This is a genomic window from Rhodoferax ferrireducens (assembly GCF_031458075.1).
Taxonomy (GTDB): domain Bacteria; phylum Pseudomonadota; class Gammaproteobacteria; order Burkholderiales; family Burkholderiaceae_C; genus Rhodoferax_B; species Rhodoferax_B ferrireducens_A.
This window is the reverse complement of record NZ_JAVDXT010000001.1, coordinates 1,426,069-1,482,443: the sequence shown is the minus strand read 5'-3', so window position 1 is coordinate 1,482,443 and position 56,375 is coordinate 1,426,069. Positions and strand designations below refer to the sequence as shown.

The following is a 56,375-nucleotide window of genomic DNA, read 5'->3' as shown; positions in this document are numbered from 1 at the left end:
TAATAGTCCACGCCCAGCAAGGCCACGTTCAGCGTCACGCCGACCACGCCTGCGGCCTGCAGGTCTTGCAGCTCGGCCAGACTGGCATCGTTGCGCACCACGGCCACGCCCTTGTAGCGGCCCGCGCCCTGGGCCAGTGCGTCCAGCAGGCAGCGGTTGTCAAAGCCATAGCCGGAATTCGGGCCGACGATCAGCGCATGCTGCACGCCATGCGCGTCCAGCACCTGGCCGAGCAGCGCGGTGGTGCCGATCTCGGCGCCGGCGGGCTTGTAGAAATTGTCTTCCGGATACGGGAAGCGGGTGGGATCAAAGACGTGCACATGGCAGTCGATCTTGGCGTGCATGGCGGTATTTCCTGGAGGTTTTGCATGGATTGTCGATGCGGAACACGCCGCCCTATTCATTGCATATGGCAATGCCATGTATTGCATGCATTGCATTTACAGCATGAACTGTCAAATCTACGATCCGTCCCCATAGCGGCCCGCTGGGCTGCAGAGGAGACGGATTTTGAAAATGTGTGTACTGGGCGCGGGCGCCCTGGGCTGTGCGATCGGCGGCGTGCTGACCGAAGACGGGCACGAGGTCTGGCTGGTCAACCGGGGCCAGGCCCATGTGGACGCCATGCGGCAAGCCGGCCTGACGCTTCGGGAGGATGGCAAGGACCGCCAGGTGGCCGTACACGCCGCCACCCGCTGCCAGGACATAGGCGGCACGGTGGACCTGGTCATCGTGCTGGTCAAGTCCTTCCACACCCGTGAAGCGATTGAATCGGCGCGCTGCATCGTCGGGCCGCACACGGTCGTGCTGTCGCTGCAGAACGGCCTGGGCCATGAGGACGTGCTGGCCGACGTGGTGGGCCGCGAACATGTGCTGGCCGGCAAGACCTATGCGGGCGGCGTGATGCTGGCGCCCGGCCAGGTGCTGGTCGGCACCCAGGGTAAGGAAACCCTGATCGGCGAGCTGGACGGCGCGCTGTCCGGGCGCGTGCAGGCCATCGCTGCCGCCTTCAACCACGCGGGCCTGACGACCACGGTCAGCGACAACATCCTCGGCAGCATGTGGGACAAGCTGCTGGTCAACGTAGCCACCGGCGCACTCAGCGGCATCACCGGCCTGCCCTATGGCGACCTGTATGCCGTGCCCGAGGTCGAGGCCTGCGCCGTCGCCGCCGTGGCCGAGGCCATGGCCGTTGCCCAGGCGGCCGGCATCCAGTTGGCAACCACCGAGCCGCGCCAAGCCTGGGTGAAAGCCGCCGACGGCCTGCCCGCCGCCTTCAAGGCGTCGATGCTGCAAAGCCTGGAGAAAGGCTCGGCCACCGAGATCGACTACGTGAACGGCGCCGTCGTGCGCTGGGGTGCCAAGCACGGCATTCCCACCCCGGTTAACCAGGCCCTGGCCGCCTGCATCAAAGGCATAGAACGCCGCCTGCCCCGCTAAGCATCCACCAGAGACACATCCATGGCCTATACCCAGAAATCCTACGTAGAGCACGTCGCCGTGCGCGTCAAAGACATCCAGTGGCACATCAACTTCTTTTTGGAGGTGCTGGGCATGGATGTGCGCGAGATCGACGGCCCGACCGACGCCCCGAACCAGTACTGGACCCTGGGCGGCATGCAGCTGATGAGCACACCCGACTTCGAGGCCCCGCCCAGCAACGACTCTGGCTGGCTGGCGCACCTGGGGATCATGGTGCAAGACCTGCCCAGCGCGCTGCAAGCCGCGCAGAACTGGGGCGTGAAGCCGCTGCCCCAGGGCAGCAACTGGCTGCAATTGCCCGACGGCCTGGCGATAGAGCTGATCCAGGCCAGCGGCACATCCGTCACCGACGTACTCGCCATCAACCCCCGCGCAAAACTCTGAGACACCACCATGATCATCCCCAGTTTCAACTTCCAGACCCCCGAAAAATACTGGGACGACGCCCAGGTCGGCGACAGCTGCACCAGCCCCAGCTACCTAGTGACCGGCGAGCGCATCGACGCCTATGCCGAGCTGACGGGCGACTACACCCCGGTGCATGTGGACGAGGCCTACGCCAAGGCCTCGCACTTCGGCTGCCGCGTGGCCCACGGGCTGATGGGCCAGTCGGTGGCCGACGGCCTGAAGACGCAGAGTGAATACCGCTTCCTGCCCGGCATGTCGCTGGGCTGGACCTGGGACTTCTTGCTGCCCATCAAGATTGGCGACGAACTGCGCGTGCGCTTCAGCGTCGGCAGCATGCGCGCCAGCAAGAGCAAGCCCGGCTGGGGCATTGTGGTGCTGCCATCCGAGCTGCTGAACCAGCACGACCAGGTGGTGCAAAAGGGCGAGCACCGCCTGATGGTGCCGCGCAGACCCGGCAGCTTCTAAGACTACAAATTTCATAGCTAGCTGCGCAGGTATTACCTGCGCCAGAAGGATATTTCATGCCCAAAAATACCCAAGCCCAGCCGCTCGCCGGCATCCGTGTTGTCGACTACAGCCACTTCCTCGCCGGCCCCTATCTGGGCCGCTGCCTGGCCGCCATGGGCGCCGAGGTCATCAAGGTCGAGCGGCCCAAGGCCGGCGATGCTGGCCGTGCCCACGCTTATTTCATCCAGGGCCAGAGCGGCTACTTTTTGCAGCAGAACATGGGCAAGCAAGGACTCTGCATCAACCTGAAAGACCCGCGCGGCCTGGCGTTGATGCACAAGCTGACCGACAGCGCCGACGTGTTCGTCGAAAACTACCGCCCCGGCGCGCTGACCAAGCTGGGCCTGGGCTATGACGAGCTGTCCGCCCGCAACCCCGGCCTGGTGTATTGCTCGATCTCGGCCTACGGCCACACCGGGCCGGACGCGCACCGCGCCGGCTTTGGCCTGATCGCCGAGGCCAAGAGCGGCATCATGGCCATGGTCGGCTCACCCGGCGAGGCGCCGCCGCTGCTGCGCGTGTCGCTGGGCGATATGTACACCGGCATCCACGGCGTGGCCGCGGTTTGCGCTGCGCTGCTGGGCCGGGTCAAGTCGGGCAAGGGCCAGCATATCGATCTGTCGCTGTACGACTGCCTGGTCTCCATGCACGACTACGCGGTGCAGTGCTACACGCTGTCGGGCGGCAAGGACATCCCGGTGCAGACCGGCCACGACATGCCGCAGAGCACGCTGTACGGCGTGTTCAGCGCCAGCGACGGCTACCTGGTGATCGCCGCGCAGGTCGACGATGCCTGGAAGCGTTTTGCGCTGCTGATCGGCGGCGAGGCGCTGGCGGGCGACACGCGCTTCCACACCTCGGCCGGGCGCAACGAACACCGCCTGGAAATCCTGGCCCTGGCCAAGACCTGGGTCGGCGCCCGCACGGTGGCCGAGGTGCTGGCCGCACTCGACGCCATCGACGTGCCGAGTGCCAAGGTGCAGAACATCGAAGAGGTGCTGAACGACCCGCAGATCCAGGCCCGCAACATGGTGATCGAACAGCAGCACCCGGTACTGGGCGCCATCCGCATGCCGAACCTGCCGTTCAATTTCTCCGGTTGCGACAGCCCGGTGCCCAGCGTGGCGCCGACCATGGGTCAGCACAACCGGCAAATCGCGGGCAGCCTGGGCTACAGCGATACCGAGATTGACGCGCTATTGGAAGCCGGCGTCTTGTACACCTCGGAGGCCATATGAGCGACAAATATGCCGTCATCGGAAATCCCATCGGCCACACCAAGTCGCCGCTGATCCACGGCCAGTTCGCCCAGAGCACGGCGCAGGACCTGGTCTACACCGCCATCGAAGGCCCGCTGGACGGCTTTGCCGCGGCGGTGGATGCCTTCCGCGCCGCGGGCGGGCTGGGGATGAACATCACCACGCCGTTCAAGCTGGACGCCTTCCGCTACGCCACCGACCTGACGGAACGCGCGCGCCGCGCTGGCGCGGTGAACGCCATGAAGTTCGAGGGCGAGCGCGCCTATGCGGACAACTTCGACGGCGTGGGCCTGGTGCGCGACATCGTGCACAACATGGGCTGCCCGCTACAGGGCCAGCGCGTGCTCGTGCTGGGGGCCGGCGGCGCGGTGCGCGGCGCGCTGCTGCCCTTCATGGAGCAGCACCCGGCCCGGCTGGTGCTGGCCAACCGCACGCTGGAAAAAGCCCGTGCGCTGGCCGCGACCATAGCCGGCCCGATCACCGCCTGCAGCTATGCCGAGCTGGCCGGCCAGCAGTTCGACATGGTGGTCAACGCCACCTCGGCCAGCCTGCGCGCCGAACTGCCGCCGGTGCCCGCCAGCGTGTTTTCCCAGGCACACCTGGCCTATGAATTGGCTTACGGTAAAGGCCTGACACCGTTTTTGCGGCTCGCGCAGAACGCGGGCGTGGCCCAGCTGGCCGACGGTGTGGGCATGCTGGCCGAGCAGGCGGCTGAGGCCTTTGCCTGGTGGCGCGGCGTGCGGCCCGAGACCCGGGCGGTGATAGAGAAACTGACGATTCCCTTGTTGTGACACGGCGGCTGGCAAAGGACAGTACTGCCGGCGTAGCCAAGCGCCTAAGATATCCAATTTACCTATAACAGCTAGCGCCAAATTCAACTATTGGCATAGGGTAAATCCTGAAACCGCAAGAAGTAACTAGTTCGTACATTAATAAGCAGAACCGTACTGGAGACAACCGTGATTCAGAAACTGATTGACAAGTATTGCAAGCTCTTGGCCTGGCTCATCGTGGGCTGCCTGGCCTTGATGGTGGTGCTGGTGTTCACCAACGTGGTGTTGCGCTATGCCATGAACTCCGGCATTGCGGTATCCGAAGAACTGTCGCGCTGGCTGTTCGTCTGGCTGACCTTTCTGGGCGGCATCATTGCCATGCATGAAGGTGCGCACCTGGGCACAGACACACTGGTGTCGCGCCTGCCGTTGGCGGGCAAGAAAGCGTGCCTGGTGATTGGTCATGTGCTGATGCTGTTTGTCTGCTGGCTGCTCTTCAAGGGCGCGCTGGACCAGGTCAAGATCAACTGGGATTCCACCAGCGCCGCCATGGAGGTGTCGATGGCCTGGTTCTACGGCTGCGGCATGGTGTTTGCCGTGTCGGGTGCGGTGATTTTGCTGAACCACCTGTGGCGGCTGGTCATGGGCCAGCTGACCGAGGCCGAGCTGATTGGCATCCGGGAGTCGGAAGAAGAACCTATCGACGTGCCCAAGCCCATCCAATAAGAACACGCCGGAACCACCACCATGACTATTGCCGTTTTTCTGGGCTCCCTGCTCGCCGCCATGGCGCTGGGCGTACCCATCGCCTTCTCCCTTCTGCTCTGCGGTGCCGCGCTGATGTGGCACATGGACATGTTCGACGCCCAGATCCTGGCGCAAAACGTGATCAACGGCGCCGACAGCTTTCCGCTGCTGGCCGTGCCTTTCTTCATGCTGGCCGGCGAGGTGATGAACACCGGTGGCCTGTCCAAGCGGATCGTCAACTTTGCGATGGCGCTGGTAGGCCACATCCGCGGTGGTCTGGGCTATGTGACCATCGTCGCCGCCTGCCTGCTGTCGGCCCTGTCGGGCTCGGCAGTGGCCGATGCCGCGGCCCTCACCGCCCTGCTCTTGCCCATGATGGTCAAGGCCGGGCACGACAAGGCCCGCAGCGGCGGCCTGATCGCAGCCTGCGGCGTGATCGGCCCGATCATTCCGCCGTCGATTGGCTTTGTGATTTTCGGTGTATCGGCCAATGTGTCGATCAGCAAATTGTTCCTGGCCGGCATCTTCCCGGGCCTGGTGCTGGGTGCCGGCCTGTGGTTCACCTGGTGGTGGCTGACCCGCCGCGAGAAGCTGGAGCCGCCGCCCCGCCGCACCAAGGCCGAAGTGTGGGAGTCGTTCCGCAGCGCGGGCTGGGCTCTGATGCTGCCGGTGTTCATTCTGGTGGGCTTGCGCATGGGTGTCTTCACACCGACCGAAGCCGCCGTGGTGGCCGCCGTGTACGCATTGTTCGTGGCCGGCGTGATCTACAAGGAACTCACCATCAAGCAGCTGTACGAAGTGTTCCTCGGCGCGGCCAAGACCACCGCCGTCATCATGTTCCTGGTGGCAGCGGCCATGGTGTCGGCCTGGCTGATCACGGTGGCGCAATTGCCCGACCAGGTGGTCTCGCTGCTGCAGCCCCTGCTGGACAGCCCCACCCTGCTGCTGATGGCCATCATGGTGCTGGTGATGGTGGTTGGCACGGCGATGGACATGACCCCCACCATCTTGATTCTGACCCCGGTGCTGATGCCCATCGTCAAGGCCGCAGGCATTGACCCGGTGTACTTCGGTGTGCTGTTCATCATCAACAACTCGATCGGCCTGGTGACCCCGCCGGTGGGTACGGTGCTGAACGTGGTGGCCGGCGTGGGCAAGATGCGCATGGACGATGTCACCCGCGGCGTGCTGCCCTTTATGGCCGTGCAGTTTGCGGTGATGTTCCTGATGGTGCTGTTCCCGCAAATCGTCATGTGGCCCGCACGCTTCCTTTACGGCTGATCCACTGCGTCCTTCCCTTCTTTGCCCGTGCTATCCATAGAACTTACCCAGGAGATAACCATGAAACGTCTGCTCATCAAAACGCTGGTAGCCGCTGCTGCCCTGGCCGCCTTCGGCAGCGCCAGCGCGCTCGACATCCAGGAGCGCACCATCAAGTTCGCAACCCAGAACCCCAAGGGCCATCCCCTGGTGATCGGCATGGAGAAGTTCGCCGAGATCGTGGCGGCCAAGTCCGGCGGCAAGATCAAGGTCAACATGTTCCCCGGCGGCGTGCTGGGCGGCGACGCCCCCAATGTGTCGGCCCTGCAAGGCGGCACGCTGGAAATGGTGAGCATGAACTCCGGCATCCTGGCCAGCCAGGTCAAGGAATTCGCCATCTACGACTTCCCGTTCCAGTTCGCCAGCGGCAAGGAAGCCGACTTTGTGGTGGACGGCCCGTTCGGCAAGATGATGCACGCCAAGCTGCAAGACAAGGGCATGGTCGGCCTGACCTACTGGGAGCTGGGCTTCCGCAACATGACCAACAGCAAGCGCCCCATCAACAGCGTGGCCGACATGGCCGGTTTGAAGATCCGCGTCATCCCCAACCCGATCAACCTCGACTGGGTCAAGGCGCTGGATGCCAACCCCACGCCCATGGCCTTCCCCGAGGTCTATGCCGCGCTGGAATCCAAGGCCCTGGACGGCCAGGAAAACCCGCTCAGCGTGATCCTGGCCAACAAGTTCTCTGAAGTACAGAAGAACCTGACCCTGACCAACCACCAGTACAACCCCCAGTCGGTCATCATCAGCAAGAAGTTCTGGGACAAGCTCAGCGCCGACGAGAAAAAGCTGATTGGCGATGCGGCCGTCGAAGCCGGCAAGTACCAGCGCCAGGTGGCCCGCGAAGCCGCCGGCACCGCGCTGGACGCGCTCAAGAAAGCCGGTATGCAAGTCACCGAGCTGCCTCCTGCCGAAGTCGACAAACTGCGCGACAAAATGCGCCCTGTGATCGCCAAGTACGCCGTGTCGGTCGGCCAGGAAACCGTGCAGGCGCTGCAGGCTGAGCTGGCCAAAATCAGAAAGTAAGGCGCACCGCCGCCCCCCTTGCAGGGGGCAACACCTGCAGCCTGGCAAAGCCAGCTCTGCGGTGTTTCTGGAGGGCGCAGCCTCGGGCTATCGCCCTTGGCTGCGGGGTGAATAATCCAGCATTCACCCATACGCAAATCAAATTGAACAAAGGAATTCCATGCGCGTCCTCATGCTCCACGGCATCAACCACAACATGTTTGGCAAACGCGACCCCAAGCAGTACGGCACCATCACGCTGGACGAAATCAACGCCAGCCTGGTGGCGCTGGGCAAAGAGCTGGGCGCCGAGGTCGAGGCCTACCAGACCAATGGCGAAGGCGATATGTGCGAACGCATCCACCAGGCGTACACCGACGGCGTGGACGCGGTGCTGATCAACGCCGGCGCCTGGACCCACTACAGCTACGGCATCCGCGATGCGCTGGCCATCCTGACCTGCCCGGTGGTGGAAATCCACATGTCCAACATCCATGCCCGCGAAGCCTTCCGCCACGTGTCGGTGTTCGCCGAAATCGTCAAGGGCCAGATCTGCGGCTTTGGCGTAGACAGCTACCTGCTGGGCCTGCGCGCCGGCGTTTCCGCCGCCCAAGCTGCGAAGGCATAAGCTACATAATTCATAGCTGCTAGCGCTTATTGAATAAACGCTAGAGACACTTTTTACTTCAATCTATCACGCACACCTCCAGCCCACAGACAGAACGCACCCAGTCCAGAAACACCGCAGAACTGGCTTTGCCAGGCTGCTGGTGTTGCCCCCTGCAAGGGGGTGGGCGAAAGATGCGAAGCACTGTAGCCTGGGGGTGAGCCAAAGGACATGCCGTGATTACAGGCAACACCGAACTCATCGCCCACATCGGCTTTCCCACCCACGCCTTCAAGGCGCCGATGATTTACAACCCCTACTTCGACCACGCGGGCATCGATGCCGTGGTCGTGCCCATGGGTTGCAAGGCCGAAGACTACCCGGCCTTTCTGCGCTCGGTGTTCAGCCTGGCCAATATCCGCGGCGCGCTGATCACCATGCCGCACAAGGTGACGACCGCCGGCCTGCTGGACGAGGTTTCACCCACCGCGCAGATTGCCGGCGCCTGCAACGCCGTACGCCGCGATGCCGACGGCAAGCTGGTCGGCGACATGTTCGACGGCGAGGGCTTTGTGCGCGGCGTGCAGCGCAAGGGCTTGGAGCTGCAAGGCATACGCGCGGTGGTGGTCGGCTGCGGCGGCGTGGGCTCGGCGATTGCCGCTTCGCTGGCGGCGGCCGGCGTTGGCACGCTGCGCCTGTACGACGCCTACGGCCCGTCGATGGACGGCCTGGCCGGCCGCTTGCGCCAGCACTACCCGGCGCTGGTGGTGGAAACCGGTTCCAACGACCCGGCCGATTGCGACCTGGTGGTCAACGCCACCCCCATGGGCATGAACGACGGCGACCCGCTGCCCATGGACGTATCCCGCATCGCCCCCAGCGCCTTTGTCGGCGAAGTGGTAATGAAAGCCGAAACCACCGCCTTCCTGGCCGCAGCCCAGGCGCGCGGCTGCCGGGTGCAGGTGGGCACCGACATGCTGTTCGAGCAGATCCCGGCCTACCTGGAGTTCTTCGGCCTGCCCAGCACCACGCCCGAGGTCTTGCGTTCCGTCGCCACGCTGAAGTACTAAAAGTACGGCAGCTAGGCGGCCCCCACGATGCTCCAGATACTGGCAATCACCACCCCCATCTACCTGATCATCGCCGCGGGCTATCTGGCCGTACGCTGCGGGCTGTTCGCCAAGCCCGAGATGCGCGTGCTGGGCCGCTTCGTCATCAACTTCTGCACGCCGGCGCTGATCTTCCGGGCGCTGTCGCAGCGTTCGCTGGGCGAGGTGCTGAACGCGCCCTTCCTGCTGGCCTACGCGCTGGGTTCGCTGGCCGTGCTGTTGGGCGCCATCGCCTATGTGCGCCGGGTGCGCCGCCAGCCGCTGACCGCGGCCGCCATGCAGGGCCTGGGCATGTCGGCATCGAACAGCGCCTTCATCGGCTACCCCATCGCGCTGCAGCTGATCGGGCCGCCCGCGGGGGTGGCGCTGGCGCTGTGCATGGTCGTGGAGAACCTGCTGATACTGCCGCTGGCCCTGGCACTGGCCGACCGCGGCGACAACAGCCACGGTGCCGGCCAGCGCTGGCACCAGGCGCTGGCCGAGTCCTTCAAAGGCCTGCTGAAGAACCCGATGATCGCGGCCATCGTGGCCGGCTTTGGCTTTGCGCTGCTGGGTCTGCAGCTGCCCGAGGTGCTGGCCCGCACGGTGCAGATCGTCGCCACCGCCGCCAGCCCTATCTCCTTGTTTGTGATTGGCGGCACCCTGGTCGGCTTGCAGCTGTCCGGCGTGCGGCGGGACATGGCGACCATCAGCTTGGGCAAGCTGGTATTGCACCCGTTGGCGGTGCTGGCCGTACTGTTGCTGCTGCCGCCCATAGACCCCGCGCTGCGCGTGGCGGCTGTCGTGTTTGCCAGCGTGCCCATGCTCAGCATCTACCCGGTGGTGGCCCAAAAATACCACCTCGAAGGCCTGACCGCCGCCGCCCTGCTGGTGACCACGGTGGCCTCCTTCCTGTCCATCAGCCTGCTGCTCTGGGCCTTGCACGCGCTGCTGGGCTGGACGCCCTAGAAAAATAAGCCAAACAAGGCTGCAGCGCATATTCCACCTGCGCTAGCCGCTTCCAATTCCATAGCATTAACCAGCGACCGGTTGGCCTTTTTCCGCCCTGTGCATGGCTATTTAACAACAGCCTATCGAAGTAGTGCTGTCCTGCGCGGCAGGCAGGCGGTTTTCACACAAACTCAGGATAGGCTTGCTACCAAGTGAATAAATGGGGGTGGGTGGTGCGTATGCGGCAGAAATGGGTTTCAGGGGTGTTTAGAGTTCGGTATATCGCTGCCGTTGTGTTGCTGGCGCTGCTGGTGGCGGCCGGGATGCTGGTCGCGCAGGAAATGCGCACATCGGCCCACCAGGCCCGGTTTTTTGCCGACCTGGCCCGCAAGGCGACTTTTGAGGTGGGCACCGGCCCCAGCCCGTCGATCCGCTTCCCGCAGAGCGCCCCCTACGACGACCGGCTCGGCTATGCGCAGCTGCCGGGCTACCTGAAGAAACTCCAGGCCCGCGACTTCGAGATCGCCCAGCAGGCGCGCATCTCCCCCACCATGGCCACCATCGTGGACGACGGCTACTACGCCCCGTATGCCGAGAAAACCCAGGGCGGTCTGCGCGTGCTGGACCGGCACAACACACCGCTGTTCCAGGAGTGCTATCCGCAGCGCGTATTCGAGCGCTTTGACGACATCGCACCCATCCTGGTCGACAGCCTGCTGTTCATCGAAAACCGCGAGCTGCTCGACCCCGACCAGCCCAAGCGCAACCCCGCGGTCGAATGGGACCGGCTGGCCAACGCGGTGCTGGTCAAGGCCGAAAGCAGCCTCACCGGCACGGCGCGCACGCCCGGCGGCAGCACGCTGGCCACGCAGATCGAGAAGTACCGCCACTCGTCCGAGGGCCGTACCTCCAGCATCCAGGACAAGCTGCGGCAAATGGTCTCGGCCGCCTTGCGTGCCTACCAGCAGGGCGAAGACACCAGCGCGGTGCGGCGCCAGATCGTGCTGGCCTATATGAACACCATGCCGCTGTCGGCCAAGGCCGGCTTTGGCGAGGTGCATGGCATGGGCGACGGCCTGTGGGTCTGGTACGGACAGGACTTCCAGCAGGTCAACCGCCTGCTGAAGACCGTGACCGAGCCCGACGCGCCCATCGCCGAGCAGGCCCAGCTGTACAAGCAGGCGCTGAGCCTGCTGATCTCGCAGCGGCGCCCGTCCTACTACTTCGACGCCGACGAGACCGAGCTGGACCAGCTGACCAACAGCCATCTGCGCCTGCTGGGCAGCGCCGGCGTGATCAGCCCCGCGCTGCGCGATGCGGCATTGCAGGCCCAACTGCACCGGCGCGCCCAGAAGGTGCCGACCGAAGCCGTGTCCTTCGTCACCCAGAAAGCCGCCAACGCGGTGCGCACCCACCTGTCCAGCGTGCTCGGCAACAACCGCCTGTACGACCTGGACCGGCTGGACCTGAGCGCCGCCAGCACCCTGGATGCGCCGGTGCAGGCCGCCGTGACCCAGCTGCTGCGCGACCTGCGCGAACCCGAAAGCGCCAAGGCCGCCGGACTGAACGCCAAGCAGCTGCTGGACCGCGGCGACCCGGCCAAGGTGGTGTACAGCTTCACCCTGTACGAGCGCGGTGCCGACGCCAACCTGCTGCGTGTGCAGACCGACAACTACGACCAGCCGCTGAACATCAACGAAGGCACCAAGCTCGACCTCGGCTCCACCGCCAAGCTGCGCACCCTGATCACCTACCTGGACATCATGGACAAGCTGCACCAGCGCCTGGCCACGCAAGACGCCAAGGAGCTGCGCGCGCTCAGCGTGGACCGGCAGGACGTGCTGACCCGCTGGGCCGCCGACTACCTGGCCGGCAGCCAGGACCGCAGCCTGGCCAAGATGCTGGACGCGGCGCTGGAGCGGCAGTACTCGGCCAACAACGCCGAAGGCTTCATGACCGGCGGCGGCCTGCACCACTTCGACAACTTCAACCGCGACGACAACGCACGGGTGATGTCGGTGCGCAATGGCCTGCGCAATTCGGTGAACCTGGTGTTCATCCGCCTGATGCGCGACATCGTGCACCACTACATGTTCCTCACGCCCGGCTCCTCGGCCAAGCTGCTGCAAGATGCCGACGACCCGCGCCGCGCCGCCTACCTGACCCGCTTTGCCGACCACGAAGGCCAGGTCTTCATGCGCCGCTTCCTGGTCAAGTACCAGGGCAAGAGCGCCGAGCAGGCCGAGGACGCGCTGCTGGGCAGCGTGCGCCCCACCGCCTCGCGGCTGGCCGCCATCTACCGCACGATTGCGCCCCAAGCCTCGCTGGAGCAGTTCTCGGCCTTCGTCACCGACCACCTGCCCGACGGCCTGGACCCGACCGAGCCGCGGCTGGCCAAGCTCTACGCCCAGTACGCCCCCGACCAGATGTCGCTGGCCGACCGCGGCTACCTGGCCAGCGTGCACCCGCTGGAGCTCTGGCTGGTCGGCTACCTGCGCCAGCACCCGGGCGCCAGCCAGACCCAGGTGATGGAGGCCAGCGTGGCCGAGCGGCAGACGGTGTATTCCTGGCTGTTCTCCACGCACCGCAAGCAGGCGCAGGACAAGCGCATCCTGGGCCTGCTGGAAGGCGAAGGCTTTCTGGAAATCCACCGCCAGTGGGCGCAAATGGGCTACCCGTTTGACACGCTGGTACCCTCCTACGCCACCGCGCTCGGCGCCTCGGCCGACCGCCCGGCCGCGCTGGCCGAAATGATGGGCATCCTGGTCAACGGCGGCTTGCGCAAGCCGAATACCCGTATCGAGTCGCTGCACTTCGCCGCCGCCACACCGTATGAAACCCGGCTGCAGTACAAGGCCGGCAAGGCCGAACAGGTGCTGTCCCCCGAAGTCGCCCAGGCCGCACTCGGCGCGGTGCGCCGGGTGGTGGACGAAGGCACGGCGGTACGGGTCAAAAATGCATTCCTGCGGCCCGACGGCAGCAGCTTCCCGGTAGGCGGCAAGACCGGCACCGGCGACCAGCGCTTCGACACCTATGGTGCTGGCGGCAAGCTGATCCAGTCGCGCGTGGTGAACCGGTCCGCCACCTTTGTCTTCAACATCGACGAGCGCTTCTTCGGCACCATCATTGCCTACGTGCCCGGTGCCCAGGCCGCAGGGTACGACTTCACCAGCGCCCTGCCGGTGCAGCTGCTGAAGGTGCTGGCGCCACAGCTCACGCCCTTGCTGGTCGGCGGCGATGCTGCGCCGCCAGCGGCACCGGACGTGGCGGCTTGCGGGGGCAAGGGCTGAGCGGCCCAGGCCTGATGCGCTAGCGGTCGCAGACGGCGCTCATCCAGGCTCAGCGTTCAGGACGCCGCTTCCGGCACATTGGTTCCCATTCCCTCGGGCAGCAGCCGCGCGATCTCGGCCAGCTCCTGTGGGCTCAAACGAAAGTCTGCCGCCCCGATCAGGCCATCGACCTGCCCGGACCGCCGCGCGCCCACGATGGCTCCTGTGACGGCCGATTGCCGTAGCACCCAGGCGATGGCCACCGCGGCAGGCGTCAGCCCATGCCTTTGCCCGATGCTGCGCAATGTCTCCACCAGCGCGAGGTTGCGCGTCAACCGGGGTTCCTGGTAGTCCGGGCTGCGGGTCTTGCGCCAGTCGTCGTCGGGCAGGCTGGCGATGCGCGCACGGCTCATGGCGCCCGTCAGCAGGCCCGACTGGAGCGTGGAGTACGCGATGACTCCCACCCCCGCCTGCTCGCAAAACGGCAGGATGTCGTCTTCGACCTCCCGCATCAGTGCCGAGTACGGTGGTTGCAGCGAGGCAATGGCAGTCACCGCCTGGGCACGCCGGATCTGTGCCACGTTGAAATTGGACACACCGATGGCCCGGATCTTCCCCTGTTCGCGCGCCTTGGCCAGCACCGCCAACGCAGCCTCGATGCCGTCGTCCGGGCCGCCCGGCGGGAAGGCCGGCCAGTGGATCTGGTAGAGGTCGATGGTCTGGACCTGCAGGCGGCGCAGGCTGTCTTCGATCTCCTGCAGCAAGGATTCGGGTGCCAGCGAGTGGGATATTTTCTGGGTGCTGCGATCCCACACCAGGCTGCCCTTGGTGAACACCAGCGGGCGGCGCGACGCCGGCACCCGGCGCAAAAGCTGGCCGACGATTTCTTCGGCATGGCCCAGGCCGTAGACGGCGGCGGTATCGATCCAGTTCACGCCGCGCTCAACGGCATATTCCAGTGCGGCCAGGCTGTCGGCATCGTCCTGCGCACCCCAGCCAAACTCCCAGCCCGGGCCGGCAATGGCCCAGGTCCCCAGCCCGATGGGCGAGATCGTGAAATCGGCATTGCCGAGTCGTTTCTGTTGCATGGCTCAAACTTCCTTCTATAACGGACCGCCAGTGTCCTGCCCTGCATAACAATTGATAAGCCGTGTTATGTTTGTTGAACCACTGAGCCAATTTCATTAAAGAATGCCTGATCTGCACGAACTCGATAGCTTTGCGGCGGTCGCCCGCCACCGCAGTTTCCGCAAGGCGGCCGAAGAACGCGGGGTGTCGGCCTCGGCATTGAGCCACGCCCTGCGCGGCCTGGAGGAGCGGCTGGGCCTGCGCTTGCTCAACCGCACCACGCGCAGCGTGACGCCGACCGAGGCAGGCGAACTCTTGCTGGCGCGGCTGGCTCCGGCGTTGCGCGAAGTGGCCGATGCGCTGGTGGATTTGACCGCCATGCAACAAGTGCCCAGCGGCACCTTGCGGCTGAATGTGCCCAGGCCAGCCGCCCGCCTGGTGCTGGGCCCCCTGCTGGCGCGTTTCGTCGCAGCCTATCCGCGCGTCCAGGTCGAGGTCGTGACCGACGACCGCCTCACCGACATCGTGGACAGCGGGTTCGACGCAGGCATCCGCTTCGGCGAAAGCCTGGCCGGCGATATGGTGGCAGTGCCTATCGGCGCACCGCAGCGCTTCGTGACCGTGGCGGCGCCGGGCTACCTGGCCACCCACGGCACACCGCAGATGCCGCGCGATCTGCTCGGCCATGCGTGTATCGGCAGGCGCTTTCCCAGCGGCCATCGGTATGCATGGGAACTGCAGGCCGACGGCCAGGCCCTGTCCCTCAGCGTCGAGGGGCCACTGGTTTTTGACGACGATGCACTGATGATCCAGGCCGCGTGCGATGGTGCGGGGGTCGCGTATGTCTACGCGTCGCAGGTCCATGACGAGCTTCTGGCGGGCCGGCTGGTCGCCGTATTGGAAGCGTGGAGCGCGCCGCCCAGCCGGTTCTTTTTGTACTACCCCAGTCGGCGGCATCTGCCTTCGGCATTGAGAAGCTTTGTGGATTTCATCCGAACCTAAAGCCTCAAAATATGAAAGAAATCGGCCTCCAGCGCATATTCCATCTGCGCGAGGCGCTCTTAATTTAAGAGCAAATTCTAGACTGCGCCGTCGTTGACGAGGCAGGCCTACAGAGCCAACATAGCCCACGGGCTTTGCAGGAGGTTCCATGGCCGAGAGCGACAAGGTGTTTGCGGGTTCTATCCCCAAGTTCTACGACACGCTGATGGTCCCGTTGATCTTCGGGGCCTATGCCGCCGACACGGCGGCGCTTGTCGCCAGCTTCTCGCCCGGCGCGGTGCTGGAGACGGCGGCCGGCAGCGGCGTGGTCACGCGGGCGCTGGCGCCCCAGCTGCGCGCCGACGCACGCTACGTGGTGACCGACCTGAACCAGCCCATGCTCGACTATGCGGCCAGCCGACAGGGAGCAGACAGCCGCATCGCATGGCAGCAGGCCGACGCACTGGCCCTGCCCTTCGCAGATGCCGCGTTCGACGTGGTGTGCTGCCAGTTCGGCGCGATGTTCTTCCCCAACCGGGTGGCCGGCTACGCCGAGGCGCGCCGCGTGCTGCGGCCAGGCGGGCGCTTTGTCTTCAGTGTCTGGGACCGCATCGAAGAGAACGCCTTTGCCGACGACGTCACCAAGGCCGTCGCCACAGTGTTTCCCAACGACCCGCCACGCTTCCTGGCCCGCACACCGCACGGCTACCACGATGTCGCACTGATACGCGAGGAATTGAGACGCGCCGGGTTCACCGACGTCGTGGTCGAGACACATGAGAAGCTGAGCTGCGCGCCCTCGGCACGCGACGCCGCCACCGCCTATTGCCAGGGCACGCCGCTGCGCAACGAAATCGAGGCGCGCGACGCCAGCCTGCTGCAGCTCGCCACGGACCGCGCCACGCAGGCGATCGCCAGCCGCCATGGCGCAGGCCCGGTGGCCGGCAAAATCCAGGCGCATGTGATCGTGGCGGCGGGATAGCCGAGTCCCGCCGTCCCCGGCAGCGGCTACATTCGTGGCTGCACCATATTCCCCGGCAGTCTGCGTACGGCTGCCGGGCCACCCAGCACGTGTCCATAGAAGCCATACCCGTTCCAACCGATAGCCCCTGGCTGAGCCAGCGCATACGCCCTGCGCGCGAGCGGCTGTCGCTGGGGTTTGTGTTCTCCCTGCTGTTCCACGCGCTGCTGTTGAGCCTGACCTTGGGGGGCGATGAGATCGGGCTTCCGGGCTTCGGTTTCCCCTGGCAGGAAAGACGCGGCGAGGTGCCGGAGCTGCGCGTTGTGCTGGAACCTGCGCCCGCCGCCACCGCCGAACCGTCGCAGAACGCAACGCAGGGTCCACCTGCGTCCGCTGGCGCTACGCCAGCGCCACCCACGGCTGTTGCCGCCCCTGCGGGAACGCCATTGCGTGCCGATCCACCCGCCGAGACCGCACCGCCACAGGACTCCGAACCTGCGGCCACGGCAGCGAACCCGCCCGAAGGGATGACGTGGATAGCGCCTCCGGCACCTGCCATGCCGGCCCCCAGCGACGCCGAGCGACGGCAAGCCGAACGCCAGGAGGCAGCCCGGCTGAAGGCTGCCGAACAAGAAGCGAAGCGGATCGAGGCAGCGCAGCGGGCCGCTGAGCAGCAAGCGGCGGCAGAAGCCTTGCAGGCACAGGCCGCCCAGCGGGAGGCGGATCGACAAGAAGCCGCAAAGGCGGCGCGCATCGAGGCTGACCGCCAGGAAGCGGCCTTGGCCGAGGCGGCCCGGCTGGAAGCTGTGCGCAAAGACGCCGTCCGCCAGGAAGCGGCACGCGCCGAAACCGCGCGTTTGGAGCTTGAACGCCAGGAGGCCACGCGGCAGCTTGCCGCCCGGCAAGAAGCCGCGCAGCAGGACGCCGCACGCCAGGAAGCGAGCTTGGTCGAAGCAGCGCGGCTGGAGACGTCAAGGCTGGAGGCGGTCCGCCAAGAAGCAGCCCGCACCGAGGCCGCGCGCTTGGAAGTCGAACGCCAGGAAGCCACCCGGTTGCTGACAGCGCGGCAAGAGGCGGCACAGCAGGACGCCGCGCGCCAAGCAGCTGCACGGGCCGAGGCCAGCCGCCAGGAAGCCGCGCGGGCCGAGGCAGTGCGGCTGGAAGCCGAGCGCCTGGAGACCGCAAAGCAGGCAGCGGCAAAACAAGAAGCGTTGCGGCAGGACGCCGTGCGCCAGGAGGCGGCCCGGGTCGAAGCGGCCAAACAAGAGGCAGCTCGGCAAGAAGCCTTGCGGGCCCAGGCTGCCCGGCTGGAAGCCGACAAACAGGAAGCCGCCAAGGCGGCGCGCGCCGAGGCCGAACGCCAGGAAGCCTTGCGCCAAAACACCGCCCGCCAAGAAGCGGCGCGGGCCGAAGCTACGCGGCAGGAAGCCGAGCGCCTGGAGGCAGCAAAACAGTTGGCAGCACGGCAAGAAGCAGCCCGCCAGGAGACTGCCAAACAAGAGGCCGCACGGGCCCAGGCTGCCCGCGAAGAGCTTGCAAGCCAAGACGCCGCCCGCCAGCAGGCCGCACGCACCGAAGCCGCCCGTTCGGAAGTCGAACGCCAAGAGGCATCACGGCAAGCGGCCGCGCGGCAAGAAGCAGCACGGCAAGAGGCGGCCCAGCAGGATGCCGCCCGCCAAGCAGCGGCGCGGGCCGACGCCGCACGCCAGGAAGCAGCACGCGCCGCGGCCGCGCGGCAGGAAGCGGAACGCCAGGAGGCGGCGGCGCAAGCTGCTGCACGGCAAGAAGCTGGGCGGCAGGAAGCCGAACGCCTGGAGGCCGCCAAGCAGGCGGCAGCCCAGCAAGAGGCGGCGCGGCAGGACGCTGGCCGCCAGGAAGCGGCGCGGGCCGAAGCCGCACGGCTGGAGGCGGCACGCGCGGCGGCGACGCAACGCGAAGAACGGCTAAAAGCGATAGGACGGCAATTAAACGAGGAAGCCGATCGGCGAGCCGCCGCGGCAGCGGCACGCCCCTCCCCCACGCTGCCATCCTCCTGGAGCAGCGCCCGCCGCGGCCGGATCTTCGGCCGTAGCGATAGCAACGAGGAGCTGGTCCGCTACGCCGAAGCCTGGAGCCGAAAGATCGAGCTCAACATGACCTTTGACGCCATCCGCGAAGCCGCCAAGCAGCCGCACACCGATCCCCTGGTGATGGTGGCCGTGCGCAGTGACGGCTCGGTAGAGTCGGTAAGCTTCGTGCGCTCCAGTGGCGTGGCAGCTCTTGACGAAGCGATACGCAGCGTCATAGAAAGCCAGGCGAGCTATCAGGCGTTCCAACCCGCCCTGGCCCGCGAATTCGACGTGATCGAGATCCGCCGCAGCTGGCACTTCGACATGGCGATCCGCTTGTACTAATGGGACATTGTCTGCGGTGCGGAACATGGAGAGAGGGCTACACGAGACCGTCCGGCTCAGGCCGCAACGCAATCTACCTGCAGCTATAGCGGCTTTTCAAAATCTTCAAGGCATATAGATATTTACCTGATGACACCATTTTTAGAACACTTCGGCCTGCTAATTGGTGTCACTCTTCTATTGATTTGGGTACTTATCCTCACAGTACGCTACCCACTTTCAGGTAGGAATGAGAGCCCACAGGCGTTCTTATCTCGATTTTGCGAAAAGTACAAAGGCAAGCCTTGCACACAACTCAAGGTCTGTCTTTGGCTATGTGGTGCCGGAACCGTTTGCGCGACATTGGTGAACTCTTGTGTGCCCCGAATTTAGAGGGACTTGTGTTGCCCCCCTCTTGGTACCAGATTCACACCACCACCGTATCCAGCGCAAACGCCCCCTGGGTCAGCTCCTGCACCAGAAAATCCACGCAGACCTTCAGCTTGGCCGAGTTGCCCAGGCGCGTGGCCGTCACGGCCCAGACATTCGCCTGCTGGTGGTAGGCGGGTAGCACGCGCTGCATGCTGCCGTCTTTGAGCCGGGCCGCCACGTCCCAGCTGGACAGCAGCACGATGCCGTGGCCGTCGACCGCCCAGTTGTGCACTGCGTCGCTGTGGTTCGAGCCCAGGGTGCTGGTCACCTTGACCGACTCCACGCCCTGCGGCCCCTCCAACCGCCAGACGCCGTAGGCCTGGTCGCGGTCGCGGAACAGCAGGCAGTCGTGCTGGGCCAGCTCGGCCAGGGTCTTGGGCATGCCGCGGCGTGCCAGGTAGCTGGGCGCCGCACACAGCACGCGCACGCTGCGGGCCACCGGATGGGCCACCAGATACGGCTCGCTGATATCGCCGACGCGGATGTCGATGTCGAAACCCTCACCCAGCACGTCGACCCGCCGGTCCACCAGCTCCAGCCAGATGTCCAGCTCCGGGTACTGCAGCTTGAGTCGCGCCAGGATGTGGCCCACGTGGTTGCGGCCCAGGCGCAGGCTGGTGCTGATGCGCAGCGTGCCCGACGGCGTGGCCCGCGTGCGCCCGACTTCTTGGCTAAGGCTGTCGGCCGTGTCCAGGACCTTGCGCGCCCAGAGCAGCGCAGTCTCGCCCTCGTCGGTGATCGACACCCGGCGCGTGGTGCGGTGGAACAGCGCCAGGCCCAGGGCCTTCTCCAGCCCGGCCACGCGCTTGCTCACGTAGGCGGGCGAAATTCCTAGCTCGACTGCGGCCGCATTGAAGCTGCTGCGCCGCGCCACGCAGCAGAACACCCGCAGGTCGATCAGCTCCCATTGCGTATTTACCACGGCGTACTCACCCTTGATTGTTCACCATTGGCTAATTGTGAATCATCTTCTTTACTAATTACAAACCAAACAACCATGATTACGATGCCGCAGCACCAACAGCATCACCCCACGTTGCTGGTGGCACACCGTCCAGAAACAGCGCGGAACTGGCTTTGCCAGGCCGCTGCTGTTGCCCCCTGCAAGGGGGTTAGCGGAAAGTGCGCAGCATTGGAGCCTGGGGGTGAGCCATCCATATAAAGAGACACCATGACACCGCTGAAAATCGCCGTTGCTGGCGCGGGCTACATCGGCCTGGCCCACATCGAAGTACTGGCCCGCAGCAACCGCTGCAGCCTCTCGGCCATCGTCGACCCCTCGCCCAGCGCGGTAGCGATTGCGGCCCAGGCCGGCGTGCCGCTGTACACCTCGCTGGACGCGCTGCTCACCGCCGCCAAGCCCGACGGCATCATCCTGGCCACGCCCAACCATCTGCACGTGCCGCAAGCCCTGCAGTGCATCGCCGCCGGCCTGTCGGTGCTGCTGGAAAAGCCGGTGGCGCCCGCCTTGGCCGAAGGTGAGCAGCTGCTGAAAGCGGTAGAAGAAACCGGTGCCAAGCTGCTGGTCGGCCACCACCGCGCGCACAGCCCCATCATGGCCAAGGCCAAGCAGGTGGTGGACTCGGGCCAGCTCGGCCAACTGGTCACGGTGATGGGCAGCGCGCAGTTCTTCAAACCCGACGAATACTTTGCTGACGGCCCCTGGCGCGCCCAGACCGGCGGCGGCCCCATCCTGCTAAACATGGTCCACGAGGTGCACAACCTGCGCATGCTGTGCGGCGAGATCACCGCGGTACAGGCCTTCGCCAGCAATGCCACCCGCGGCTTCGCGGTGGAAGACACGGTGGCCATCAACCTGCGTTTTGCGAATGGCGTGCTGGGCAGTTTCATGCTGTCCGACACCGCTGCTTGCCCGCGCAGCTGGGAGCAGACCAGCCAGGAGAATAAGGCCTATGCCACGTATGCAGACGAAGACTGCTACGTGATCGCCGGCACCCACGGCAGTCTGTCCGTGCCGACCATGCGGCTCAAAACCTACCCGCGGCCCGAAGACCGCTCCTGGTGGAAAGAGTTCGAATCCGGCGTGGTCGGCATGGTGCGCGACGACCCGCTGAAGCACCAGATCCACCACTTCGCCGATGTGATCGAAGGCAAGGCGCAACCGCTGGTCAGCACCCGCGATGGCGTGCAGAACCTGCGGGTGACGGAGGCGATTGCCGAGGCGGCCCGCACGGGGTTGGTGGTGCGGATGTGAGCGGCCTGGGCTCGCAGCGGGTTGGGGTGGCTTGCTATATAAAGCGTAGCTGCTAGCGCAGGTATTTCCTGCGCTAGCAGTCGATTGGTCTTGAACTTTTGGATGGAGCCAGTGCTCCGTCTTGTGAGGGAGAAATGACCGCGCATTACGGCGCCACAAGTTTGCGCCACGCTATAGTGGCCTTCGCGTTGGGCCTCGCGCAGGCCCGCACACTTCTGGAGAACCCATGTTTGACCATGTCAAATTCGGCGTCAGCGACTATGCAGCGAGCAAAGCATTCTTCCTCAAATCACTCGAACCGCTCGGCATAGTGATTGCCTCGGAAGGGCCGCCGGCGTACGGTGTCGAGCTGTGCCAACCAGGCGGCAAGTCTTCATTGTGTTTGTTCGAGACCCAGGAGAAACCGGCGCATCTCCACGTGGCATTCGCGGCCAAGAACCGCCAGCAAGTCGAGGCTTTCTATCGCGCGGCGCTGGATGCGGGCGGCAAAGACAACGGCGCACCGGGTCTGCGCCCACACTACCACGCGAACTACTATGCTGCGTTCGTCATTGGTCCGGACGGGCACAACATCGAAGTGGTTTGCAACGAACCCGAGGCTTAAATCTTTCTTCCTGCGGCCGTGCCCGCTGCACTGCGCATCTCACCTTCCAGAACGGTAGATCAGTCCAGCGGCTTCTCTTCCGTTGGCACCGGCGCAGCCTCGTCAGGAACCTTGGGCGTGTCGGATGCATGGTGTTCCATGTGCGTCTTCTTGCCGGGCTGCGGTGTCTGGTCTGCACCGGGCGCCAACTCTTCTCCGCGGTGCTTCTTCTCTTGCTGCACTTTTTTGTCGTGCGCAACGTTTCTTGGATCGGTCATAGGTCTTTCAGTAGTTGACTCACCATGTTGGCAGCAAACTTTTCTGCGCAGGTAGGACAAACCGCTGTCGTACGACGGAGCATGGCCCGAATGCAAAGACACGACGGACAAAACGCCCAAGGCGCAAGAACAGGTCTAGCTTGCCGAAACGAGCGCATCCTGCGCCAAAGGCGGCAACACGCCCAGGCGCACATAGCCCGGCAGGCCGAAAGAGGTGGCGTCGCGCAGCTTGATGCCGCAGGCGCGCAGCTGCTGCAGACGCAGCGGCAAGTCGTCTCCGCCGGGCCGGGCGCAGAAGAAATTGGCGTCACTGGGCAGGCATTCCCAGCCCAGGGCTTTGCACACAGCGAGCTGCCGCGCCTTCCATTCACGCAACCTCACCAGGCTCTGCGCCAGCCACTGCTGGCTGGCCGATACGCACCAGGCCTGCAGCAGCGCCACGCCGTGCGCGCCGACCGGCCAGGACGGGCACAGCGCCTGCAGCGCCGCGGTGTCTGCGCCCAATGGCGCGATCGCATAGGCGGCACGGATGCCGGTCAAGCCCAAGGCCTTGTTCGGCGTCCACATCTGCCAGACGCGATCACGCTGCGCGGCGTCCAGGCTCGCCCTGCCCTCCAGCCGCAGCGGCGCATAGGCGCAGTCCAGCACCAGTTGCTGGTCGGCCCGCAAGCCATCGACCAACACCGGCAAACCCGCATGGGCCTGGCCCAAGGGGCTGGACGGCTCGCAGGCCCACAGCAACTGGGCCTGCGCCGCATCTGATAGGGCCAGGCTCCAGGCCTGCGCGGCCTGCAGGTAGTCGCCGTAATGGTGCTGCGGCAGGTACACGCGCTGGCGTTGGTGTACCGCGCTGATGCGGTGGATGAACTCGCTGGCGCTGGCCGCCAGCACGATGCGCTGCGCGGCCACGCCGTGGAAGGCCGCTAGCTGTTGTTTCATGGCGGTGTACTGCGGGTCGGGGTAGCGTGTGGCGTCGGCCTGCTGCACGGCGGCCAGCGCATACGGGCACGGGCCGCAGGCATTGCTGTTGGTGGAGAAATCGAACCGCGGCACACCCAGTGCGTCCGGCCCTCCGTGGACAGGTATGTGCGTCATCTTGCTATTAAAACCAGAGCTACCAGCGCAGCAAGAATAAGCGCCAGCAAGGTATTTCTTGCATAGCGCACAGCCTGCTGGGTATCCGCCGCAACCGGCACGCGCCCGCTGCTGTTCAAGGTATAGACGCCGGGCTTGCCGAGCCGCACATCCAGCACCAGAGCCATGGCTGCCATCGGCCAGCCGCTGTTCGGCGAGGGCGTCAAACGCGCCTCGCGCAGCAGTGCCCAGCCCCGCCCACTGCCGGCCACGGCCAGCAGCAGCACGGCTGTGATGCGCGCGGGTAGCCACGACAGCACATCGTCGGCCCAGGCCGCCCATTTGCCCGCCCATTCCCAGACGCGGCCGTTGCGCACGCCGCGGTAGCCCCACATGGCGTCGGCGGTGTTCGCAAACCGGTACAGCGCCGCGCCCGGTAGGCCGAACAGCACGAACCAGAAGATGGGGGCCACGACCGAATCGTTCAGGTTCTCGGCCAGCGACTCGATGGCGCTCTCGCGCACCTGGCCCTCGGTCAGCGCGGCCACATCGCGGCTGACCAGCCAGGACAGCCGCTGGCGGCCGGCGTCCAAGGACTCACCCAGCGCCGCTTCCACCGCGAGCACTTCGCGCTGAAGCATGGCCCAGGCCAATAGTGGCTTCAGCACCAGGCCCAGCAGCACTGCGGCCAACAGCGCCGGCAACTGCAACAACGCATGCTGCAGCCACCACGCCGCTACACAAACCGTAGCAGCGCCCGCAGACCACGCCAGCGCACCCAGCACAAAAGCCTTGAAATCCGGGTCGCGGGCCGCCTGTGCGGGCGCAATGCGTTGACCGATCCACCCCAGGTAGTTGCCGATCCACACCACCGGGTGCCAGCGGGCCCGCGGCTCGCCCAGCCAGACATCGACGGCCAGCGCCAGCAGCAGCGCCGCGGCAGCGACGGCCCAGTTCAAGCGGCAGGCCCATCGGGGATCAGCCGCTTGCCCAGGCTCACGGCCTCGTCCTGCGCGTAGCCCAGGTGGCGGTAGAAATCCAGCACCGCGGTGTTGCTGGAGCGCACCTGCAGGTTCAGCTTGGGGCAGCCCAGGGCCAGCAACAGTTGCTCGATGTGCGCCATCAGCACCGCGCCATGGCCCTGGCCGCGCTGGTCAGGTTGCACCGCCAGGTAATTGACCCAGCCACGGTGGCCTTCGTAGCCGGCCATGGCGGTGGCGACCAGTTGGCCATCGACTTCGCCGACCAAAAACAGCTCGCGCTGCACCAGCAGCTTGCGCGCGATATCTTTGTGCGGATCGTTCCAGGGGCGGGTCAGGCCGCAGGCTTGCCAGAGGGCGACAACGGCGGCTTCATCGGATTCTTGGTAGCTTCGAATGTGCATGGTGGGCGTATTTTCAGTCAGCAAACAGGGCGGAAGCCTGGCCCCACTGGTCGTCAAACACCAGCTCGGCCAAGGCAGTGCGGCGCGCCCATTGTTCCTGCTCCAGCATCGGCCGGTCATAGAACTGGGCCACCGGGCCCAGGCACAGCAGGCCGATGACCTCGGCGCCGGCTGGCAGGCCCAGCACACCGGCCACCACCTGCGGGTCGAACAGCGAGACCCAGCCCATCCCTAGGCCTTCGGCACGGGCTGCCAGCCACAGGTTCTGGATCGCGCACGAGGCGGATGCCAGGTCCATTTGCGGCAAGGTGCGGCGGCCAAAGATGTGCTTCTCGCGGCCATCGGGCAGCACCACGGCCAGCAGCTCGGCGGCGTCCAGCAGGCCTTGCACCTTCAGCCGCATGAAGTCGTCTTGCCGCTCGCCCAGGGCTTCGGCGGTCAGCAGGCGCTCGGCCTCGACCACGCTGTGCAGCTGCTGGCGTTGCGCCAGTTGGGTGATGCGGATGAAGCGCCAGGGCTGCATGAAGCCGACGCTGGGGCCGTGGTGTGCGGCCAGCAGCAGGCGCCGCAGCAGCTCGGGTTCGACCTCGCCGCCATTGAAATGCCGCATGTCGCGGCGCTCGAAGATCGCGCGGTAGACGGCGTTGCGCTCGGGCGCGCTGAAGGCGTGGTCGTTCATATTTTTGGTAGCGCAATCCATTGATGGGATACGCGCTGGATGGTGATGCGTTGGTCAAACACCTGCTCCAGCGCGTGGTGCGTGGCCGGGTCGGCACACAGGCCCGCATGCCGCACCCGGCCCTGGGCCAGCACCAGCATGTCGTCGGCCTGCAGCGCGATCGACACCTCGTGCAACACGCTGACCACCGTGTGGCCGCGCGCCACCAGCGCGCGCACCAGCAGCAGCCAGTCGGTCTGGTGCGGCGGGTCGAGGTTCGCCAGCGGCTCGTCCATCAGCAGCACAGGCGCCTGCACCGCCAGCCCCCGCGCCAACAGCACGCGCTGGCGTTCGCCGCCCGACAGCTGGCCGAGCGCGCGTTCCCGCCAGTCCCAGGCCTGGGTGGAACGCAAGGCCTGCTCGACCGCCGCTTGGTCGGCCGCGGTCGGCGCGGCCAGCCAGGCGCGGTGCGGCAGGCGGCCCAGCATGGCCACGTCCCAGACCGTCAGATCATCGGCACTGGCCTCACCCTGCCCCAGCCAGGCCAGGGTTTGGGCGCGTTGCCGACCGGGGAACGAAGCCAGCGGCCGGCCCAGCAATTCCACGCTGCCGGTGCATGGCAGCAAGCCGGCCAGCACCTTCAGCAGCGTTGATTTGCCCGCGCCGTTCGGGCCGACGATGCTGGCCCAGCGGCCTTTGCCAAAGCTCGCATCGATGCCATGCAATATCGGGGCTTTTGACAGGCTGGCGCAGACGCCGCTTGCACGAAGTGCTATGTTTGTCATAGCAAACCTCCGCCACGCTTGTGCATGCGCCACAGCAGGTAGCTGCCGCCGAGCACCGCCGTCAGCACGCCCACCGGCAGCTCCTGCGGCGCCAGCAGCCAACGCGCCAGGATATCGGCCGCCATCAGCAGCACGCCCCCGGCCAGACTGGACAGCAGGATGAGCCGGCTGTGCGTGGTCTTCACCAGCGAACGCGCCAGATGCGGCGCGGCCAGGCCGACGAAGGCGATCATGCCGGTCTGCGCCACGGCCGTGCCGGTAGCCAGGGCCAGCACCAGAATCAGGATGGCACGCATGCGCGGCAGCGGCAGGCCCAGGCTTTGGGCCGTAGCTTCGCCCAGGCTCAGGCCGTCGAGCACATGGCCCAGCGCCCAGGCCACCGCCACGCAGAGCAGCCACACGCCGGCCATCAGCGCACACGCCGTCCAGCCGACAAAGCTGGTGCTGCCCAGGTTGAAGCCCTGCATCGCGCTGAGGATGTCCGGCGCGCCCAGCGTCACCAGATCCTTGGCCGCGCCCAGCACCACGCCGACGATGACCCCGGCCAGCAGCAGGCGCAGCGTGTGCTGCACGCTATTTGCCAGCAGCAAGGTCAGCAGCACGCCACCGATCGCACCGGCAAAGGCCGCACCGGTGAGCCCAACGCGCACCAGCCAGGCGGTAGCGAATGGCGATACGCCCAACAGCACCAGCGCGAGAGCCATCGCCAGCGAAGCGCCGGATGCGCTGCCCAGCAGGTACGGGTCGGCCAGCGGATTGCGGAACAGGCCTTGCGCTACCGCACCGGCCAGGCCCAGCAAGGCCCCGGCCAGCCAGGCGCCCAGGGTGCGCGGCAGGCGGATATCCAGCAGGATCTGCAGCGCCACGGCATCGTGCCGCGCCGCCAGCAGGCCTTCGAAACCGGTGCTGCCGATGCTGGCGCCGACGGCCAGCAAGGCCAGGGCCAGCAGCAGCAAACCGGTTGCCAAAAGCCCAGCGCGCCGGGCTGTCACGGGGCTTTGTCCTGCAGGCAGGCGGCCATGGTACGCGCGGCTTCGGCCATGCGCGGGCCGGGGCGCACCAGGGTGTCCGACTGGGCGGTGGTGAACACGCAGATGCGCTTTTCGCGGACCGCGCGGATGGCGGCCCAGCCGGGGCGCTGCTCCAGCCCCAGCGCGTTGCGGTCGCCCACCATGATCAGGTCCGGGTTGGCGCGGACGACGAATTCCGGGTTCAGCTTGGGGAACGGGCCGAGCGCCGGCGGCACGATGTTCTGCACGCCGAGCCGGGCCATGGTTTCGCCGATAAAGGAGGTGCTGCCGGCTGCGTACGGCGCGGAATTCACCTCGAAGTAGACGCGTGTGTTCTTGACCTTGGCCGGCAGCGACTGGGCTGCGGCCGATACTGCCGCATCGATGTTGCGCCAGATACGCGCCGCGTCCGCCACCTGCAGCAGCTGGCCGAGCTTGGCCAGCACGCGCTGCACGTCCTTGTAGGTTTTAGGCTCCAGCGCGACGACCTTGATGCCCAGCGCCTCCAGACGCGCACTGGCACGCGAGGCGGTGGCCAGCAGCACCACGTCCGGTCGCAGGGCGACGATGGCCTCGATGTTCGGATCGAGTCCGCCGCCCACCTGGGGCAGGCTGCGCACGCTGTCGGGGAAGTTGGAGTAGCGGTCTACCGCCACCAGCCGCGCGCACTGGCCCAGTTCGCAGACGCTCTCGGTCAGGGAGGGCAGCAGGCTGACGATGCGCTGCGGCGTCTGGGCGAAGCTGACGTTGACGCCGCGGTCGTCGGTCAGCTGCAGCGCCTGCGCGGGCACGGCGACCAGCAGGCAGATCCACAAGCACAGCTTCATGCTGCGTCTTTCAAAGTCAAAGGCAAGCCCGCCGCCATCAAGGTCACGCGCTGGCAGCGCTGCGCCACCTGCTGGTTCAGGCTGCCCAGCGCATCGACGAAGGCGCGCACCTCGCGGCCCATGGGAATCACGCCCAGGCCGATCTCGTTGCCCACCAGCACCAGCGGGCCGGGCGCGGCGCTGATTGCTTCCAAAAACATAGCTACTGCCGCAGGTGCTACCTGCACCGAAGGGCTATTTTCCGTAAATTCTGCGGGCATCAGCAGATTCGTCAGCCACAGCGTCAGGCAGTCGACCACCACCAATGTGTCGGCCCGGCTGTGCTGGGCGATGGCCGCGGCCAGCAGCAGCGGTTCTTCGATCGTCAGCATGCCGGGCACGCGCTCGGCCCGGTCGCTCTGGTGCCGGGCGATGCGCGCGCGCATCTCGTCGTCCCAGGGCTGGGCAGTGGCGACGAAGACGGCACGGTGGTCGGCGGACGCAGCCAGCCAGGCGGCAGCCCGTTGCTCGGCGCGGCGCGACTTGCCGCTTTTCTGGCCGCCGAGTATCAGTTCGCTGGTCATGGTGTTTAGCACTTGTATAGGCCCGCACCGGCGTCCCCGCCAGTGCATGGGCGTCAAGACGGCGCGCCAGGGTTGCGCCCTGACGCATGCCGTCACCGTGTTGGCCGGTATCCGGGCTGGCGGAAACTCCTACCGTCTTCCCAGGCATGTGTTCGGTGACACCCAGTGACTGATTGGCAGGAGGCGGGTCCAGGGACCCATCCGTTTGACCGTTGCGGGGGCAGCGCAGGCTCGGAGGTTTGCGGCCTCCTTCTGCTTCCCGTTGAACTGCGCCGTGTGAACCACGCCGCGAGCACCAACGCGCGAATTTTACGATGGGGGGCCGCACACTAGTCACTAGAATCGGTGGCTTATGGCCACCCCCACCCAAATTGATCAAGTTGCAGAGCGCACCGAACGCCTGCTGCTGCGCTACCGCGAGCTGCAGCGCACCAACAAATTGCTGACCGAACAGGTCGCGTCGCTGGAGCAGGAGCGCGATTCGCTGAAGTCGCGCCTGGGTGCCGCCCGTGCCCGTATCGACGCGCTGCTGGAGCGCCTGCCCGACGCCGGCCCGCCTCCTGCGGTACGCGCAGCCCCCCGCAAGGACACGCCATGAAGCAGCTGGAAGTACAAATCCTCGGCCAAAGCTATTTGCTGGGCTGCCCCGAAGGCGGCGAGGCCCGCTTGCTGGACGCCGTGAAAATGGTGGACACGGCCATGTGCGCGATCCGCGATGGCGGCAAGATCAAGGCCCGCGACCGCATCGCCGTGCTGGCCGCGCTGAACCTGGCGTTCGACCTGTCGGACCGCGACCGGGCTCCCGCTCCGCGCCCCGCGCCTCCGCAGAGCGCCGCCACTGCATCGGCGGACAGCGACCCGGTACTGGCCGGCCTGATTGAGCAGCTGGACCAGGCTTTAAGCCAGGACGGACAGCTGATTTAATTTAGAATAGGCCCGTCTGCGGTGCATGCCGGGCTTTATATTTCCTTGAACCAATGCTCTATGAGCCCGGGCCTGGAATATCCCCTGGGGAGCGTGATCATCTCGCGTTAGATGAACCCAACTCCAGGGTGACCTAGCCCACCTGAACCCCGGTTCAGGATGCCGGTCCGGTGGCATTCGCAGACACCTCATTCCCCCTCCCCCGCACGCAAAAACAGCTCAGCTGGGTTCCGCGTAGCGGCCCATGGCCAGGCCGATGACGTTTTCCAGGTCTTCGCTGGGCACGCCGGGAGAGCACAAGAAGCCCTGGTATTGGTCGCAGTGCATGCGCTGCAACAGATCGCGCTGGGCGGTGGTCTCCACGCCCTCGGCAATCACGGTGAGCTTCAGGGCCCGGCCCATCTGGATGATGGCGCTGACAATCGCCTGGTCGCTCTCGTCGGCCGGCAGGCCACGGATGAACGACCGGTCTATCTTCAGCTTGTGGATGGGAAACTTCTTCAAATAGGCCAGGCTGGAATAGCCGGTGCCAAAGTCGTCGATCGACAGCACCACGCCGAGCGCCGCCAGGGCTTGCAGCCGCGCCAGCGCTTCGTCGGCATCCTGCACCAGGATAGATTCGGTCAACTCCAACTCTAATGAGGCCGGGTCCAGGCCAGAATTCTGCAAAGCCGATGCCACACGCTCCACAAAATCGGCCTGCTGGAACTGCAGCGACGACACGTTCACCGATACCGTGCGCGCACAGCCTTGGGCCTGCCATACCGCTGCCTGGCGCACCGCCTCGTTCAACACCCAGGCACCGATGGTGACGATGTAGCCCGACTCCTCGGCCAGCGGGATGAAATTGCCCGGCGGTACCGAGCCCAGCTCCACATCGAACCAGCGGATCAACGCCTCCACGCCCAACACCACGCCGGTGTTCAGGCACACCTGGGGCTGGTAGTACAGCCGGAAGCGCCCGCCCTCCATCGCCTGGCGCATGCGGTGTTCCATCTTCATGCGCGACAGCAGGGCCACGTTCATCTGCGGCTGGTAGAAGCGGAAGTTGCCCCGGCCCCGCTCCTTGACCCGGTTCATCGCCGTGTCGGCCGACTTGATCATGTCGTCCAGGGTCCGGCCATCGGCGGGGAACATGGCGACGCCGATGCTGCAGCCCACCGAGAAATCCACGTCGTCCAGGTGAAAGGGTTGCTCCAGGCTCTGCAGAACGCGTTGGGCCACCATCTTGGCGCCCTCGGCGTCCGCCTGGTGCACATACATCACGAACTCGTCGCCCCCCAGGCGGCACAAGGTATCGACCTGGCGCAGGCAACCCAGCAGGCGCTGGCCCACCTCGACCAGCACCCGGTCGCCAAACAGATGGCCCAGCGAATCGTTGATGTTCTTGAAGCGGTCGAGGTCGATGAACAAAATGGCGAACTCGCCGCCATCGCGGTCGGCCAGACGCAGCGCAAAGTCCACCCGCTGCGACAGCATCAAGCGGTTCGGCAGGCCGGTCAGCACATCGCTGTAGGCCAGTTGCTCGATGCGTTCGTGGCTGGCCTTTTTCTCGGTCAAATCCTTGAAGAAACCTATGCTCTGCGTGACCTGGCCCTGGCCATCGCGCAGCGCCACCCAGGACAAATGCACCACGCAGCTGCTGCCGTCGCCGCGCTGGTGCAGGGCTTCGCCATCCCAGTGCCCTTCGCGCTGCCAGCCCAGCTGGACCCGGCTGAACAGCGGCGTGCCGTCTACATCCTTGAATAGATCTGGAGCCATCTGCCCCAGCAAGCGCAGTTCCGGGCTGCGGCTGAGCCGCTCGCAACCGGGATTGACCGCCACCACATGGTGCTGTGCGTCGGCAATGAAGATCGCGTCCAGGCTGGACTCGAACACCTTGCCCGCCAGCTGCAGCTGGGCCTCAGACTCGACGCGCTCGGTGATGTCACGAAACGAATACACCCGGCCAATCGCCCGCCCTTGGCTGATCTGCGGCCGGGTCACGCGCTCCAGAATCCGCCCGTTGTGCAGCACCAGGGTGTCCGTGCCCTGGTACAGAGGGGTGGTGGTGATGTGCTGCATACGCCGCCGGTAGGCCGCCGTGTGCACGACGGCCTGCGCCATGTGGGCGTACAAGGCCTGGTCGTTGTGGGCGATGCGCAAGGTGGGAGGCAGGTCCCACAGTTCGGCAAAACGGCGGTTGCACACAGTGACCACACCGGCCAGGCTGCAGGCCAGAATCCCGTCCACGGTGGACTCCAGCGTGGCCTGCATTTCGGCCAGCACCAGCTCCAACCGGTCTTCGACCTGGCGCAGCGGTGTCAGGTCGCGCAGGTTCACCACATAGATCTGCTGGCCGCCGTCCAGGCGCAAGGGGCTGACCCGGCGCTCAACCTGCAGGCTGCTGCCGTCGCCGCGCAGCACCCGGGTCTCGGAGCCTATGCCCTGCGCATGGCCGGCCGCTACGTCGTCCCAGAAATACAGGTCTTCGGGTGCGGGCGTCAAATTGGTCACGGCCTGGCCAACCAGGGCCTCGCGCGGCATACCCAATAGCTGCTCTGCCGCAATGTTCACCGCCAGAATGCGCAAATCACGCGGTGCAACTATCCATATTGCATCGGGTAGACCTTCGATCAATTCTCCCAACAACGTGGGAATCATCCCGCGGCCCCTGGCCTATCGGAGCCAGCCACCCGCTCAAAAAAGTAGGCCACCCGCTGGCGTGGCGAAAGATAGTCTTGCACCGCCCGCGGCAGCTGGGATGGCTTCAGGCTTCGCCGTATGCCCAGCTCGGGCGCGTGCTCCAGATCCACCATCAGCGCTTCTTCGCGCGGCACGGCCACGTCGTAAACGATGACATAGGGCTTCAGAGGCCGGGTCGAATTGACCGACACCACCATCGCATAGCCATCGTTGACCAGCTGCACTACCGAGCCCGGTGGATACACGCCCATCATGCGGATGAACGCGCCCAGCGTTGCGGTATCGAAGCGCGCTTTCATCTGCGCAAAAATCATCGACAAGGCTTCGTGCGGCGTCATGGCGTTGACCAGCCGGGGCGGGTTGCACAGATTGTCGTAACGGTTTACCAGGGCCAGTATCTTGCCGCTGGCCGACAGGTTGGCCCCCATCAGGCCCGAAGGAAAGCCGCTGCCATCGCTCAGCTCATGGTGCTGGGCTATTGCGCGCAGCACGTCTTCCGACACGCCCATGCGCCGCCCAATCACCAGGCTGTGCTCCACGTGCTCCTGGTACACCAGCAATTCCGACGCGGAAAACCCCGGGTCCTGGTAGCGCAGGCGCTCGGCCAACTGGATCTTGCCTAGGTCGTGTAGCAACGCCGCCAGCCCCAGCTCAGCCAGGGCCGTGGCGGGCAGACCCAGAGCCTTGCCCAGCAGCAGCGAGATCACCATCACATTCACAGGATGCACGGCGCTGCGCTCGCCCATGGCCTCGGACAGCAGGCGGATCGCCGACTCGCCTTCGGCCAGGATGTCATCCACACAGCCGGTCACCATGGCCAGGCTCTCATCGCGCATCTGGGTGGGCCGCAAGCTGGACTGCTCGACCACGCGCCGATACTGCTGGGTGGCTTCGGAAAAGCGCCGTTCGCATACGGCCAGGCTGCGCTGCTGTACAGCCAACCGCTCTCGGCGCTGAGCCCCCACCAGGTCGGTTTCGCTCACCACCGGGGGTTGCGGCGCGGCATGGGGGGTGCCACTGGTTCGTGCATGAGCCACTTCAGGCTCATTTTGAGCCAGCGCACCGGTATCTTGCGGGGTATCGCTCTGGTCTGGAAAGTAACGCACCTGCGTGATCCCCAACGAGAGAATCGTCTTGATCTGGTCGTCCGAAACAATCTTGAAACTGCCCTTGGGAAAGGGGTGGTCCATCCAGCCTAAATCCAGCTGGATGAACAGGCCACGCCGCAGCTGGGCCACATCAATCCAGACAGGTGCACGGTCTCCCATGGTTCAGGCGTAAGCTACTAGAGTTTGCATGCGATCATTATGCCGTCATGGAGTCACATTCTGTTACGAAGTGTGTGGTAGTTCATCAGAAAAGCCGGCTGTTACAGCGTGTAAAGTTTTATTCCACGGCCGGATACCCGTGCCATCCGACACATGCTGTTGCGGGATGTAGTTACCTTATCGGCAATCACCGCGCCAACTCAAGACGGATTACCCGAACATCCCTTGGAATTGGGTGCGTAGCAGATTCTTCTGCACCTTGCCCATGGCATTGCGCGGCAAGGCATCCACCACAGCACAGTGCTTGGGAATCTTGAAGTTAGCCAACTGGGTTTTCAGGTGCGCCAGAATCTGCGCGGCATCCAATGGTGCTCCACCCTGGGCGATCACCACCGCCACCCCTACTTCGCCGAAATCAGGATGCGGCACGCCCACCACCGCACTCTCGGCCACGCCGGGCAGGTCGTTGATCACGGACTCGATCTCGGCCGGATAGACGTTGTAGCCGCCGCTGATGATCAGGTCTTTGCTGCGGCCCACAATGGTCACATAGCCGCGCGCGTCGACCAGCCCCAGGTCGCCGGTCTTGAAGAAGCCATCGGCCGTGAACTCTTCGGCGGTCTTCTCGGGCATGCGCCAATAGCCTTTGAACACATTGGGCCCCTGGACCTGGATACCGCCGATTTCGCCTGTGGACAACGCTTGGCCGGCATCGTCCACCACCCGCAACTGCACACCTGGCAAGGGGAAGCCTACCGTGCCACCACGGCGCTCGCCGTCGGCCGGCAAATAGGGGTTGGAGGTCAGCATGGCGGTCTCGCTCATGCCGTAGCGCTCCAAGATGGTGTGGCCGGTGCGCTCCTGCCAGGTTTTGAAGGTTTCGATCAGCAAGGGAGCAGAGCCGGCAATGAACAAACGCATATTGCGCACCGCCTGCGGCGTCAGCCCCGGCTCTTGCAGCAGGCGCACATACAAGGTGGGCACGCCCATGAACACCGTAGTCTCGGGCAGCTTGTCTATGACCTTGCGCGGGTCGAACTTGGCCATCCACAGCATCTTGCTGCCGTTCAACAGCGCCCCATGGATGGCGACAAACAGGCCGTGCACATGGAAAATCGGCAAGACGTGCATGAGCACATCGCCGGGCACCCAGCCCCAGTATTCCTTCAAGGTGCGCGCATTGCTCAGCAGATTGCCGTGCGTCAGCATGGCCCCCTTGCTGCGGCCCGTCGTGCCACTGGTATACAGGATGGCAGCCAGATCGTCCGCGTCCAGCGCTACCACCGCATGCTGGTCGCTGTGGTGGGCAGCACGGTCCAGCAAGGAGCCGGTGCGGTCATCGTTGAGGGTAAAAACATACTGGCAGCCCGCCATAAAGGCAATTTTGCTGACCCAACCAAAATTGGCCCCGCTACAGACCACGACCGCCGGCTCGGCATTGCCGATGAAGTAACTGATCTCGCCCGACTGGTAGGCGGTATTGAGCGGCAAAAACACATAGCCCGCGCGCAGTGTTGCCAGGTACAAAAGCATGGCTTCGACGGACTTCTCCACCTGTACCGCGATGCGGGCCCCCACGGGCAAACCCAGCGAGGCCAGTAAATTGGCCAGCATGGCGCTACCGCGCTCCAGGTCTTGCCAGGAGTACGAAAGAGGCTCGCCCTGCGGGTCCGTGGTTTCTACCGCAGTAGAGTGCAAGTCAGCAGGAAAAGCCGCGCGCAGGGCGGCAAACAGATTGTGGTTGGCGTGGGCTTCGGTCATGATGGGCAAATCAAAATTCAGCGGGAGTGTATGGGCTCTTGCGCCCGGCCCGCCAAAACTGCCGCTGAACCCCGCCCAAGGCGCCGTCTACTTGAGTGCTTCCAACGATGCCACCAAATCGGCAAAACGCTCGCCCTGCACCACGATATGGTCACGCAAAGCCACAGCGGCCGCATCGCCATCGCCCGCCAGAATCGCCTGCACCACGGCTGCATGCTCTGAAAACGAAACATCCAGACGGCCGCGTACCCGCAGCTGCAAGCGCCGGTAAGGGCGCAGCCGGCGGTGCAAGGACATGGCCTCCTCCTGCAGAAAACCGTTGTGGCTGCCGCTGTAGATCGCCATATGGAAGCGCTCGTTGCCATAGAAGTAGGCATCGCTGTCTGCCGCTGCCCGGGCCGCTTCGCAGGCACCATGGGCTTCAACCAGCCCCTGGCGCTCGGCTGCGTCCATGCGCCTGGCGGCCAGGCGACCGCACATGGCCTCGACCTCACCCATCACTTCAAACATTTCAATCAAACGGATGGGGCTGGGGCTCTTCACCAGGGCGCCACGCCGCGGCCGGATGTCGATCAGACCTTCAGCCGACAGCAGCAGCAAGGCCTCGCGGATGGGCGTGCGCGACACGCCGTAACGCTCGACCAGCATGGCCTCGTCCAGCGCACTGCCGGGCGGCAACTCCCCCGTCGCAATTTGCTCCTCGATCTTTTCGCGCAACTGCTCTGAAATTTTCATGCCGGAATTTTCCCACCGAAGCCAGGGCTCAGGGTATGCACTGACTGTTTTAAGTACTTTTAAAATGATTTAATAAATACATTAAAAGCCAATAAGAATTTATTGCCAAGCATTTCTTGTCAAAATCTGCCCCGCTAGCCCAGCCACCAGGAGACTGCACCATGAACCGTCCACTTGCCTCATGCGCCCCCTATGCCCCCCTTTCTCGCAGAAGCGCGCTGACTGCCGTTGCGGCCGGGCTGTTGCCCTGGTCTCTACCCAGCCATGCCGACACCAACTGGCCAACCAAGCCGGTGACCTTGGTAGTGCCGTTCCCGGCTGGTGGCGGCACCGATGCATTTGCCCGCCCCTTGTCGGCCCAGTTCGCCAAAATTGTCGGCAAGCCGCTGATCATCGACAACCGGGGTGGTGCAGGCGGCACCTTGGGCGCCAGCATCGCCGCCAAGGCTGCGCCCGATGGCTACTCCTATTTCATGGGCGCGGTGCACCACGCGATCGCCCCGTCCATGTACCCCAAGCTGGACTACGACATCGAAAAAGACTTTGTGCCGCTGGCCTTGCTGGCCAATGTGCCGCAGGTGCTGGTGGTCAACCCCAAGAAGCTGCCCGGCGACTTCAAGGCCTTCATGGACTTTGTCCGCAAGAATCCGGGCAAACTGAACTACGGCTCGGCCGGCGCAGGTACCTCGCACCACTTGGCGGGCGAGCTGTTCAAGCTGCAGACCAAGACCTTCATCACCCACATTCCCTACCGCGGCGCAGGCCCTGCCTTGCAGGACCTTATTGGCGGCAACGTGGACATGATGTTTGACGGCCTGGGCTCCAGCGCCACCCATATCAAGGGCGGCCGCATCAAGGCCTTGATGGTCTCGGGCAACAAGCGCAACCCCGGCTTCCCCGACGTACCCTGCGCGGCCGAACTCGGCCTGCCCGAATACACCGTCACCACCTGGTACGGCCTGTGGGCGCCCAAGGGCACGCCCGCCGACATCCAGAAACACATGCTCGACCAGGTACGCCAGATTGGCCAGTCCGAGGAAATCAAGACCATCTGGGCCGGCAATGGCGCCGAGTTCGGCAACCTGACACCCGAGCAGTTTGCGGCCTTCGTCAGCTCCGAAGTCAAGCGCTGGGCGGCCGTCGTCAAGGCCTCGGGCGCCAAGCTGGACTGACCCCAACCACCATGCCCGCATCCACCAAAATCTGGAACACCCAGGCCACCAGCCGCGCGCAGCGCCTGCAGCTAGCGCGCCAAACGTTGGGCCCGGCTCTGTCGGGCAAAGTGGCGCAGGCCAGCGACGCGGTACGCTTGTTGTCCGCCGTGATCGCCAGCGGCGACCGCGTCTGCCTGGAAGGCAACAACCAGAAGCAGGCCGACTTTCTGGCCAAAACCCTGACCCGGCTGAACCCCGCGCAGATACACGACCTGCACATGGTGCAGTCCGTGCTGGCCCTGCCCGAGCACCTGGACGTATTCGAGCTGGGCATTGCCTCCAAGCTGGACTTCTCGTTCTCCGGGCCGCAGGCCGGCCGCCTGGCCAAGCTGGTCGCCGCCGGGCAGATCCAGATCGGCGCCATCCATACCTATCTGGAGCTGTTCAGCCGCTACTTTGTGGACCTGACGCCGCGCATTTCCCTGGTCGCCGCCCACTCGGCCGACGCCCAGGGCAACCTCTACACCGGCCCGAACACCGAGGACACGCCAGCCATCGTCGAAGCCACGGCCTTCAAGAGCGGCATCGTCATCGCCCAGGTCAACGAGCTGGTAGACAAGGTCCCGCGCGTGGACATTCCCGGCGACTGGGTGGACTTTGTGATCGTCGCCCCCACGCCGAATGTGATCGAGCCGCTGTTCACCCGCGACCCCGCGCAGATCAGCGAAATCCAGGTGCTGATGGCCATGATGGCGATCAAGGGCATTTATTCCGAATACGGCGTGCAGCGCCTGAACCACGGCATAGGCTTCGACACCGCGGCCATCGAGCTGCTGCTGCCCACCTACGCCGAGTCGCTGGGCCTGAAGGGCAAGATCTGCAAGCACTGGGCACTGAACCCGCACCCGGCGCTGATCCCGGCCATCGAAGCCGGCTGGGTCGAATCGGTGCATTCCTTCGGCTCCGAGCTGGGCATGGAAAACTATGTACGCGCCCGACCCGATGTGTTCTTTACCGGTGCCGACGGTGCGCTACGCAGCAACCGTGCCTTCAGCCAGGCCGCCGGCCACTATGCCTGCGACATGTTCATAGGCTCGACCCTACAGATCGACCTGAACGGCCACAGCTCCACCGCCACCCAGGGCCGGATCGCCGGCTTCGGCGGCGCACCCAATATGGGGGCAGACGCCCGCGGCCGCCGCCACGCCACGCCTGCCTGGCTCAAGGCCGGCGCCCAGGCCCGGGCCGGCCGTGGCGGTGTGGCCGCCATGCCGCGCGGCCAAAAGCTGGTGGTGCAGATCGTGGAAACCTTCCGCGAACACATGCAACCCGCCTTTGTGGACACCCTGGACGCCTGGAAGCTGGCCGAGCAGGCCAAGATGGAGATCCCGCCGGTGATGATCTACGGCGACGACCTGACCCACATCCTGACCGAGGAAGGCATTGCCAACCTGCTGCTGTGCCGTAGCGATGAAGAGCGCGAACAGGCGATCCGCGGCGTGGCCGGCTACACCCCCATCGGCCTGGGTCGCGACCGCCGCATGGTCGAAAACCTGCGCGACCGCGGCATCATCCAGCGCGCCGAAGACCTGCAGATCGACAAGCGCGACGCCACCCGCGACCTGCTGGCCGCCCGCTCCATGCGCGATCTGGTGCGCGCCTCCGGCGGCCTGTACGACCCACCTGAACGCTTCAGAAACTGGTAGCACGCTGATGGAAAAACTCAACTACACCTTCGCCGGCAGCCACAGGCCCAGCATCCCCACCCCGGTGCTGGTCGGCGTGGTCGGCTCCGGCAACCTCGAAGTGCTGGTCGAAGCCGCCCCCGGGAGCGGCCAGTGCACGCTGCATATCGACACCTCGGCCCGCGGCTTCGGTCCGATCTGGCAGGCCGTGGCCGAAGACTTCCACCAGCGCCACCAGCTGGCCGATGTGCGCATCTCGGTCAACGACATGGGTGCGACACCGGCGGTCGTCAGCCTGCGCCTGGACCAGGCCGTGGCCGAACTCAAGGGGGCCACGCCATGAGCAGCAGCTTTTCAGAATCCACCGCCCGCAAGCGTGTGCTGGGCATCCTGGACGCGGGCACGTTTGCCGAAATCCTCGGCCCGGCGCAGCGCGTCACCAGCCCGCACCTGGCTTTGCTGGACGTGCCCGCCGCGTTTGACGACGGCGTGGTGGTCGGCAGCGGCCGGTTGGATGGCAAATCGGTATTGATTGCCGCCCAAGAAGGCGAGTTCATGGGCGGAGGCGTCGGCGAGGTGCATGGCGCCAAGCTGGTCGGCCTGTTCCAGCGTGCGGTAGACCAGCGGCCGGCCGCGGTACTGCTGCTGGCCGAATCAGGCGGCGTGCGTCTGCACGAGGCCAACGCCGGCCTGATCGCGGTGTCGGAAGTCATGCGCGCCCTGCTGGACGTGCGGGCCGCCGGCATTCCGGTGGTCGTGCTGATCGGCGGCGCCAACGGCTGCTTTGGCGGCATGGGCCTGGTGGCGCGCTGCGCCGACCGCATCGTGATGAGCGACGTGGCGCGGCTGGCCATGTCCGGACCCGAGGTGATCGAGGCTTCGCACGGCGCCGAAGAATTCGATTCGCGCGACCGCGCCCTGGTATGGCGCACCACCGGCGGCAAGCACCGCTACCTGAGCGGCGACTGCGATGCCCTGGCCGACGACAGCATGGCCGCCTTCCGCCAAGCCGCCATCGAAAGCATTGACAGTGCCCGCCCGCTGACGCTGGAAAGCCTGGAGCAGGAACACGCCGAGCTGTCCGAACGCCTGCGCCTGGACGGCAACAGCCGCGATGCGCTAGAGATCTGGGTCCGCCTGGGCGTTCCGCAGCCCGGCAAAGTGGCCGACATGGAAGCGGCCGAGCTGCGCGCCTGGAAGGAAGCCGTATGAACATCGATACCCTGCTCAGCGCCCTGTTCGGCAGCCCGCACCAGGTACAGCGCAACGGCGATTTTCTGGCCGGAGATGCCACGCTGGACGGCCAGACCCTGCGCGTCATCGGCACCACCGAGCACGCTCCCATCGGCGTGGAACTCGCCCTGGCCCAGGCCCGCGAAGTGTTGGATGTCGTACGCAACCACCCCGGCCAGACCATCTTGCTGCTGATCGACACCCAGGGCCAGCGCCTGCGCCACCGCGACGAGCTGCTGGCCATCAACCGCTACATGGCGCACCTGGGCTGCTGCATCGAACTGGCGCGCCGCCAGGGCCATGCGGTGATCGGGCTGATCTACGACCAGGCGCTGTCGGGTGGTTTCATCACGTCGGGGCTGATGGCCGATGCCTGCTACGCCCTGCCCGAGGCCGAGATCCGCGTGATGCGCCTGCCGGCCATGGCCCGCATCACCAAGATCGACGAAGCCCGGCTGACCGAACTGTCGCAGTCCAACCCAGTGTTCGCCCCGGGCGTAGACAACTACGTGGCCATGGGCGCCGTGCGCAGCCTGTGGACCGGCGACCTGCAGGCCCAGCTGCGGCAAGCCCTGCTGGATGCGCGCAGCGACGACGCCGGGCACGACCGGCGTGCAACCGACGGCGCGGCCCGCGGCGGCCGCAAACTGTCGGCGCAGGTGAGTGCGCAGGTACGCCATGCGGGCACTGCGGCGTAACCAGCTGGTCTGGCTGCACGACGCGGCCTGGGCCACCTTGGCCGCCCGGCCTTGGGACACGGCTGCGCGCACCACCCTCGCCCATTGGCAACAGCACCGGCTGCCGCTGGTGGTGTGCCGCCAGGCACCATGCACATCCACGCAGCGCATCTCCGTAGGACTGGCCGCGCCGCGTAGCTGGGCCGCCAGCAAGCTGGCGCTGGACCTGGCACCCGAAGACATACAAGCCCACGGCGACTTCCCTACGCTGCAAGAGGTCGCCCAGGGAACCGCATGGCAGTCCGCCGCACAAGCCTTGGCGGATGGGCTCGGCATCACGGCCCATGTGTACGGCTCCCACGGCTGGCAACACCTGAGCGGGCTGGACTATGTACACGCCCAATCCGACATCGACCTGAGTCTGCAGGTGCCCGACATGGACACCGCCCAGGCCGTGGTGGCGCAACTGGAATCCGCCCAGCTGCCCATGCGCATAGACGGCGAACTGGTGTTTGCCGGCGGCCATGCGGTGGCCTGGCGCGAATATGCGCGCCTGCTGCAGGGCCAAACCCGCAGCGTGATGGTGAAAAGCCGCCACAGCCTGCAGCTTGCCGATCTGCCAGCGCTGCAGGCGCTCACGGAGGCGGCATGCGCGATCTAGCCCCTATTGGCCAGCAAGCGGTGCGCGCGCTGTACCTGGAGCTGGCCCTGGAGCCCAAGCCCGGCCTGGTGTCCCTGCGCGACAACGGCAGCCACCAGGACATGACGGCGCAGACCTTTGTGCGAAGCCTGTTCGCCCTGCGCCATTACTTCGTGCAGATGGCCCATGCGGGCTCGGCCCAGCAGCCGTTTGCCGCACTGGAAGCCCTGGGCTTGCAGGCCGAGGCCCGCATGCTGCGCGCGACCGGCGGTATCAATACCCACCGCGGCGCCATTTTTGCGCTGGGCCTGCTGTGCGCCAGTGCCGGCAACCTGCAAGCCCAGCAGATAGCCATCAGCCCAGACGCCTTGCGCACGGCGCTGTCCACCCATTGGGGGCCGGCCTTGCGCAGCCGGGCCGAGCGCGCCCGCCAGCGCGCGCCCAGCACCCACGGCCAGCGCGCCGCCCAGCGCTACCAGTTGCGCAGCGCCGGTGACGAAGCCGCCGACGCCTTCCCCACCTTGTTCGAAACCACCCTGCCCGCGCTGCAAGCCGCCTACGCCCAGGGCCTGGCCGACCGGGCCGCGCGCATCCAGGCTTTCTTCGCCACCATGGCCTACCTGGACGATACAAACATGGTGCACCGCGGCGGCATGGACGGCCTGCGTTTTGGCCAACAGGCAGCCCGCCAGTTTCTGGCCGCCGGCGGTGCCGCCCGGCCCGACTGGCTGGAACATGCACGCGCCCTGCACGCGGATTTTGTAGCGCGGCGGCTGTCGCCCGGTGGCTCGGCCGACCTGCTGGCCTGCGCCTGCTGGGTGCAGCAGCTCAGCGTGTCGGCAACCCAGGCACAGCCCTGCCTCGCATGAGCTACGCCTTGCTGTTCCCCGGCCAGGGCAGCCAGCACGCCGAGATGCTGCCCTGGCTGGACTCCCAAGCGGCTGCCCAACCTGCTCTCGCGAACATGGCCCAGGCCATCGGTACAGACTGGCGCACCCGCCTGCAAGATCCCAACTTTCTGCACGCCAACGCCATCGCCCAGCCGCTGGTGACCGGCACGGCCCTGGCCGCCTGGGCCGTGCTGCAGCCGCTGCTGAAGACGGCCCCTGCCATCGTCGCAGGCTACAGCGTGGGCGAGCTACCCGCGTTTGCCTGCGCCGGGGTGTTCGACGTTGCGGCCGCGCTAAGCCTGGCCACCCAGCGCGCCACCACCATGGACCGCGCGGGTGCTGGCGCGGTCACCGGCTTGCTGTCGGTATCGGGGCTGCCGGCCGAGCAGGTCGCCGCGCCGCTGGAATGCGCGATCCGCCTCGGACCCATGCACCACATCTTTGCCGGCCGCCGCATTGACCTGGAAGCCGCCGAGCCGCTGCTGACCGCCGCCGGTGCCCAGTGCAAGTGGCTGGAAGTACGACTGGCTTCGCATTCGTCGTGGATGGCCGCGGCCAGCGTAGAGGTGGCGGCGCTGTTGCAGAACATGCCACTGGCCGCACCCGATTGCCCGCTCGCCACCAACTACAGCGGCAGCGCCACGCGGCGGGTCGAGGTGTTGCGCCGCGACCTGGCCCAGCAAATCTCGCACACGGTGGAATGGGCGGCCTGCATGGAGGCCGTGGCCGAGCGCGGGGTGCGCTGCGTGCTGGAGCTGGGCGCGGGCCACGCGCTGGCCAAGCTATGGGCGCAACGCTTTCCCGAGATACCGGTGCGCTCGCTGGAAGACTTTCGCTCCCCCGAGGGCGTGGCCGCCTGGGTACAGCGCCACGCTACAGATTAAATAGCTACCAGCGCAGGTGGAATATGCGCTGGGGCCCGTTTTATACTGAAGTCTTGCGCTGGCCGAACCACCACCACAGACCGGCGCCGCCCACGATCATCGGCACGCACAGCCACTGGCCCATGCTCATGCCCAGCGACAACAGGCCCAGGAAGGCATCAGGCTCGCGGAAAAACTCGGCGATAAAGCGGAACACACCGTAGCCGAACATGAACGCCGCCGCCACCTGGCCCTGCGCCCGCTCCTTGCGCGCATACAGCCACAGCAAAATGAACAGCAGCAAGCCTTCCAGCAGGAACTGGTAAACCTGCGATGGGTGGCGCGGCAGCGGCCCGCCGTCGCGGAACACCATGCCCCAGGGCAGATCCGGTGAGCTCAGCCGGCCCCAGAGCTCACCGTTGATGAAGTTACCCACGCGCCCGGCGGCCAGGCCAGTAGGCACGCACGGCGCCACAAAGTCGGCCACCTGCCAGAACGGCTTTTTGCGCGAATGGGCAAACCAGAACATAGACCCGATCACGCCCAGCAGGCCGCCGTGGAAGGACATGCCGCCCTGCCACACGTAGAACACCTCCAGCGGATGGCTGGCGTAATAGCCGGGCTTGTAGAACAGGCAGTAGCCAATGCGCCCGCCCAGCACCACGCCCATCACGCCGAGGAACAGAATGTCTTCCACATCCTTGGTGGACCAGGCTTGGGCGCCGGCCATGCGGGCATAAGGAGGGTGGCGCAAGCGGCGCGTGCCCAGGAACATGAACAGCGCAAACGCGGCCAGATAGGTCAGGCCGTACCAGTGGACGGCCAGCGGGCCGATTTGCAGGGCGATGGGATTGATTTCGGGGTGGATCAGCATGGCGGGTATTGTGCCCGCAGCCCTTGCCGCACCTGGCGCTGCACACAATGTTTACACAATTACTGCGAGGTGCCCCTAGTGCCCCGGTATCCCCGCAAGGGCATACTCCGGGCATGGCTTCCGGCACACCTCTAGATACGTCTTCCCCCCATCCTGGCGGCACCCGTCGCGGCGGCTGGCTGCGCTGGCCGCTGCGGCTGCTGGGCCTTTTGCTGCTGTTGCTGCTGGGGCCGATTGGCGTGCTGGCCTCGGGCACGCTCGATATGCAAACACCCTGGCAGCAGACCCGTAGCGCCAGCACCGGCCAGGCGCCCGACCCCGCAGTGGAACGCCGCGCAGTAGTGCAGGTCTATGGCGCGCGCACCGTGCGCTGGCGCGGCGCTTTCGGCATCCACCCGTGGATCGCAGTCAAGCGCGCAGGCGCAGACCACTACACCACCTACCAGATCGTGGGTTGGCGCGCCCAAAACGGCGAGGAGGCGCTGGTCACGGGCAGCAGCAGCCATCCCGACGCCCACTGGTATGGCGCCTATCCGCAGTTGCTGGCGGACCACCGCGGCGCTGGCGTGAACGACATGATCGACGACATCGAGGAAGCCATCGCCGCCTATCCCTGGGGCCACGAGTACCGGCTCTGGCCCGGCCCGAACAGCAACACCTTTGTCGCCTGGGTCGCGCGCCATGTGCCCGCGCTGCACCTGGACCTGCCGCCCACCGCCATCGGCAAGGACTATCTCGGCCCGAACACCTTTGTCGACCATGCCCCCAGCGGCACGGGTTGGCAGCTGTCCGTGTTGGGCCTGGCCGGTGTGACGGTGGCGCGCGAAGAAGGCCTGGAGCTGAACCTGCTCGGCCTGGGCTTCGGCATCGACGTGAACGACCTGAAGCTGCGGCTGCCGGGCTTCGGCAAATTCCCATCGCCCCCGCAGCAGACTGCGGCCAAGGACGTGGGAGCGGGTGTTTAAGACGGAGTCGGTATACGTGAAAAAGTGCCTCTGGCGCTTATTTCGTAAGCGGCAACAGCTATCAAAAGCAGAGCAATCAAGCCTGCTGCACAAACTCCACAAAGCGCAGCAATGCCGGGCTGGCATCTGCTGCCGACCAGACCAGGCTGGTCTCGCAGCCCGGCAAAGCCGCGCCGCGTTTGCCGGCCAGCACGCTGCGGTACACCACGCCCGGCCGCTGGAACTGCGTGACGCTTTGCGGCACCCAGGCGCAGCCGAGGCCGGCGGACACCAGGTTGACGATGGTCTGCATCTGGATGGCCTCTTGCGCCACCTCGGGCAGGCGCCCGGCGGCGTGGTAGACGCCGAAAATCGCGTCGTACAACGAGGGCACGATGCGGCGCGGGAAGATTACCAGCGGCTGGTCCAGCACCGCAGGCAGGGTCAGGCTGGGCAAGGCGGCCAAGGGGTTTTGCTCAGGCAAAGCCAGCACCAGCGGCTCCTGGCTGACCACGTGGCGCGCAAGGCCCAACGGCGCAAAGCCGGGTGCGTGCAGCATGAAGCCCGCATCCATCTCGCCGCGCGCAAAGGCTTCCAGCTGCACATCGCCGGTGGCCTCGACCAGCTCCATCTGCACCTTGGGGTACAGCGCCCGAAAGCCGCGCACCCATTGCGGCAGCAAGGCAAAGCCGACCGTCGACACAAACGCCAGCCGCAAGCGGCCCAGCTCGCCGGCTGCCGCCGCACGCGCATGTTCGGGCAAGGCCTGGGCGCGGGCCAGCAGGTCCAGCACCTCGGGCAGCAAAGCCCGGCCGGTGGCGGTGAGCTGTACGCTGCGCTTGGTGCGGTCGAACAGGCGCACCGCCAGCCGCTTCTCCAGCTGGGCGATGGCCTGCGTCAGCGGCGGCTGGGTCATGAACAGGCGCTGGGCGGCCCGGCCAAAGTGCAGTTCCTCGGCCAGTACCGCAAACTGGTTCCACAGGCGAAGTTCTATTTCATTCATACGCCAAACATATTAATAACCACTTAAAAATAGATTGGACCCTAAATTTTGTTTCGCTGATACTGCACTCTGCAAAAATAGCCGTGCCCACCACCGCTATAAACAAAACGCGCATCGTCCAGAGATACCGTGGAACCGGCTTTGCCGGGCCACTGGTATCGCCCCCTGCAAGGGGGTTGGCGGAAACGCGTAGCGTGTAGCCTGGGGGTGAGCATAGATTTCCCCACGACACAAAGAGACCCGCCATGGAAACCAAGCCCATCATCCTGAACCCCCGCTCGAAAAACATCACCGAAGGCAAGTCGCGCGCGCCCAACCGCTCGATGTACTACGCCATGGGCTACGAAGAGGGCGACTTCAAGAAGCCGATGGTCGGCGTGGCGAACGGCCACAGCACCATCACGCCCTGCAACAGCGGCCTGCAAAAGCTCACCGACGCGGCCATCGACGCCATCGAAGCCGCGGGCGGCAATGCCCAGGTGTTCGGCACCCCCACCATCTCCGACGGCATGGCCATGGGCACCGAAGGCATGAAGTACAGCTTGGTCAGCCGCGAAGTCATCAGCGACTGTATTGAGACCAGCGTGCAAGGCCAGTGGATGGACGGCGTGCTGGTGGTCGGCGGCTGCGACAAGAACATGCCTGGCGGCCTGATGGGCATGCTGCGCGCCAATGTGCCGGCCATCTATGTGTACGGCGGCACCATCCTGCCGGGCCGCTACAAGGGCCAGGACCTGAACATCGTCAGCGTGTTCGAAGCCGTGGGCCAGAACGCCGCCGGCAATCTGAGCGACGAAGACCTGCTGGAGATCGAAAAGCGCGCCATCCCCGGCACCGGCTCCTGCGGCGGCATGTACACGGCCAACACCATGTCCAGCGCCTTCGAAGCCCTGGGCATCAGCCTGATCTATTCAAGCACCATGGCGAACCCGCACGACGAGAAGCTGAACTCGGCCCAGGAATCGGCCCGCGTGCTGATCGAAGCCATCAAGAAGGACATCAAGCCGCGCGACATCGTGACCCGCAAGTCGATCGAAAACGCCGTGGCGGTCATCATGGCCACCGGCGGCTCGACCAACGCCGTGCTGCACTTCCTGGCCATCGCCCATGCGGCTGGTGTGGAATGGAGCATCGACGACTTCGAGCGTGTGCGCGTCAAAACCCCGGTGTTGTGCGACCTGAAGCCCAGCGGCCAGTACCTGGCGGTAGACCTGCACCGCGCGGGCGGCATTCCGCAAGTCATGAAGACGCTGCTGGCCGCCGGCCTGCTGCACGGCGACTGCCTGACCATCACCGGCCAGACCGTGGCCGAAGTGCTGGCCGACATTCCGGACGTACCACGTGCCGACCAGGACGTGATCCGCCCCATCGACCGCCCCATGTACAAGCAAGGCCACCTGGCCATCCTGAAGGGCAATCTGTCGCCCGAAGGCTGCGTGGCCAAGATCACCGGCCTGAAGAACCCGGTGATGACCGGCCCGGCCCGCGTGTTCGACGATGAGCAATCGGCGCTGGCCGCCATCCTGGCCGGCAAGATTGTGGCCGGCGACGTGATGGTGCTGCGCTACCTGGGCCCCAAGGGCGGCCCGGGCATGCCCGAAATGCTGGCCCCCACCGGCGCGCTGATCGGCGCCGGTCTGGGCGAAAGCGTGGGCCTGATCACCGACGGCCGCTTCTCCGGCGGTACCTGGGGCATGGTGGTGGGCCACGTAGCGCCCGAAGCCGCTGCCGGTGGTGTGATCGCCCTGGTGGAAGAAGGCGACTCCATCACCATCGACTCGCGCCAGCTGCTGTTGCAGCTGAATGTCGACGATGCCGTAATCGCCCAGCGCCGTGCAGTGTGGAAAGCACCCGCGCCCCGCTACACCCGTGGCGTGCAGGCCAAGTTTGCCTTCAATGCATCGACCGCCAGCAAGGGCGCGGTGCTCGACGCGTTTTAAGCCACGCGCCATGCAAAAAAGCCCAGGGTCACAAGACCCTGGGCTTTTTTATGCTGGCGATTAGTTAACGGGGTTTCTTGGGTTTGAGGCCCATGGCTTCGCGGCTTTTGTCGATGCGCGCCTGCTTACGCTTGTCTTCTCTTTCCATCACCTTGCGCTTGGTGTAGCCGGTAGCGTCGGCCCACCACCACCAAACCATCGCCAGGCCGAACGGCGACAGCACCACCCACCAGCTCCATTCGGCCACAGGGCCCATCGCCAGGTATTTGAGCGCCAGCAAGACGATTCCGATTCCTAAAAACAGCATGTGGGCCTCCAGCCTGCGACGGCCAGACCGGTTGGCGTCGCTCTATAAAATGACATCGGTTCACTGTACCCCAACCCACGACACAAATGATGAAGCGCCTTCTGTTGACTTTGGCTTTGGCCTGCACCGCCCTCCTGCCCGCCCAGGCGGACCAGGCCCTGGCAACCGCCAAGAGCTGCATGGCCTGCCACACCATCGACAGCAAGCGCGTCGGCCCGGCGTTCAAGGAGGTGGCCAACAAATACCGCGGCGACAAAGGCGCGGTCGACCGGCTGGCGCTGAAGATCCGCCAGGGCGGCGTCGGCGCCTGGGGCCCGGTAGCCATGCCGGCCAACGCCCAGGTGAACGAAGCCGATGCCAAGAAGCTGGCGGCCTGGGTGCTGTCGCTGAAGTAAGCCGGCCCACACAAGGCAAAAAGCCCGCTGGATTTCAGCGGGCTTTTTTAATGGTCTTTTAGGCCTATGGCGCTTATTGCACCAGCGCAAGCAGCTATATTAAATATAGCAAACCGTTAATAGGCCTGGCCCAGCTGGCCCAGGATCGCCGGGTTCTCCAGGGTGGAGGTGTCTTGTGTCACCTCTTCGCCCTTGGCCAGGCTGCGCAGCAGGCGGCGCATGATCTTGCCGCTACGGGTCTTGGGCAGGTTGTCGCCAAAGCGGATGTCCTTGGGCTTGGCAATCGGGCCGATTTCCTTGGCCACCCAGGCACGCAGCTCGTTGGCGATCTGCTTGGCTTCGTCGCCCGAAGGACGGCCGCGCTTCAGCACCACGAAGGCGCAGATGGCCTCGCCGGTCAGGTCGTCGGGGCGGCCGACCACTGCGGCCTCGGCCACCAGCGCGGTGTGCGACACCAGGGCCGACTCGATCTCCATCGTGCCCATGCGGTGGCCGGACACGTTCAGCACATCGTCGATGCGGCCGGTGATGCGGAAGTAGCCGCGGTCGGCACTGCGCACCGCGCCGTCGCCGGCCAGGTAGATCTTGCCGCCCATTTCTTCGGGGAAGTAGCTCTTCTTGAAGCGCTCGGGGTCATTCCAGATGGTGCGGATCATGCTGGGCCACGGGCGCTTGACCACCAGCAGGCCGCCCGTGCCATTCGGGATGTCGGTGCCCACCTCGTCGACGATAGCAGCCATGATGCCGGGCAGCGGCAAGGTGCAGCTACCGGGCACCAGCGGTGTGGCGCCGGGCATGGGCGACATCATGTGGCCGCCGGTTTCGGTCTGCCAGAAGGTGTCGACGATGGGGCAGCGCTCGTGGCCGACGTTCTTGTAGTACCACATCCAGGCTTCGGGGTTGATGGGCTCGCCCACCGAGCCGAGGATGCGCAGGCTGCTGAGGTCGGAGCGGTCGGGGTGCACGGCGGCGTCGGATTCGGCGGCCTTGATCAGCGAGCGGATGGCGGTGGGCGCGGTGTAGAAAATCGTGCACTTGTGGCGTTCGATCATCTGCCAGAAGCGGCCGGCGTTCGGGAAGGTGGGGATGCCCTCAAAGATGATCTGCGTGGCACCCGCCGCCAGCGGGCCATAGGCCACATAGGTGTGGCCGGTGATCCAGCCGATGTCGGCGGTGCACCAGAACACGTCTTCGGGACGCAGATCAAAGGTCCAGTCCATGGTCAGCTTGGCCCACAGCAGGTAGCCGCCGGTGCTGTGCTGCACACCCTTGGGCTTGCCGGTGGAGCCGGATGTGTACAGGATGAACAGCGGATGTTCGGCGCCCACGGCCACCGGCGGGCAGTCGCTGCTCTGGCCGGCAATGGCTTCGGCAAAGGTCTTGTCGCGGCCGGCCACCATGGCGCAGGCCGTAGCGGTGCGCTGGTAGACGAACACGGTCTTGATCGACTCGCAACCGCCCATATTGATGCCTTCATCGACGATGGCCTTGAGCGGCAGCTCCTTGCCGCCGCGCATCTGGTAGTTGGCGGTGATCACCGCTACGGCGCCGGCGTCGATGATGCGTTCGTTCAAGGCCTTGGCCGAGAAACCGCCAAACACCACGCTGTGGGTGGCGCCGATGCGGGCGCAGGCTTGCATGGCAATCACGCCCTCCAGCGTCATGGGCATGTAGACCAGTACGCGGTCGCCCTTCTGGATGCCCGCGGCCTTGAGCGCATTGGCGAACTGGCTGACCTGGGTCAGCAGCTCGCGGTAGGTCGTCTTCTTGACGCTGCCGTCGTCGGCTTCGAAGATCACGGCCGTCTTGTGCTCGGTCGGCGTGCCCATGTGCTTGTCCAGGCAGTTGGCCGAGGCGTTCAGCTCGCCATCGGCAAACCATTGGTAGAACGGGGCGTTGGACTCGTCCAGCGTCTGGGTGAACGGCTTGTTCCACTGCAGATTCTCGCGGGCCAGGCGGCTCCAGAAGCCTTCGAAGTCCCGCTCGGCCTCGGCGCACAGGGCGTTGTAGCCCTCCATGCCGGAAATGCGGGCCGCTTTGACCGCCGCCTCGCTGGGCGGGAACACGCGGTTTTCAATCAACACGGACTCGATGGCAGAGCTGGGGCTGGTCATGGTTTTGTCTCCTCAATGGATAGTTTGGTTAGCGCTGAACGGTAATGTCGATGCTGGCTCTTACACGCCGCTGACTTGTAGAAAGCCTACAAACGCCTAATCCTACAATCCGGCATCCCTGTTACCAACTTACCCGCTAAAAAATGTCTGACCCCTCCCCCGTAAAGCCCGCTCCGCTGAGCCCCCTCTCCGGCTTCATTTTTGCCAGCCGCTGGCTGCAACTGCCCCTGTATCTGGGCCTGATCGCCGCGCAGGCTGTGTATGTGGTGCATTTTCTGGTCGAGCTGCTGCATCTGGTGGAAGCCGCCTTCGGCAGCCAGACTGCGCTGCAGGCGCTGGTCAGCAGCATTGGCTACAAGGACGCAGGCGTCCCCAGCGCGCTGAATGAAACCATCATCATGCTGGTGGTGCTGGCGCTGATCGACGTGGTGATGATCTCCAACCTGCTGATCATGGTGATTGTGGGTGGCTACGAGACCTTTGTGAGCCGCATGAACCTGGAGGGCCACCCCGACCAACCAGAATGGCTAAGCCATGTGAACGCGTCTGTGCTGAAGGTCAAGCTGGCCATGGCCATCATCGGTATTTCATCGATTCACCTGCTCAAGACCTTCATTAACGCGGCCAACTACGACGAGAAGGTGCTGATGTGGCAAACCACCATCCACGTCGTGTTTCTGCTCAGTGCGCTGGCCATTGCCTATACCGACAAACTGCTGACCGCCACCTACAACGCGGCGCGGCACGACTAACCCGGCAGTTTTCAGCCCTTCACACCGGATAGCTACGCCGCCGTTCGGGCTGCTGCTTGCGTTCCTGCAGCCAGTGCTCGAACGCAACAGCAGCCATCGGGCGGGCAAAGTAATAGCCTTGCAATTCATCGCAGGCCAGGCCTTTGAGTTGGGCCGCTACCTGCTCTAGCTCAACCCCTTCCGCCACCACCTGCAGGCCCAGCGTATGGCCGAGCGCAATGATGGCGCGGATGATGGCCAAGTCGGTCGGGTCGGCCAGCATGTCGCGCACAAACGACTGGTCGATCTTGAGCTTGTCAATCGCAAACCGTTTCAAGTAAGCCAAGCTGGAATAGCCGGTACCAAAGTCGTCGATGGACAGCTGCACGCCCAGGGCCTTCAAAGCCGCCAGCTGCTCTTCGGCCAGGCTGGTGTTATCCATCAGCACGGATTCGGTGATTTCGATCTCCAGCGCCTCAGGTGGTATGCCGTGCGCCTGCAGGCAGTCGCGCACCTGGGCCACCAGCCCAGTATCGGCCAACTGCACGGCCGACAGATTGACCGACACCCCCAGGTAGTCCAGACCCTGGGCATGCCATTGCGCCAGCTGCCCGCAGGCCTGCTGTAGCACCCAGGCGCCCATAGGGCGGATCAGCCCCGTTTCCTCGGCCACCGGAATAAAACGCGCTGGCGGCACCGCCCCCAGTTCCGGGTTGTCCCAGCGCATCAAGGCCTCCACCCCCACCACTTCCAGCGACACCGCGTTCACCTTGGGCTGAAAATGCAGGCTGAACTCGCCCAGCGCCATGGCCTGGCGCAGATGCTGCTCCAACGCCAAGCGCTGCTGGGCAATCTGCTCCATTTCCGGCGCATAAAAGCGCGCCATGTCGCGCCCGGCGTTCTTGGCCACATACATGGCCGCATCGGCGCGCCGCATCAGTTGGTCCAGATCAACACCATCGTCCGGGTACAACGCCACCCCCACGCTGCAGGACACCTGCAGCTCATGCCCATCGACATGGTGGGCCTGGCGGATCAGCGGAATCAGGCGCCGTTCCACCATGTGCTGGACCTCTTCGCGCTCTTCAACGCCGCGCAGTATCACCAGGTATTCGTCACCACCGAGCCGGCTCACGGTATCGTCGGTGCGCACTGCGCTGGTCAGGCGGGTCGCCACCGAGCGCAGTACGCCGTCGCCAATATGGTGGCCCAGGGTATCGTTGATGTTCTTGAAGCGGTCCAGGTCGATGAACAGCACGGCCACGCGCTCACCACTGCGCTCGGCCAGCTCAATCGCGGCCTCCAGCCGCAGCATGCACAAAGCGCGATTCGGCAGTTCGGTCAGCACATCATGCTGGGCCAGGAACTGCACCCGTGCCTCGGTGCGCTTGCGGTCGCTAATGTCAACCGAAATACCGATGTACTGCGACACCGTGCCCGAACGCGAACCATCGCGCACCGCCGAAATCATCAGCCATGCCGGATAGGTTTCACCAGACCGCTTGCGAAAGCTCACCTCCCCTTGCCAGGCATCGCGCTCCTGCGACAGCGTATTCAGGCGCTGGCCCAAGGTCGCGGCGTGCGGCCCATCCAGCAGCACATTCAAATGCTCGCCTATGACTTCGTAAAAATCGTAGGAGGTGCTGCGGCAGAACGCCCGGTTTACGCTGAGGATTTTCTGCTGCGCGTCCATGATGATGATGCTCTCGCTGGATGCCTCGAACACCTTGGCCCATAGCTCCAGGCGCCGCTCCATCACCTTGAGCACATTGATCGGGGTAAACGCAGTCAATACTGCGTCCTGCCCCTGGAACTGCAGCCTGCGGGCAGACAGCACGGCCCAGGACGGTTCGGCGCCTCCCAGCCAACGCACCTCGAACTCATCCACCGCACCCCGGTCGGATAAATGCTGGAAGAAGCGCGCACGCACCCCAGGCTCCAGCCCGGCCCGCCAGGGATCGCGCGTCAACCCGCCCAACCAAGGCTGGGCCGGTGCATTGGCGTGCAGCACATGGTGGTCGGGCACCGACGTCACCACCAGCGCAATCGGAATCGCCTCCACCAGCGCCTGCTGGGCCTGCGCCGCGCGGGTGCGCGCGGCCGCCTCCTGCTCGGCCAGGCGCTGCTGGTCCAGCTGGGCCAGCATGCCATTGAAGGCGGTGACCAACTGGCCGATCTCGTCGCGGCTATGCCAGACCGCCCGTTGCGTGTGGTCGCCGGTCTGGCGCACGGTGTCGGCCACCCGTGCCAGGTTTTTCAGCGGGCGCGATATCTGCCGCGCCACCGCATACACCAGGCTCAAGATGCAGGTCAGCAGCAGCAAGGCCGTGCCCAGATGCAGCCACATGCGGGTGAACAGCAGATCGACACGCTCGTGCAGCAAGCGCTCCAGGTCGGTGGCGGTGCGTTCCCAGGCATCGGTCAGCGCGACCAAGGACGCGGCATAGTGCACACGCAGCTGCTCCAAGTTCTGCGGGTTCACATCGCCATCGGCCAGCTGCTGCACTGCAGCCAGAAACTCAACCAAGCGCGCTTCCAGCAGCTTGCGCCCCGGCTCCAGCGCGGCCCGCTGCACCGGGGAGCCGGCCGCAAACGCCTGGTTGTAATCGGAGCGTATGCCCAGGGCTACCGCATCCAGTCGGCCGGCCAGAATCAGCAGCTCGGTGCGCCGGTCCGCCACCCCACTGGGTACCTCGGTCGCCGATGCGGGCTTGGGCAAGATGCGTACCGTGTCGTTCAAGACTTCCAGCAGCTCGGGAAAGCGCAGCACTACCAGCGACATCGCGTAGTAGCTGTCCAGGTCGGGGTCGAGAATCAGGTTCGACTGGTTGCCCACCGTGGTGAGCAGCTCGCGGGCCTGGCGCACCATCAGCTTCAAGGCGTTCTGGCGCTCGGCCTCGCCGATATGGGTGGCAATCCGCCAGGAGGCGACAAAGGCCTGGCTGGCCTCGGCCGTCTTCAGGTCTTCGTCATGGGCCTCGCGCAAGGGTTGCAGCTGCTTGAGCACCGCGTCCGTATCCAGTGCCGCGGCCGGTATCGACGGCAAAAACGGCACCATCAGCACGTCGCGCACCGCCACGCTGTACGAGGCGCCGACAATTTCCTTGCGGGTGAAATCGATGGACTGGAATTTCTCGTGGATCAGGATGCTCGACACGTAGATCACCGCCGTCAGATCCAGCAGGTAGATCAGCGTGAGCTTGCGGCCCACGCTCAAACGGCCCAGCCAACGGGTGAAATAACGGGTCAACGCCACCGCCGGCACATAGGCTCGCCTCGGGCCTCCTGGGCAGACCAAGCCAACAGAACATCAGGCCGCAGGCAGCGCGGCATCCCCACACCGTGGCCAACCATCTCAGGCGGTCACTGGCACCAGAAATTCACGGCTGATATGGGCACCCAGCTCATTCACGCGGTCCAGGAACTGCGTCAGGAAAGCATGCAAACCGGTGGCCAGAATTTCATCGATGCGGGCAAACTGCAGGTCGGCGCGCAGCTTGCCGGCACGGCGCAGGGTCTCGCTGTGCGGATCGCTGGACACCAGCGACAGATTGCTCAGCACCTCGTTCAGGCTGCCGTGCAGCGAACGCGGCATGTCAGCGCGCAGTATCAGCAGCTCGGCCACGCGCTCGGGTTTGATCACATCGCGGTAGACCTTGCGGTAGACCTCGAAGCCCGAGACGCTGCGCAGAATCGCGCTCCAGTGGTAGAAGTCGTATTCCTGGTCCTTCTCGCTGGCAGCACCGAAGAAATCGCTTTGCACTGCATGGAACTTCACATCCACCAGGCGCGCCGTGTTGTCGGCCCGCTCCAGGAAGGTGCCCAGGCGGGTGAAGTGGAAAGCCTCATCCTGCAGCATGGTGCCCAGCGTCACACCGCGCGACAGATGCGAGCGGAACTTGACCCACTCGAAAAACTGCGCCGGGTCGGCCTCGAAATCACCCGCCTTGAGCATGCGGTTCACATCCAGCCAGGTGGTGTTCAGCGTTTCCCAGACCTCGGTGGTCAGGGTGCCGCGCACCGCACGGGCGTTCTCGCGCGCCGCCCGCAGGCAGGAAATGATGGAAGACGGATTCTCTTCGTCCTTGACCATGAACTCCATCACCGCCTTGGAGGTGATTTCGCCATGCTTGGCCATGTAGGGCTGCAGCAGTTCGCTGATGGACAGCAGACCTTGCAAGCCCACCTGGGCGACGGCGGCCGACTGGGGCAAGAGTGCGGTTTGGTAGTTGATGTCCAACATCCGGGCCGTGTTCTCGGCGCGTTCGGTGTAGCGGGACATCCAGAAAAGATGGTCGGCGGTGCGTGACAGCATGTGCGTATTCCTGTGGTCTGTTGTCTACGATTGGGACTGGATTTGCGTCTCTGGCGGAATGACGGGAACCGTCGCAGGCACTGCGTCGTCTTCCAGAATCCAGGTGTCCTTGGTGCCGCCGCCTTGCGATGAGTTGACCACCAACGAACCTTCTTTCAGCGCCACGCGGGTCAGGCCGCCGGGCACGGTTTGCACGGTCTTGGCCGACAGCACGTAGGGGCGCAGGTCGATATGGCGCGGCGCGATACCGCTCTCCACAAAGGTGGGGCAGCTCGACAGGCTGAGGGTCGGCTGGGCAATGTAGCCGCTGGGATTCGCCAGCAGGGCCGCGCGGAACTCTTCGATCTCGGCCTTGGTGGAGGCCGGGCCGACCAGCATGCCGTAGCCACCGGCGCCGTGCACTTCCTTGACCACCAAGTCTTTCAGATTGGCCAGGGTGTAGGCCAGATCATCCTTGTTGCGGCACATATAGGTCGGCACATTGTTCAGGATCGGCTTTTCGCCGAGGTAGAACTCGATCATCTTCGGCACGTAGGGGTAGATCGACTTGTCGTCGGCCACGCCGGTGCCCACGCCGTTGCAGATGGTCACGTTGCCTGCGGTGTAGGCGGCCATCAGGCCGTCGCA

54 protein-coding genes, 1 other RNA gene and 1 riboswitch (2 of these 56 only partly in view) are annotated in these 56,375 nt (G+C 65.3%); of the genes, 32 read left to right on the top strand and 23 right to left on the bottom strand.

The genetic code is table 11. From position 1 onward, the window contains the following. Positions 1-344, bottom strand: the start of a protein-coding gene (locus tag J2X19_RS06930) for an amidohydrolase family protein (protein WP_310371846.1). 475 nt of this gene lie to the left of the window's left edge; the window shows 344 of its 819 coding nt (coding positions 1-344); the start codon lies at positions 342-344; the stop codon falls past the left edge of the window. A gap of 166 nt (positions 345-510) precedes the next feature. Here J2X19_RS06930 and J2X19_RS06925 point away from each other — a divergent pair, with 166 nt between their 5' ends. The 12 genes from J2X19_RS06925 (at position 511) to J2X19_RS06870 (ending at position 13,440) form a co-directional block, all read left to right on the top strand. Next, positions 511-1,440, top strand: coding sequence for a ketopantoate reductase family protein (locus tag J2X19_RS06925; protein WP_310371844.1), 930 nt, complete (start codon positions 511-513; stop codon positions 1,438-1,440). Between the two features lie 21 nt (positions 1,441-1,461). After that, positions 1,462-1,866: a VOC family protein gene (locus tag J2X19_RS06920; protein WP_310371842.1), complete on the top strand. Its 405-nt coding sequence runs from the start codon at positions 1,462-1,464 to the stop codon at positions 1,864-1,866. Between the two features lie 9 nt (positions 1,867-1,875). Next, the gene (locus J2X19_RS06915; protein WP_310371840.1) at positions 1,876-2,355 is read left to right on the top strand and encodes a MaoC family dehydratase; all 480 of its coding nucleotides are present in this window, start codon (positions 1,876-1,878) and stop codon (positions 2,353-2,355) included. A gap of 56 nt (positions 2,356-2,411) precedes the next feature. After that, entirely contained in the window at positions 2,412-3,635 is a 1,224-nt protein-coding gene (locus J2X19_RS06910) for a CaiB/BaiF CoA transferase family protein (protein ID WP_310371838.1), read from the top strand. Then, positions 3,632-4,447: a shikimate dehydrogenase gene (gene aroE, locus J2X19_RS06905; protein ID WP_310371835.1), complete on the top strand. Its 816-nt coding sequence runs from the start codon at positions 3,632-3,634 to the stop codon at positions 4,445-4,447. Before J2X19_RS06910 ends, aroE begins: the two co-directional genes overlap by 4 nt. Before the next feature lie 168 nt (positions 4,448-4,615). Continuing rightward, positions 4,616-5,155 (top strand): TRAP transporter small permease, encoded by a 540-nt coding sequence (locus J2X19_RS06900; RefSeq protein WP_310371833.1) that lies wholly within the window; start codon positions 4,616-4,618, stop codon positions 5,153-5,155. Between the two features lie 21 nt (positions 5,156-5,176). Beyond that, positions 5,177-6,457: a TRAP transporter large permease subunit gene (locus J2X19_RS06895; protein WP_310371830.1), complete on the top strand. Its 1,281-nt coding sequence runs from the start codon at positions 5,177-5,179 to the stop codon at positions 6,455-6,457. Positions 6,458-6,517: 60 nt separating this feature from the next. Then, positions 6,518-7,525, top strand: a complete 1,008-nt coding sequence (locus J2X19_RS06890) for a TRAP transporter substrate-binding protein (protein WP_116608646.1) — start codon at positions 6,518-6,520, stop codon at positions 7,523-7,525. 160 nt (positions 7,526-7,685) lie between these two features. Beyond that, complete coding sequence (gene aroQ / locus J2X19_RS06885) at positions 7,686-8,132, top strand: type II 3-dehydroquinate dehydratase (RefSeq protein ID WP_116608647.1); 447 nt, start codon at positions 7,686-7,688, stop codon at positions 8,130-8,132. 215 nt (positions 8,133-8,347) lie between these two features. Then, positions 8,348-9,181 carry a shikimate dehydrogenase family protein gene (locus tag J2X19_RS06880; RefSeq protein ID WP_310371827.1) on the top strand — a complete coding sequence of 278 codons (834 nt, stop codon included), beginning with the start codon at positions 8,348-8,350 and terminating at the stop codon, positions 9,179-9,181. A 27-nt stretch (positions 9,182-9,208) separates the two neighbouring features. Then, positions 9,209-10,168: an AEC family transporter gene (locus tag J2X19_RS06875; protein WP_310371826.1), complete on the top strand. Its 960-nt coding sequence runs from the start codon at positions 9,209-9,211 to the stop codon at positions 10,166-10,168. A 221-nt stretch (positions 10,169-10,389) separates the two neighbouring features. Then, positions 10,390-13,440 (top strand): transglycosylase domain-containing protein, encoded by a 3,051-nt coding sequence (locus tag J2X19_RS06870; RefSeq protein WP_310371824.1) that lies wholly within the window; start codon positions 10,390-10,392, stop codon positions 13,438-13,440. Between the two features lie 56 nt (positions 13,441-13,496). Here J2X19_RS06870 and J2X19_RS06865 read toward each other — a convergent pair whose 3' ends face one another. After that, complete coding sequence (locus J2X19_RS06865; protein WP_310371822.1) at positions 13,497-14,507, bottom strand: aldo/keto reductase; 1,011 nt, start codon at positions 14,505-14,507, stop codon at positions 13,497-13,499. 103 nt (positions 14,508-14,610) lie between these two features. Between J2X19_RS06865 and J2X19_RS06860 the strand changes: the two genes are divergently transcribed. The 3 genes from J2X19_RS06860 (at position 14,611) to J2X19_RS06850 (ending at position 18,822) form a co-directional block, all read left to right on the top strand. Beyond that, a complete protein-coding gene (locus J2X19_RS06860) occupies positions 14,611-15,489 on the top strand; it encodes a LysR family transcriptional regulator (RefSeq protein ID WP_310371820.1) in 879 nt (292 codons plus the stop codon). A 148-nt stretch (positions 15,490-15,637) separates the two neighbouring features. Beyond that, complete coding sequence (locus J2X19_RS06855) at positions 15,638-16,450, top strand: class I SAM-dependent methyltransferase (protein ID WP_310371819.1); 813 nt, start codon at positions 15,638-15,640, stop codon at positions 16,448-16,450. A gap of 89 nt (positions 16,451-16,539) precedes the next feature. Further along, positions 16,540-18,822 carry a TonB C-terminal domain-containing protein gene (locus J2X19_RS06850; RefSeq protein ID WP_310371817.1) on the top strand — a complete coding sequence of 761 codons (2,283 nt, stop codon included), beginning with the start codon at positions 16,540-16,542 and terminating at the stop codon, positions 18,820-18,822. Between the two features lie 406 nt (positions 18,823-19,228). Here the strand turns inward: J2X19_RS06850 and J2X19_RS06845 are convergent, their stop codons facing one another. Next, positions 19,229-20,155 carry a LysR family transcriptional regulator gene (locus tag J2X19_RS06845; protein WP_310371814.1) on the bottom strand — a complete coding sequence of 309 codons (927 nt, stop codon included), beginning with the start codon at positions 20,153-20,155 and terminating at the stop codon, positions 19,229-19,231. Between the two features lie 249 nt (positions 20,156-20,404). Here J2X19_RS06845 and J2X19_RS06840 point away from each other — a divergent pair, with 249 nt between their 5' ends. Then, positions 20,405-21,448 (top strand): Gfo/Idh/MocA family protein, encoded by a 1,044-nt coding sequence (locus J2X19_RS06840; RefSeq protein WP_310371812.1) that lies wholly within the window; start codon positions 20,405-20,407, stop codon positions 21,446-21,448. 226 nt (positions 21,449-21,674) lie between these two features. Further along, positions 21,675-22,052: a VOC family protein gene (locus tag J2X19_RS06835; RefSeq protein ID WP_310371811.1), complete on the top strand. Its 378-nt coding sequence runs from the start codon at positions 21,675-21,677 to the stop codon at positions 22,050-22,052. Between the two features lie 59 nt (positions 22,053-22,111). On the opposite strand, the gene J2X19_RS06830 is transcribed toward J2X19_RS06835, so the two are convergent. From J2X19_RS06830 to J2X19_RS06790, 9 genes are all read right to left on the bottom strand, one after another. Further along, a complete protein-coding gene (locus J2X19_RS06830; RefSeq protein WP_116608664.1) occupies positions 22,112-22,309 on the bottom strand; it encodes a hypothetical protein in 198 nt (65 codons plus the stop codon). Between the two features lie 135 nt (positions 22,310-22,444). Next, entirely contained in the window at positions 22,445-23,404 is a 960-nt protein-coding gene (locus J2X19_RS06825; RefSeq protein WP_310371808.1) for an aminotransferase class I/II-fold pyridoxal phosphate-dependent enzyme, read from the bottom strand. After that, entirely contained in the window at positions 23,401-24,342 is a 942-nt protein-coding gene (cbiB, locus tag J2X19_RS06820) for an adenosylcobinamide-phosphate synthase CbiB (protein ID WP_310371806.1), read from the bottom strand. Before cbiB ends, J2X19_RS06825 begins: the two co-directional genes overlap by 4 nt. Further along, on the bottom strand, positions 24,339-24,767 hold the full coding sequence (locus J2X19_RS06815) for a GNAT family acetyltransferase (protein ID WP_310371804.1): 429 nt from the start codon (positions 24,765-24,767) through the stop codon (positions 24,339-24,341). Before J2X19_RS06815 ends, cbiB begins: the two co-directional genes overlap by 4 nt. Positions 24,768-24,780: 13 nt before the next feature. Further along, the gene (gene bluB / locus J2X19_RS06810) at positions 24,781-25,446 is read right to left on the bottom strand and encodes a 5,6-dimethylbenzimidazole synthase (RefSeq protein ID WP_116608669.1); all 666 of its coding nucleotides are present in this window, start codon (positions 25,444-25,446) and stop codon (positions 24,781-24,783) included. Further along, positions 25,443-26,210, bottom strand: a complete 768-nt coding sequence (locus J2X19_RS06805) for an ABC transporter ATP-binding protein (RefSeq protein WP_310371800.1) — start codon at positions 26,208-26,210, stop codon at positions 25,443-25,445. Before J2X19_RS06805 ends, bluB begins: the two co-directional genes overlap by 4 nt. Continuing rightward, positions 26,207-27,178: a FecCD family ABC transporter permease gene (locus J2X19_RS06800; RefSeq protein ID WP_310371799.1), complete on the bottom strand. Its 972-nt coding sequence runs from the start codon at positions 27,176-27,178 to the stop codon at positions 26,207-26,209. Before J2X19_RS06800 ends, J2X19_RS06805 begins: the two co-directional genes overlap by 4 nt. 20 nt (positions 27,179-27,198) lie before the next feature. Continuing rightward, entirely contained in the window at positions 27,199-28,047 is an 849-nt protein-coding gene (locus tag J2X19_RS06795) for an ABC transporter substrate-binding protein (RefSeq protein ID WP_310371798.1), read from the bottom strand. After that, positions 28,044-28,610, bottom strand: a complete 567-nt coding sequence (locus tag J2X19_RS06790; RefSeq protein WP_310371796.1) for a bifunctional adenosylcobinamide kinase/adenosylcobinamide-phosphate guanylyltransferase — start codon at positions 28,608-28,610, stop codon at positions 28,044-28,046. The genes J2X19_RS06795 and J2X19_RS06790 overlap by 4 nt, the downstream gene beginning before the upstream one ends. 85 nt (positions 28,611-28,695) lie before the next feature. After that, positions 28,696-28,925: riboswitch (cobalamin riboswitch) on the bottom strand. A gap of 37 nt (positions 28,926-28,962) precedes the next feature. On the opposite strand from J2X19_RS06790, the gene J2X19_RS06785 reads away from it, so the two are divergent. The 3 genes from J2X19_RS06785 (at position 28,963) to ssrS (ending at position 29,724) form a co-directional block, all read left to right on the top strand. Further along, entirely contained in the window at positions 28,963-29,208 is a 246-nt protein-coding gene (locus tag J2X19_RS06785; protein WP_116608674.1) for a cell division protein ZapB, read from the top strand. Beyond that, the gene (locus J2X19_RS06780; protein ID WP_116608675.1) at positions 29,205-29,534 is read left to right on the top strand and encodes a cell division protein ZapA; all 330 of its coding nucleotides are present in this window, start codon (positions 29,205-29,207) and stop codon (positions 29,532-29,534) included. Before J2X19_RS06785 ends, J2X19_RS06780 begins: the two co-directional genes overlap by 4 nt. A 10-nt stretch (positions 29,535-29,544) precedes the next feature. After that, positions 29,545-29,724: non-coding RNA, 6S RNA (gene ssrS / locus J2X19_RS25940), on the top strand. Positions 29,725-29,753: 29 nt separating this feature from the next. On the opposite strand, the gene J2X19_RS06775 is transcribed toward ssrS, so the two are convergent. The 4 genes from J2X19_RS06775 to J2X19_RS06760 all read right to left on the bottom strand — a co-directional run bounded on the left by J2X19_RS06775 (position 29,754) and on the right by J2X19_RS06760 (position 35,983). After that, positions 29,754-32,177 carry a sensor domain-containing protein gene (locus J2X19_RS06775; protein WP_310371791.1) on the bottom strand — a complete coding sequence of 808 codons (2,424 nt, stop codon included), beginning with the start codon at positions 32,175-32,177 and terminating at the stop codon, positions 29,754-29,756. Further along, the gene (locus J2X19_RS06770; protein ID WP_310371788.1) at positions 32,174-33,487 is read right to left on the bottom strand and encodes a cyclic di-GMP phosphodiesterase; all 1,314 of its coding nucleotides are present in this window, start codon (positions 33,485-33,487) and stop codon (positions 32,174-32,176) included. The genes J2X19_RS06775 and J2X19_RS06770 overlap by 4 nt, the downstream gene beginning before the upstream one ends. Positions 33,488-33,697: 210 nt before the next feature. Continuing rightward, entirely contained in the window at positions 33,698-35,248 is a 1,551-nt protein-coding gene (locus J2X19_RS06765) for a malonate--CoA ligase (protein WP_310371786.1), read from the bottom strand. Between the two features lie 87 nt (positions 35,249-35,335). Continuing rightward, positions 35,336-35,983 (bottom strand): GntR family transcriptional regulator, encoded by a 648-nt coding sequence (locus tag J2X19_RS06760; RefSeq protein ID WP_092761260.1) that lies wholly within the window; start codon positions 35,981-35,983, stop codon positions 35,336-35,338. A gap of 161 nt (positions 35,984-36,144) precedes the next feature. Between J2X19_RS06760 and J2X19_RS06755 the strand changes: the two genes are divergently transcribed. The 8 genes from J2X19_RS06755 to J2X19_RS06720 are packed head-to-tail and all read left to right on the top strand — an operon-like array spanning position 36,145 to position 43,146. Beyond that, positions 36,145-37,155 (top strand): Bug family tripartite tricarboxylate transporter substrate binding protein, encoded by a 1,011-nt coding sequence (locus tag J2X19_RS06755; RefSeq protein WP_310371783.1) that lies wholly within the window; start codon positions 36,145-36,147, stop codon positions 37,153-37,155. Between the two features lie 11 nt (positions 37,156-37,166). Beyond that, positions 37,167-38,843 carry a malonate decarboxylase subunit alpha gene (gene mdcA / locus J2X19_RS06750; protein WP_310371781.1) on the top strand — a complete coding sequence of 559 codons (1,677 nt, stop codon included), beginning with the start codon at positions 37,167-37,169 and terminating at the stop codon, positions 38,841-38,843. Positions 38,844-38,850: 7 nt separating this feature from the next. Continuing rightward, entirely contained in the window at positions 38,851-39,165 is a 315-nt protein-coding gene (gene mdcC, locus J2X19_RS06745; protein WP_310371779.1) for a malonate decarboxylase acyl carrier protein, read from the top strand. Then, positions 39,162-40,034, top strand: a complete 873-nt coding sequence (locus J2X19_RS06740; RefSeq protein WP_310371777.1) for a biotin-independent malonate decarboxylase subunit beta — start codon at positions 39,162-39,164, stop codon at positions 40,032-40,034. The genes mdcC and J2X19_RS06740 overlap by 4 nt, the downstream gene beginning before the upstream one ends. Beyond that, positions 40,031-40,753 carry a biotin-independent malonate decarboxylase subunit gamma gene (mdcE, locus tag J2X19_RS06735; protein ID WP_310371775.1) on the top strand — a complete coding sequence of 241 codons (723 nt, stop codon included), beginning with the start codon at positions 40,031-40,033 and terminating at the stop codon, positions 40,751-40,753. Before J2X19_RS06740 ends, mdcE begins: the two co-directional genes overlap by 4 nt. Beyond that, the gene (gene mdcG / locus J2X19_RS06730; protein ID WP_310371773.1) at positions 40,734-41,393 is read left to right on the top strand and encodes a malonate decarboxylase holo-[acyl-carrier-protein] synthase; all 660 of its coding nucleotides are present in this window, start codon (positions 40,734-40,736) and stop codon (positions 41,391-41,393) included. The genes mdcE and mdcG overlap by 20 nt, the downstream gene beginning before the upstream one ends. Beyond that, positions 41,381-42,241 (top strand): triphosphoribosyl-dephospho-CoA synthase MdcB, encoded by an 861-nt coding sequence (mdcB, locus tag J2X19_RS06725; RefSeq protein WP_310371771.1) that lies wholly within the window; start codon positions 41,381-41,383, stop codon positions 42,239-42,241. Before mdcG ends, mdcB begins: the two co-directional genes overlap by 13 nt. After that, a complete protein-coding gene (locus J2X19_RS06720) occupies positions 42,238-43,146 on the top strand; it encodes an acyltransferase domain-containing protein (RefSeq protein WP_310371769.1) in 909 nt (302 codons plus the stop codon). Before mdcB ends, J2X19_RS06720 begins: the two co-directional genes overlap by 4 nt. A 40-nt stretch (positions 43,147-43,186) precedes the next feature. Here J2X19_RS06720 and lgt read toward each other — a convergent pair whose 3' ends face one another. Further along, entirely contained in the window at positions 43,187-43,999 is an 813-nt protein-coding gene (lgt, locus tag J2X19_RS06715) for a prolipoprotein diacylglyceryl transferase (protein WP_310371767.1), read from the bottom strand. Positions 44,000-44,112: 113 nt separating this feature from the next. Between lgt and J2X19_RS06710 the strand changes: the two genes are divergently transcribed. Continuing rightward, positions 44,113-44,964, top strand: coding sequence for a DUF3750 domain-containing protein (locus J2X19_RS06710; RefSeq protein WP_310371765.1), 852 nt, complete (start codon positions 44,113-44,115; stop codon positions 44,962-44,964). Between the two features lie 76 nt (positions 44,965-45,040). Here J2X19_RS06710 and J2X19_RS06705 read toward each other — a convergent pair whose 3' ends face one another. Beyond that, positions 45,041-45,946, bottom strand: coding sequence for a LysR family transcriptional regulator (locus J2X19_RS06705; RefSeq protein WP_310371763.1), 906 nt, complete (start codon positions 45,944-45,946; stop codon positions 45,041-45,043). Positions 45,947-46,191: 245 nt separating this feature from the next. Here J2X19_RS06705 and ilvD point away from each other — a divergent pair, with 245 nt between their 5' ends. Then, positions 46,192-47,886, top strand: coding sequence for a dihydroxy-acid dehydratase (gene ilvD / locus J2X19_RS06700; RefSeq protein ID WP_116608689.1), 1,695 nt, complete (start codon positions 46,192-46,194; stop codon positions 47,884-47,886). Positions 47,887-47,950: 64 nt separating this feature from the next. On the opposite strand, the gene J2X19_RS06695 is transcribed toward ilvD, so the two are convergent. After that, positions 47,951-48,193, bottom strand: coding sequence for a TIGR04438 family Trp-rich protein (locus J2X19_RS06695; protein ID WP_310371760.1), 243 nt, complete (start codon positions 48,191-48,193; stop codon positions 47,951-47,953). A gap of 89 nt (positions 48,194-48,282) precedes the next feature. Between J2X19_RS06695 and J2X19_RS06690 the strand changes: the two genes are divergently transcribed. Beyond that, positions 48,283-48,588 (top strand): c-type cytochrome, encoded by a 306-nt coding sequence (locus J2X19_RS06690; protein WP_310371758.1) that lies wholly within the window; start codon positions 48,283-48,285, stop codon positions 48,586-48,588. 116 nt (positions 48,589-48,704) lie between these two features. Here the strand turns inward: J2X19_RS06690 and acs are convergent, their stop codons facing one another. Then, complete coding sequence (gene acs, locus J2X19_RS06685) at positions 48,705-50,702, bottom strand: acetate--CoA ligase (RefSeq protein WP_310371756.1); 1,998 nt, start codon at positions 50,700-50,702, stop codon at positions 48,705-48,707. 143 nt (positions 50,703-50,845) lie between these two features. Between acs and J2X19_RS06680 the strand changes: the two genes are divergently transcribed. Beyond that, entirely contained in the window at positions 50,846-51,454 is a 609-nt protein-coding gene (locus J2X19_RS06680) for a TIGR00645 family protein (RefSeq protein WP_116608692.1), read from the top strand. 19 nt (positions 51,455-51,473) lie between these two features. Here the strand turns inward: J2X19_RS06680 and J2X19_RS06675 are convergent, their stop codons facing one another. The 3 genes from J2X19_RS06675 to J2X19_RS06665 form a co-directional block, all read right to left on the bottom strand. Beyond that, positions 51,474-54,689, bottom strand: coding sequence for a bifunctional diguanylate cyclase/phosphodiesterase (locus tag J2X19_RS06675; RefSeq protein WP_310371753.1), 3,216 nt, complete (start codon positions 54,687-54,689; stop codon positions 51,474-51,476). A 99-nt stretch (positions 54,690-54,788) separates the two neighbouring features. After that, positions 54,789-55,748 (bottom strand): alpha-E domain-containing protein, encoded by a 960-nt coding sequence (locus J2X19_RS06670; RefSeq protein ID WP_116608693.1) that lies wholly within the window; start codon positions 55,746-55,748, stop codon positions 54,789-54,791. Positions 55,749-55,772: 24 nt separating this feature from the next. Next, positions 55,773-56,375: the 3' portion of a circularly permuted type 2 ATP-grasp protein gene (locus J2X19_RS06665; protein WP_116608724.1), read on the bottom strand. The gene runs 915 nt beyond the window's last position; the window shows 603 of its 1,518 coding nt (coding positions 916-1,518); the start codon falls outside the window, past its right edge; it ends in the stop codon at positions 55,773-55,775.

Bases quoted from the DNA above. Each gene is read 5' to 3' on its own strand.
- J2X19_RS06920 (WP_310371842.1), top strand. From the start codon at position 1,462: ATGGCCTATACCCAGAAATCCTACGTAGAGCACGTCGCCGTGCGCGTC.
- J2X19_RS06915 (WP_310371840.1), top strand. From the start codon at position 1,876: ATGATCATCCCCAGTTTCAACTTCCAGACCCCCGAAAAATACTGGGAC.
- J2X19_RS06910 (WP_310371838.1), top strand. From the start codon at position 2,412: ATGCCCAAAAATACCCAAGCCCAGCCGCTCGCCGGCATCCGTGTTGTC.
- aroE (WP_310371835.1), top strand. From the start codon at position 3,632: ATGAGCGACAAATATGCCGTCATCGGAAATCCCATCGGCCACACCAAG.
- J2X19_RS06895 (WP_310371830.1), top strand. From the start codon at position 5,177: ATGACTATTGCCGTTTTTCTGGGCTCCCTGCTCGCCGCCATGGCGCTG.
- J2X19_RS06890 (WP_116608646.1), top strand. From the start codon at position 6,518: ATGAAACGTCTGCTCATCAAAACGCTGGTAGCCGCTGCTGCCCTGGCC.
- aroQ (WP_116608647.1), top strand. From the start codon at position 7,686: ATGCGCGTCCTCATGCTCCACGGCATCAACCACAACATGTTTGGCAAA.
- J2X19_RS06875 (WP_310371826.1), top strand. From the start codon at position 9,209: ATGCTCCAGATACTGGCAATCACCACCCCCATCTACCTGATCATCGCC.
- J2X19_RS06870 (WP_310371824.1), top strand. From the start codon at position 10,390: ATGCGGCAGAAATGGGTTTCAGGGGTGTTTAGAGTTCGGTATATCGCT.
- J2X19_RS06865 (WP_310371822.1), bottom strand. From the start codon at position 14,507: ATGCAACAGAAACGACTCGGCAATGCCGATTTCACGATCTCGCCCATC.
- J2X19_RS06860 (WP_310371820.1), top strand. From the start codon at position 14,611: ATGCCTGATCTGCACGAACTCGATAGCTTTGCGGCGGTCGCCCGCCAC.
- J2X19_RS06855 (WP_310371819.1), top strand. From the start codon at position 15,638: ATGGCCGAGAGCGACAAGGTGTTTGCGGGTTCTATCCCCAAGTTCTAC.
- J2X19_RS06840 (WP_310371812.1), top strand. From the start codon at position 20,405: ATGACACCGCTGAAAATCGCCGTTGCTGGCGCGGGCTACATCGGCCTG.
- J2X19_RS06835 (WP_310371811.1), top strand. From the start codon at position 21,675: ATGTTTGACCATGTCAAATTCGGCGTCAGCGACTATGCAGCGAGCAAA.
- J2X19_RS06830 (WP_116608664.1), bottom strand. From the start codon at position 22,309: ATGACCGATCCAAGAAACGTTGCGCACGACAAAAAAGTGCAGCAAGAG.
- J2X19_RS06825 (WP_310371808.1), bottom strand. From the start codon at position 23,404: ATGACGCACATACCTGTCCACGGAGGGCCGGACGCACTGGGTGTGCCG.
- J2X19_RS06815 (WP_310371804.1), bottom strand. From the start codon at position 24,767: ATGCACATTCGAAGCTACCAAGAATCCGATGAAGCCGCCGTTGTCGCC.
- bluB (WP_116608669.1), bottom strand. From the start codon at position 25,446: ATGAACGACCACGCCTTCAGCGCGCCCGAGCGCAACGCCGTCTACCGC.
- J2X19_RS06805 (WP_310371800.1), bottom strand. From the start codon at position 26,210: ATGACAAACATAGCACTTCGTGCAAGCGGCGTCTGCGCCAGCCTGTCA.
- J2X19_RS06795 (WP_310371798.1), bottom strand. From the start codon at position 28,047: ATGAAGCTGTGCTTGTGGATCTGCCTGCTGGTCGCCGTGCCCGCGCAG.
- J2X19_RS06790 (WP_310371796.1), bottom strand. From the start codon at position 28,610: ATGACCAGCGAACTGATACTCGGCGGCCAGAAAAGCGGCAAGTCGCGC.
- J2X19_RS06785 (WP_116608674.1), top strand. From the start codon at position 28,963: ATGGCCACCCCCACCCAAATTGATCAAGTTGCAGAGCGCACCGAACGC.
- J2X19_RS06780 (WP_116608675.1), top strand. From the start codon at position 29,205: ATGAAGCAGCTGGAAGTACAAATCCTCGGCCAAAGCTATTTGCTGGGC.
- J2X19_RS06775 (WP_310371791.1), bottom strand. From the start codon at position 32,177: ATGATTCCCACGTTGTTGGGAGAATTGATCGAAGGTCTACCCGATGCA.
- J2X19_RS06770 (WP_310371788.1), bottom strand. From the start codon at position 33,487: ATGGGAGACCGTGCACCTGTCTGGATTGATGTGGCCCAGCTGCGGCGT.
- J2X19_RS06765 (WP_310371786.1), bottom strand. From the start codon at position 35,248: ATGACCGAAGCCCACGCCAACCACAATCTGTTTGCCGCCCTGCGCGCG.
- J2X19_RS06760 (WP_092761260.1), bottom strand. From the start codon at position 35,983: ATGAAAATTTCAGAGCAGTTGCGCGAAAAGATCGAGGAGCAAATTGCG.
- J2X19_RS06755 (WP_310371783.1), top strand. From the start codon at position 36,145: ATGAACCGTCCACTTGCCTCATGCGCCCCCTATGCCCCCCTTTCTCGC.
- mdcA (WP_310371781.1), top strand. From the start codon at position 37,167: ATGCCCGCATCCACCAAAATCTGGAACACCCAGGCCACCAGCCGCGCG.
- mdcC (WP_310371779.1), top strand. From the start codon at position 38,851: ATGGAAAAACTCAACTACACCTTCGCCGGCAGCCACAGGCCCAGCATC.
- J2X19_RS06740 (WP_310371777.1), top strand. From the start codon at position 39,162: ATGAGCAGCAGCTTTTCAGAATCCACCGCCCGCAAGCGTGTGCTGGGC.
- mdcE (WP_310371775.1), top strand. From the start codon at position 40,031: ATGAACATCGATACCCTGCTCAGCGCCCTGTTCGGCAGCCCGCACCAG.
- mdcG (WP_310371773.1), top strand. From the start codon at position 40,734: ATGCGGGCACTGCGGCGTAACCAGCTGGTCTGGCTGCACGACGCGGCC.
- mdcB (WP_310371771.1), top strand. From the start codon at position 41,381: ATGCGCGATCTAGCCCCTATTGGCCAGCAAGCGGTGCGCGCGCTGTAC.
- J2X19_RS06720 (WP_310371769.1), top strand. From the start codon at position 42,238: ATGAGCTACGCCTTGCTGTTCCCCGGCCAGGGCAGCCAGCACGCCGAG.
- lgt (WP_310371767.1), bottom strand. From the start codon at position 43,999: ATGCTGATCCACCCCGAAATCAATCCCATCGCCCTGCAAATCGGCCCG.
- J2X19_RS06710 (WP_310371765.1), top strand. From the start codon at position 44,113: ATGGCTTCCGGCACACCTCTAGATACGTCTTCCCCCCATCCTGGCGGC.
- J2X19_RS06705 (WP_310371763.1), bottom strand. From the start codon at position 45,946: ATGAATGAAATAGAACTTCGCCTGTGGAACCAGTTTGCGGTACTGGCC.
- ilvD (WP_116608689.1), top strand. From the start codon at position 46,192: ATGGAAACCAAGCCCATCATCCTGAACCCCCGCTCGAAAAACATCACC.
- J2X19_RS06695 (WP_310371760.1), bottom strand. From the start codon at position 48,193: ATGCTGTTTTTAGGAATCGGAATCGTCTTGCTGGCGCTCAAATACCTG.
- J2X19_RS06690 (WP_310371758.1), top strand. From the start codon at position 48,283: ATGAAGCGCCTTCTGTTGACTTTGGCTTTGGCCTGCACCGCCCTCCTG.
- acs (WP_310371756.1), bottom strand. From the start codon at position 50,702: ATGACCAGCCCCAGCTCTGCCATCGAGTCCGTGTTGATTGAAAACCGC.
- J2X19_RS06680 (WP_116608692.1), top strand. From the start codon at position 50,846: ATGTCTGACCCCTCCCCCGTAAAGCCCGCTCCGCTGAGCCCCCTCTCC.
- J2X19_RS06670 (WP_116608693.1), bottom strand. From the start codon at position 55,748: ATGCTGTCACGCACCGCCGACCATCTTTTCTGGATGTCCCGCTACACC.